This is a genomic window from Bradyrhizobium sp. NBAIM03 (assembly GCF_020194055.1).
Lineage (GTDB): Bacteria > Pseudomonadota > Alphaproteobacteria > Rhizobiales > Xanthobacteraceae > Bradyrhizobium > Bradyrhizobium yuanmingense.
The window spans coordinates 1-56162 of record NZ_JADYVS010000018.1; the positions used below are offsets into that span (position 1 = coordinate 1).

Consider the following 56162-nt stretch of genomic DNA (forward strand, 5'->3'; position numbering starts at 1 on the left):
CCGCAAGCCCGCCCGCCCTGTTGCGGCGAGGCCAAACCGGCTAAAAGGCGGACCGACCGCACAGCCGGCGCAGCTGCTTCGCGCGACAAAGCGGCCCGGTGGCCGACCATCGAACGGCCTCAATGTGAACCAATCAGAGTGGCCATGAAGCTGATCCGCCCCCTCGCCGCGCTCGCCCTCCTCGCCGTAACAGCGCTTCCGGCCTTCGCCGCCGACGTCGTTTTCCCACCCGGCTTGCGTCTCGGCATGGTGCCGCTGATCGGCCTCAGCACGGCCAAGACCTTTCCAGGCTTCGAGAGCGAGGACGGCAACGTCAAGGTGCTGGTCACCGAGCTGCCGCCGGCCGCCTATGGCGAGGTCGTGAGCGCCTTCAATTCCAATCCCGGCGGGACCGGCGGCGTCAAGCAGGACAAGGTCGAGACCCCCGCAGGTCTTGCCTATTTCACCACCGAAAGCGGCAAGGCCGGCGATACCCCGGTGAAGCGGTATTCGATGATCGTGCCCGGCGCCGGCTTCTCCGGCTATGTCGCGGTACAGATCCCGGAGAATGCGACCAAGATCTACACGGACGAGGCGGTGCGACAGATGTTCGCGAGCGCCACCACCCGCAGGCAGGTCTCGGCCGAGGAGCAGATCGCGCTGCTGCCGTTCAAGATCACCGATCTCGCCGACTTCAAGGACATCAAGACCCTGGCACCGGGCTCGAGCATCATCCTGGCCGACGGCGATGAGAGCGTGGGCTACGAGGCGAGGCCGTTCATGATCCTCGGCCTGATCGGCGCCACCCCGCAAGCCGCCGACGACCGCGCCCGCTTCGCCCGGGAGGCGGCGCTCCAGATTCCCGGCGTGCGCGAGTCGCGCATCACCATGTCCGAGCCGATCCGCATCAACGGCCAGCAAGGCTTCGAGACCCGGATCGACGGCGTCAGCGGCAAGGACAAGGTCCCGGTGACGGTGGTGCAGTGGATCCGCTTCTCGAGCGGCGGCGCATCATTGCGCATCATCGCCAGCGCCCCGCGCGACCAATGGCAAGCCGCCTTCACCCGCTTCCGCACCGTACGCGACGGGATTCAGCCGAAGGGGTAGGGCGAAGCCGGCGCTAATCGTGGTTGGTCGCAGTTTCACGAAGAACCTTCGCCCAACTTCTCCCTGTGGTTATGGATCCCGGGTTCGCGCTTTGCGCGCCCCGGGATGACGGCGCTATGGGCTTTGTCAGCCCACGCGCTGGACAGAACCCGCTGCATTTTCAGGCTTCTGTTCGTATACGAACGGAACTAGGCTTCCTTCCGTTGGATCATCCTGGAGGGGAGGTAGACATGCTGGTTCGGCGACAGGTCTTGGCAATGCTTGGAACGACGGCGCTGGCGACGCTCGCGCCAAGCGCGCTGTTCGCGGCCGCACCGATCAAGCCGGACGAAGCGTCCGCGCTGCTCGTGATCGACGTGCAGAACTGCTTCCTGCCCGGCGGGAGCCTCGCGGTGAAGGAAGGCGAGCAGGTGGTGCCGGTCATCAACAAGATCTCGAAGGCATTTGCGAATGTGGTGCTGACGCAGGACTGGCACACGCCGGGCCACGTTTCGTTTGCGTCGGTTCATTCGGGCAAGAAGCCGTTCGAAACGGTCGACCTGCCCTACGGCAAGCAGGTGCTGTGGCCGGACCATTGCGTGCAGGGCACCGAGGGCGCGGCGCTGTCGAAGGACCTGTCGATCCCGCACGCCGAGCTCATCATCCGCAAGGGATTTCACAAGAACGTCAACAGCTATTCGGCCTTCCTCGAGGCCGACGGCAAGACCTCGACCGGGCTCGCCGGCTACCTGAGGGGCCGCAAGATCAAGCGCGTCTTCGTCGCTGGTCTTGCGACAGACTTCTGCGTCGCCTGGACCGCGCTCGACGGGCGCAAGGCGGGCTTCGAGGTCTATGTGGTGGAAGACGCCTGCCGCGGCATCGACACGCAGGGCTCGCTCGCCAAGGCCTGGGCCGACATGGCCAAGGCGGGCGTGAAGCGGATTCAGTCTGCGGATATCGCGGTGAGCGCGTAGGCGGCGCGCTATCCTTCCGTCATTCCGGGGCGCGCTTCAGCGCGAGCTATGGTGCGCAATTTGCGCACCTGAGAATCCATTGTGCGGTTGTCTCTGCTGTTCGATGGATTCCGGGTTCTCGACTTCGTCGAGCCCCGGAATGACGCCAACACTCAGTTCGCCGCGCTGCTCGATTCGTTGTTGTTCGCCGCGGGCGCAGTCTTCGCGCCGCCCTTGGCGACGCCGACCAGCGCCGGGCGCAGCACGCGGTCACCGATGGTGTAGCCGGCCTGCATGATCTGCACCACGGTGCCCGACGGCACCGACGCGTCAGGCACTTCGTACATTGCCTGGTGGAAGTTCGGGTCGAACTTCTGGCCCTGAGGATCGAGCTTCTTCACGCCGTGTTTTTCCAGCGCGTTGAGCAGCGCGCGCTCCGTGAGCTCGACGCCCTCGATCAACGACACCAGGCCGGGATCAGCCGCAGCACGCGCCTCCGCCGGAACGGCATCGAGTGCGCGCTGAAGATTGTCGGCGATGTCGAGCACGTCGCGCGCGAAGCCGGTGATGCCGTAGAGGCGGGCGTCGGCGACTTCCTTTGCGGTGCGCTTGCGCAAATTCTCCATCTCGGCCAGCGTCCGCAGCATGCGGTCGCGCGCTTCAGCCGCTTCCTTTTGCAGAGTTTCGACCGAACCCGGCTCGGGATCGTCGGGCATGATGTAGGGTTTCGACACCACGGGCTCGCCGGTCGCTGCAGTCGTGTCTTGGGGTTGCCGGTCTTGCTCGGTCATCGGCTCTGATCTCGAACTCGTTTCAGGGATGTTGGCCCGGATATCGTGCTTAAACCCGCGAAAATCAAGCGCCCGTGATCGGCAGAAAGGCCGGTCAGCCCCCCAACAGGCGGCTGACGATGCGGGCGGCGTAGTCCACGGTCGGGATCACGCGGGCGTAATTCAGCCTCGTCGGGCCGATCACGCCGAGAACGCCGACGATGTGGCCGGCGGCATCCCGATAGGGCGAGATGATGGTGGACGACCCCGACAGCGAAAACAGCTTGTTCTCACTGCCGATGAAGATGCGCACGCCTTCGGCGGTCTCGGCCCGGCCGAGCAGATCGATCACGCCGCGCTTGGTCTCGAGGTCGTCGAACAACAGGCGAACCCGCTCCAGATCCTCCAGCGCGTGCAGATCTTCGAGCAGATTGGCGTGGCCGCGGACGATGAGCTGACGGTCCTCGCTCTCGCCGCCGGACCAGCTGGCGATGCCGGCCGAGATCACTTTCTGTGTCAGCTGATCGAGCTCGGCACGGGCCTCGCCGAGTGCGGTCTCGAGCTCGAGCCGCGCTTCGGCCAAGGTGCGGCCGCGGATCCGCGCATTGAGGAAATTGCCGGCCTCTGTCAGCGCCGAAGAGGGAACTCCGGGCGGCAGCGTCAACACGCGGTTTTCAACCTGGCCGTCTTCGCCGACCAGGATCACCAGCGCTTTTTCCGGTTCCAGGCGGACGAATTCGATGTGCTTCAGCCGCGCATTGGATTTCGGCGTCAGCACGACGGCGGCGGCCCGGGTCAGGCCGGAGAGCCGCATCAAGGCCTGGTCCAGCGCCGCCTCGACCGATTGCGCCTCGCCGACGGACGAGAGCTGGCTCTGGATCGCCTGCCGCTCGGCCTCGTTGAGGTCGCCGACCTGCATCAGGGCATCGACGAAGAAGCGCAGGCCCAGTTCCGTCGGCAGCCGGCCGGCGGAGGTGTGCGGGGCATAGATCAGGCCGAGCTGTTCCAGATCGGCCATGACGTTGCGCACAGATGCCGGCGACAGCGGCATCGCAATCAGGCGGGAAATGTTGCGCGAGCCGACCGGCTCACCGGTCGCGAGATAGCTTTCGACAATTTGACGAAAGATGTCGCGGGAACGCTCGTTGAGCTGGGCAAGGCCTGCGCGCGGCGCGATCAGATGGATCGGATCGTGATGGGCCACAGACGGTAACTCCTCTCAGATCCTTATAATTTGTCCATCCGGGACGCGTCTGACAAGCGTGGCGTTTGCAGGCCGACGGTCAGGGGGTGAATAAGCCCTTGCCGCCCACCCCCGCCCCACCTACAAGCACCGCGAACAGCCTATTCCCGTGAGTTTTGGAGATTTCCCATGCGGCCAAGCCGCCGTGCGCCCGACGAATTGCGCCCCGTGACGCTGGAGCGCGGCGTGGTCAAATATGCGGAAGGCTCGTGCCTCGTTAAATTCGGCGACACCCATGTGCTGGTCACCGCCACGCTTGAGGACCGCCTGCCGCCCTGGCTGAAGGGGCAGGGCCGCGGCTGGGTCACCGCCGAATACGGCATGCTGCCGCGCGCGACCTCCGAACGCACCCGCCGCGAGGCCTCCGCCGGCAAGCAGAGCGGCCGCACGGTCGAGATCCAACGCCTGATCGGCCGCTCGCTTCGCACCATCGTCGATCTCGAAGCTCTCGGCGAGCGCCAGATCACGGTCGATTGCGACGTGCTCCAGGCCGACGGCGGCACGCGCACGGCCTCGATCACCGGCGCCTGGGTCGCGCTTGCCGATTGCCTCAACTGGATGAAGGCGCGCAACATGGTGAAGGCCAACGTGATGCGCGACAACGTCGCCGCGATCTCCTGCGGCATCTACAACGGCACGCCGGTGCTCGATCTCGACTATACCGAGGATTCGGAAGCCGAGACCGACGCCAATTTCGTCATGACCGGCGATGGCCGCATCATCGAGGTGCAGGGCACCGCGGAACGCGAGCCGTTCACGCAGGACGAGTTCCTGAAGCTGATCGCCCTGGCGCAGAAGGGCATTGCGCGCCTGGTGGACTTGCAGAAACTGGCCGTGGCGTAGTCAATAGGCCCATGCACCGCCGAATCACCGACAAGCTCGTCATCGCCACCCACAATCCCGGCAAGCTCGCCGAGATGAGGGAGCTGCTCGCGCCGTACGGGATCGAGGCGGTGTCGGCGGGCGAGCTCGGCCTAGACGAGCCCGAGGAAACCGGCAACGATTTCCGCAGCAACGCCGCGATCAAGGCGGTCGCCGCAGCGCAGGCGACCAAGCTGCCCTCCTTCGCCGACGATTCCGGCATCGTGGTCGATGCGCTCGATGGCGCGCCGGGAATCTACAGCGCGCGCTGGGCCGGCCCGACCAAGGATTTCAACGCGGCGATGGCGCAGATCGAGCGCCTGCTGCAGGAGCGCGGCGCCACCACGCCGGACAAGCGCAAGGCCCACTTCGTCTCCGCGCTTTGCGTGGCCTGGCCCGACGATCATCGCGAGGAGGTCGAGGCGCGCGTCAACGGCACGCTGATCTGGCCACCGCGCGGCACGGCCGGCTTCGGCTACGACCCGATGTTCCTGCCGGACGGGCACAGCCGCACCTTCGGCGAGATGACCAGCATCGAGAAGCACGGCCTGCCGCCACTTGGCCTCGGCCTGTCGCACCGCGCCCGCGCTTTTCGGAAACTGGCGGAGATCTGCCTTGAGCCGCGCTAACAAGGATGCGTTTGGCGTCTATGTGCACTGGCCGTTCTGCCTGTCGAAGTGCCCCTATTGCGACTTCAACAGCCATGTCCGCCATGCCGCGATCGACGAGACGCGCTTCGCCGCCGCCTTCGCGCGTGAGATCGCAACGACCGCCGAGCGCGCGCCCGGCCGCGAGGTCACCTCGATCTTCCTCGGCGGCGGCACGCCGTCACTGATGCGGCCCGCCACCGTCGGAGCGGTGTTAGACGCGATCGGCAAGCACTGGACCGTCGCAGGCGATGTCGAGGTAACGCTGGAAGCGAACCCGACCAGCGTCGAAGCCACGCGCTTTGCCGGTTATCGCATCGCCGGCGTCAACCGCGTCTCGCTCGGCGTGCAGGCGCTCGACGACGCCTCGCTCAAAGCGCTCGGCCGCATGCACAGCGCGCGCGAAGCGCTCGATGCCGTCGCCATCGCGCGCCGCGCGTTCGACCGCTATTCGTTCGACCTGATCTACGCCCGCCCCGACCAGACGCCGGCGATGTGGGCGGGCGAGCTGCGGCACGCCATCGATGAAGCGGCCGAGCATCTGTCGCTCTATCAATTGACGATCGAGGAAGGCACGCCCTTCTTCGGCCTGCACCAGGCCGGCAAGCTGAAGACGCCGGACGAAGCGGTCGCCCGCGCGCTCTACGACGTCACGCAGGAGACCTGCGACAAGCTCGGGCTGCCCGCTTACGAGATCTCCAATCACGCGCGGCGCGGCGCCGAATGCCGGCACAATCTGGTGTACTGGCGCGGCGAGGAATATGCCGGCATCGGCCCCGGCGCACATGGCCGTCTCGACATCGACGGCGTGCGCCACGCCACCGCCACCGAGAAGCGTCCCGAGGCCTGGCTGATGCGGGTCGAGACCAACGGCGACGGTGTCGTCAGCGACGAGCTCCTCAACAGCGAGGAACGCGCCGACGAATTCCTGCTGATGGGATTGCGGCTCGCCGAAGGCATCGATCCCGAGCGCTACAAGGCCCTCGCCGGCCGCCCGCTCGACCCCCGCCGCATCGCGCTCTTGCGCGAGGAAGGCGCGATCACCGTGGATGCAACGGGACGGTTGCGCGTGACCAGCAGCGGTTTTCCGGTGCTGGATGCCGTGGTCGCGGATCTCGCGGCTTAGCGGATCTCGTAGCCCGGATGGAGCGTAGCGCAATCCGGGACGGTCTCACCGCGTGGACAGAACCCGGATTACGCTGCGCTCCATCCGGGTACGAAACCATTACGCCCCAAAGCTCTTCGGCGAGCCCGCCACCGCAACGCCGCCGCCTTGCGTCACCTTCATCACGGCAAGTCCGCGTTCATTGGTGCCATCCGCGCGGAAGCGAAACAGGCCGTCGATGCCGGCAAAGCCGGAGGGGTTGGTGAGCACGTCGGAAGAGAAGCGCTGGCCGCCTTGCGTGCGCGCCAGCGCGGCAACGAGCGCGACCGCGTCATAGGAAAGGGTCGCGGTGCGGATCGGCTCGGCGCCGTATTTCGTGCGGTAGCGGCCGGAGAAGGCGCGGAAGCCGGCCGGATCGGGCGCGGCGTAAAGGCCGCCCTGCAGCGCGGCGCTGGCATAGACGCGCGGATTGTCCCACAGGCCGGTGCCGAGCAGCTGGATGTTGCGCAGGTTCGCGCCCGCGGCCGTCATCGCATCCGCCACTGACACGACGGCATCGCCGTCATCGGCAATGAATAGCGCGTCCGCACTGCCGAGCTGCTGCGCCACGGTGCGCGCGGGCGTGGCGCGATCGGCACCGTATTTCTCGAACGCAACGATGCGCCCGCCGCGCCGCGGCACCGCCGCCTTCACCGCGGCCTCGACGACATTGCCATAGGCGTTGTCGGGCACCAGCACCGCGACGGAGCGCTTTCCGATGCCGGCGGAATATTCGACGATGCGGTTGACGTCGGACTCCGGCAGGAACGAGAGCAGATAGACGCCGCGTCCGGCGATGCTGGAATCGGTCGAGAAGGCGATGACGGAAATGCCGCGCGTGCGCGCGACCTGCGCCACCGCCGGCACCGATTGCGCGAACAGCGGCCCGAGGATGATCTCGGCACCCTCGTCGACCGCCTGCTGCGCGCCGGCCTGCGCGCCTTGCGGGCTGCCATTGTCGTCCTTGATCAGGAGCTGGATGTTCGGGTTCTGGAACTCGGCCAGCGCCATCTCGGCGGCGTTGCGCATCGATTGCGCGGCGAGCCCGGCATTGCCGGCCGCGGAGAGCGGCAGGATCAGGCCGACCTTCACGCCGCCGGTGCCGGCGGTCGTCGCCTGCTGCTGCGGTCCTGCCGGCTGGGCCGGCGGCGCGGAGCTCGAGAACGGGTTGGAGAACTGGCTGAGGCTTTGCTGCACGCCGGCGCAGGCCGACAGCACGGGCGCGCCGAGCAACAGGCCGAGCGCAGTCCGCCGGGTCGCCCCTGGCGATGGGGATCCCGGAAGGTGAGACTTTGGATGACGCGGGCCGACCATGGCAGCTTCTCTTCCGACCCGCCGTCGCCGGCTGATCACGACATTGCTTTCCGCGACGGGGGGCCGCGGATTCAGGCAGTGTGTCGGCAAATAGTTAACCAAAACAAAAGGATAACAACCGCTTAACGCGGCCGCAATCCCGTCCCGGCAGCTCTTCGCCGTCACTCATTCACCCATCAAGGCGGCGTTTCCGTCGCGAATATGGCGCGAGGGCCCCTACTGCCTCCCGGCGCGATCTCGACCGATCACATTCCCGTCCGTTCCTCGCCCCTCACCTGGATACGATCTTTGGGCACGATCTTTTTCGGCGAGCCGGTTCCCAGCCTTAGCGATCGTGCCTAAGTTGGCTCCATTATGCGCGCAAAGCCGGCCCCGATAAATACGCCTGAAGCTCAAGACGCCGCCTCGCGCGGTTTCTCCATCGATGCCCATCGGCTCGCGGCGCCGAAGGCCGCGCCGGGCCTCCATCTGGTCGCGACCCCGATCGGCAATCTCGGCGACATCACCCTGCGGGCGCTGCAGACGCTCGCCGGCGTCGATGTCATCGCGTGCGAGGACACCCGCATCACGCGCCGCCTGACCGAGCGCTATGCGATCACGGCCCAGCTCAAGCCATATCACGAGCACAATGCGGAGGCCGCGCGTCCCAAAATCCTGGAAGCCCTGGGACAGGGCGGCTCGGTCGCGCTGGTGTCGGACGCCGGCACGCCGCTGATCTCCGATCCCGGCTTCAAGCTGGTGCGCGAGGTCTGCGCCGCCGGCCATGCCGTGTATGCGCTGCCCGGCCCGTCCTCGGTGCTGGCCGCGCTGTCGGTCGCCGCGCTGCCGACCGACCGCTTTTTCTTCGAAGGCTTCTTGCCGGCGAAATCAGCCGCGCGGCGCAGCCGTCTTACCGAGCTCGCCCGCATCGACGCGACGCTGGTGATGTTCGAGTCAGGCAACCGCGTGCAGGATACGCTGGCCGATCTCGCCGAGATCATGGGACCGCGGGAGGCCGCGATCTGCCGCGAGCTGACCAAGCTGCATGAGGAGATTTCGCGCGCAACGCTGAGCGAGCTGGCGCGCGAGGCTGCAACGCTGGAGACACGCGGCGAATTCGTGCTGGTGATCGCTCCGCCCGCGGCCGACGCCGAGGTTCTGACATCGGACGCGCTCGATAGTCTGTTGCGCGAGCAGCTTGCCGCGCACAGCGTCAAGGATGCCGTGGCGCACGCGGTCGCGTTGTCGGGCCGGCCGCGCCGCGAGGTCTATGCCCGCGCGCTCGAGCTCGCAAAGGATTCGCGGGGCAGCGATGGCGAAGACTGAGATTCCTGCGGAACCGAAGGTCGCGTCGCCCGAGCGCGTCGCAGCGTTCCAGACCGGTATTTCCGCGGAGAGCCGTGCCGCCGCCTACCTCATGGCCAAGGGCTACCGCATTCTCGCCAAACGTTACCGCACCCCGCATGGCGAGATCGACATCGTGGCGCGGCGCCGCAACCTGATCGCCTTCGTCGAGGTCAAGGCCCGCGCCACGCTGGACGACGCCGCATTCGCCGTGACGCCGCGCCAGCAGCAGCGCATCATCGACGCCGCGCAAGGCTGGCTCGCAGCGCATCCCGAGCATGCCGAATTCGAATTACGATTCGACGCCATGCTGATTGCGCCGCGCTCGCTTCCGCGCCATGTGTTGGCGGCATTCGACGCCTCGACCTGAAAGGCAGCCCATGAAACTGAACGTCGCCGTCCAGATGGACCCCATCGCCCGCATCAACATCAAGGGCGATTCCACCTTCGCGCTGCTCTTGGAGGCGCAGAAGCGCGGCCATGGCCTGTCCTATTACACGCCCGACAAGCTCTCGATGGTCGGCGAGGAGCTGGTCGCGCCGGTTCAGCTCCTGACGGTGCGCGACGAGCCCGGCGACCATTTCACCCTCGGCGAGCCCAGGCGCGAGGCGCTGAACGGGTTCGACGTGGTGCTGCTGCGCCAGGATCCGCCGTTCGACCTCGCCTACATCACCTCGACGCATTTCCTGGAGCGCATCCATCCGAAGACGCTGGTCGTCAACGATCCCGCCTCGGTGCGCAACGCGCCGGAAAAGCTGTTCGTGATGAATTTTCCGCAACTGATGCCGCCGACGCTGATCTCGCGCGACCTGGATGAGATCAACGCGTTCCGCGACAAGTACGGCGCGGTGGTCATGAAGCCGCTGCACGGCCATGGCGGCGCGGCGGTATTCCGCGTGATGCCGCAGGACATGAATTTCGGCTCGCTGTTCGACATGTTCTCGGTGACGTTCAGGGAGCCCTGGGTGATCCAGCAATTCATCCCCGAGGTGAAGCACGGCGACAAGCGCATCATCTTGGTCGACGGCGAGTTCGCCGGCGCGGTGAACCGCGTGCCGGCCGCCGACGACCTCCGCTCCAACATGGTGCGCGGCGGCGCGGCGCAGGAGACGGAGCTCACCCCGCGCGAGCGCGAGATCTGCGCCACGGTCGGCCCGGCGCTGCGCGAGCGCGGCCTGCTGTTCGTCGGCATCGACGTCATCAACGGCAATCTCACCGAGATCAACGTGACCTCACCGACCGGCATCCGCGCCATCGCACGGCTCGGCGGCCCGGATGTCGCGGCGAAGATCTGGGACGTGATCGAAGCGAAGCGGAAGAAGTAGAGCTCTGCACGCAGCCCGGATGGAGCGTTAGCGAAGTCCGGGATGCTAACGACGTATTCACCATGACGCCGCGCGCGCCGTGCGAACGTACGTGCCCGCGTAGGTGAAACTACGGGGCTGTTGGCCGACCCAATAACGCCGCGTTCACCATCTGCCGAAAACCAGCATCGCGGCCGGCGATCACGTTCGGCCTCGCAACACCCCTTATACTTTTGCTGCCTACTCATCGATGCGGGGGAACACGCCAGGTGCGGTTCGAGTGCCCCGCGTAAGAGTAGAAGCGTATGAATACCGCACGCATTGTCGTTCTCGTCATCGCTCTCGGCGCCGGCGGCGTCGCTGCATATCTGGCGAGCGGCTATCAGAATCCGCCCGCGGCCGTCCTGCCCGTCGCCGAGAAGCTGCCGACGGTCGAGGTCCTTATCGCCAAGAACGACATCCAGCTCGGCCAGGCCGTCAAGCCCGAGGACCTGCAATGGCAGGCCTGGCCCGCGGCAACCGCCAGCAGCGCCTTCATCCGCCGCGACAGCAGGCCCGAGGCACCGACCCAGATCGCGGGCTCGATCGCGCGCGTGCCGTTGATGCAGGGCGAGCCGATCCGCGAGCAGAAGCTGGTCAAGGCCGAAGGCTCCGGCTTCATGGCCGCGATTCTGCCGTCCGGGATGCGTGCCGTCTCCACCGAGATTTCAGCCGAAACCGGCGCCGGCGGCTTCATCCTGCCGAATGACCGCGTCGACATCGTCCTGACCCGCCGGCTGAAGAATCCGGACGGCGGCAACACCAACGGCCCGACCGGCGGCAACGACCTCATCCTGTCCGAGGTCATTCTCACCAACATCCGTGTGCTCGCGATCGACCAGGCCCCGAAGGAAAAGGAGGGCCAGAACGCGGTGGTCGGCAAGACCGTCACGCTCGAGCTGCGGCCCGACCAGATCGCCACGCTTTCGGCCGCACGGCAGGGCGGCACTCTGACACTCGCGCTGCGCAGCATCGTCGATGCCAACGCAGTCGACGGCACGCCCGAGGACCAGGCGATCAAGCGCCCGGGCGGCGTGAACGTAATCCGTTACGGCGTCCAGGCACGGCAACTGACGTCACAGAAGTGATGGGGACAGCATGAACTACGGGGGAGATCGGACGGGTATGCGCATTCGGGGGAAGCGCGCGCGCTCGGTCCTGGCGGGGACGATGTTGGTGCTGGGGCTGCTCGCGGCTTCCGGCATCCTCAGTGCTGCGGAGGCGCCGGTCGGCGACCAGGCGCCGATGCAGGCGTCGGATCTCGGCTTATCGTCGGTTGGGACGATCGCACCGGCGCGGTCGCGCTTTCTGTCGCTCGGCATCGGCAAGTCCGTCGTCATCGACCTGCCGCGCGAGGTCAAGGACGTGCTGGTGGCCGATCCCAAGATCGCCAATGCGGTGATCCGCTCGGCCCAGCGCGCCTATATCATCGGCGGCCAGGTCGGCCAGACCAATGTCGTGTTCTTCGCGGCCGATGGCCAGCAGGTCGCCTCCTATGACATCGCGGTGAAGCGCGACCTCAACGGCATGCGTTCGGCGCTGCGCCAGTCGCTGCCGGGCGTCCAGATCGAGGGCGTCGGCGACAGCGTGATGCTGACCGGCTCGGTGTCGAGCCCGGTCGAGGCCCAGCAGGCCGGCGACGTCGCCGCAAAGCTGGTCGGCGGCGCGGACAAGGTCGTCAACAACATCGTCGTGCGCGGCCGCGACCAGGTCATGCTCAAGGTCGTGGTCGGCGAAGTCCGCCGCGACATCGTCAAGCAGCTCGGCGTCGATCTCAGCGCCAGCCTGAATGCCGGCACGGCGGTGGTGAATTTCAACAATTCCAACCCATTCTCGGTCTCTGGCGGACCGATCGTCAGCAGTAATGGGCTCGGCGTCACCGGCCTCGCCAAGGGCGTCGCCACCGTCAACGCCACGATGCGGGCAATGGAAAGCGCCGGCGTCATGCGGACCCTGGCCGAACCGAGTCTGACCGCGATCTCGGGCGAATCCGCCACTTTCATCGCCGGCGGCGAATTCCCGATTCCCGGGGGCTACGCCTGCGATCCGGTCACTCACGTCTGTACCACCCAGGTCACCTACAAGAAGTTCGGCATCTCGCTGAACTTCACCCCGGTCGTGCTCAGCGAAGGCCGCATCAGCCTGCGCGTGATGACCGAGGTCTCGGAGCTGTCGAACACCAACTCGATCACGTTGACGCAGGCCGTGACCGGGTCCTCGACCAACTCGATCACCATTCCATCGATCCAGACCCGCCGCGCCGAAACGACCCTGGAGATTCCCTCGGGCGGCTCGATGGCGATGGCCGGCCTGATCCAGCAGCAGACCAAGCAGGCGATCAACGGACTGCCTGGTGTCGACCAGGTGCCGATCATCGGCGCGCTGTTCCGCAGCCAGGACTTCGTCAACAACGAGACCGAGCTGATGGTGATCGTGACGCCTTACGTGGTGCGCGCGGTTGCCCAGAAGGAATTGTCGCGGCCCGACGACGGCTTCGCGCCGGCCTCGGACGCACAGAGGGCGCTGCTCGGCCGGGTCAACCGCCTCTATGGCATCGCGAGCCGTGTCGATCCGGTCGCCGGCACGCCGGGCGATTTCGGCTTCATCATCGACTGAGACGAACGGTTTGGGGACCGGGCAAGGCAGGGGCAGGAGGGATCAGGGGATGACGACAACATCAGCCGATCGAGGGCGCAATTTGCGGCTCACGCTGGCACTGACGGGCCTCTCCGTCATGCTCGGCGCCTGCAACACCACCGAGATCGTCACCCAGACGGTGCCGACCGATTATCGCCAGCGCCATCCGATTGCGGTGCAGGAAGGCAAGAAGTCGATCGTGATCTTCGTCGGCAAGAGCAGAGGCGGCCTCTCGGCTGCGCAGCATTCGGACGTCGCGGGCATCGCGCGGGACTGGATGCGCGAAGGCACCGGCTCGGTCGTCGTCGATGTGCCGGTCGACACCGCCAATTCGCGCGCGGCCGCCGCAACCTATCAGGAGATCCGCTCGGTGCTCTCGTCCGGCGGCGTGCCGTCGCGCGCCATCGTCCAGCGGCCCTATCGCCCCGATGATCCCGGGCTACTGCCCACCATCCGCCTGAGCTATTCCAAGATCACCGCGGTCGCCGGCCCCTGCGGGCTGTGGCCCGAAGACGTCGGCCCCAACATCCTCAACCCCGGCTACACCGAGAACCGGCCCTATTTCAATCTGGGCTGCGCCAGCCAGCGCAATCTCGCCGCGATGATCGACAACCCGGCTGACCTAGAGCAACCGCGCGCCGAGACGCCCGCCTATACCGCACGGCGCGAGATCGCGTTCGATCGCTATCGCAAGGGCACGACGACGACGACCACCTATCCCGAATCCGACAAGGCCAAACTCAGCGATACCGCCAAATGACAGGCATCCACGACGAAGACGCGGACGATCCGCAGCATCCCGAGGAACACATCGCCCCGGTTCCTCGCATTTCGGTGCAAGCCTTCTGCGAGACCGAGCAGACGCTCAAGGCGGTGACCGCGGCTGGCCAGGACCGCCGGCTCGCCAAGGCCCATCTCAGCGCCAAGGATGGCGGCCTCGCCGCGGCGATCGAAGCCTATGAATCGATGCCGACGCCGAACGTGATCGTCATCGAGTCCGACGGCACGCGCGACATCCTCGAAGGACTGGACGACCTCGCCGGCGTCTGCGATCCCGGCACACGCGTGGTCGTGATCGGCAGCCCCAGCGACACCGCGCCCTATCGCGAGCTGGTGCGCCGCGGCGTCAACGATTACGTGGTCGGCCCGGTCGAGACCATCGACGTGGTCCGCTCGATCTGCAGCCTGTTCTCGGCCTCGGAAGCCATCATCACCGGCCGCGTCATCGCCGTGGTCGGCGCCAAGGGCGGCGTCGGCGCGTCCACCGTCGCGCATAATCTGGCCTGGACCATTGCCCGCGATCTCTCGCTCGATTCCGTCGTGATCGATCTCGACCTCGCCTTCGGCACCGCGGGCCTCGACTACAACCAGGATCCGGTGCAGGGCATCGCCAACGCGGTGCTGTCGCAGGACCGGCCGGACACGGCGCTGATGGAGCGCCTGCTCGCCAAATGCACCGATCGCCTCAGCCTCCTGGCAGCGCCCGCCACGCTCGACCGCGTCTACGATTTCGGTGCTGAAGCCTTCGATGCCGTGTTCGACACGCTGCGCATGACGACGCCCTGCATCGTGCTCGACGTGCCCCATCAATGGTCCGGCTGGACCCGGCGCGCGCTGGTGAACGCCGACGACATCGTGATCGTGGCCGAGCCCGATCTCGCCAACTTGCGCAACACCAAGAACATGCTGAGCGTGCTGAAGGCGGCGCGACCGAACGACCGGCCGCCGCTGTACTGCCTCAACCAGGTCGGCATGCACAAGCGTGCGGAGATCGAGGTCAAGGCCTTTGCCAAGACCATGGAGAGCCAACCGATCGCGGTGATCCCGTTCGATTCGAAACTGTTCTCGACCGCGGCCAATAACGGCCAGATGATCGCGGAGGTCTCCAGGACCCACCGCACCACCGTTCTGTTCCAGAATATGGCGAACCGCCTCGCCGGCCGCGGCGAGGTGAAGAAGCCGAAGCGCTCGCTGCTCGAGCCGCTTTTGAAGAAGCTGAAGGGCAAGTCGGGGCGCAGCTCGGCCCCGCATCGCAAGGCGTCGTAGGCGTGGCTTATTTGAGCATGATCTCCGCGCAAACGCCTTCCGCGTTTGTCGCGAGGGAAAACCGCTTCACACTTTGCGCTGACGCGGCCCTTCGGGTCCGGATCATGCTCTAGGGCGGACTACCTGTCCGCCCGCTGCTGCTTTTTCGCCAGCAGCTGCTTCAGCGCCGCGACTTTGGCCGCGGCCTGGTCCGGCGGCAAGTCTGCCTTGACGAGGATTTCGGCCTCGGCCTCGCGACCCTGCAATCCCAGCACGAGCGCCAGATTGGCGCGGACCCGCGCATCGTTCTGATTGCGCTGATGGGCGCGGCCGAGCACCTGTTCGGCCTTCGAGAGATTATTTTGCAGCATGTAGGACAGGCCGAGATTGGACAGCACGGTCGGCTCGTTCGGCACGATCTTCAACGCCGCGGCGTAATATTGCTGGGCTTCCTCGTTGCGGCCGAGCTGATCGAGCACAGCCCCTTGCGCCGACAGGATGCGCCAATCGGGATCCTCGGGCGAATGCGCCCGGCCGAGGACGTCGAAGGCCTGCTGGAAATTGCCGTTGTCGGCGAGGGCGCGGCCGTAGCCGGCGAGCAGCGCCTTGTTGCCGGGACGGGCGAGCACGGCCTGCTCCAGCACTGCGACCGCCTGCGCGCGCTGGCCGCTGCCACGCAGCGCCTTGCCGTATTCGAGAGCAATGGCGGGATCGCTCGGCTTGGCGCGATAACGCTCGCGAAGTGCGTCCATCTCCGGCGTGGGGTCGGCCTTGCTGTCGGACTTGCCGTCAAGCTTGGCGGCGGGCTCCCGCTTGCCGCCGAGCGCACCGGTGACGTCGTCGATGCCGGCCGTCTGACAGCCGCAGAGCGCGAGGATCAGGACGGCGGAACACAGATATCCCGCCGGGGATAAGGCGAGGAACGAACGCTTGGGCATACTCTGATCACTCGGCAACTGATCAGAGATGCTTACCGATTAACGCTAAAGTCCCGTTAAGGGGCGCGCCTGTTGATGTTCAGTCGACGAATTCGGCGCCGAATTCGCAGCCGATGCGCCAGCGCAGGCGGCATTGGCGGGAATAATCAGGCGCGAAGATGATGGTGAATTGCGGCGGCACTTCCAGAAATTCCGCCACCACTTTCACGCCGCCATCCGAAATGTCCGTGATCGTGCAATCCCGCGGCAGCGAGCCCGCGCCAAAATGGATCTTGGCGAGGCGGCTGCACACCCGACGTTCGCTTCTCCGGCGATTTGCAAGCATTTGAACTGTTCACCCGTTAGACCACGGCCCATCCCGCAGCCCTAGGAGTAGCGGACATTCGTTGGAATGTGCTGAGGAGAGAAGGCGGCATTCGAGACGTAGTGTCTGGGCTGCGTTTACGATTGGTTAGGATTTGACCGGCCGCCAAGCGATTGTTCCCGTATTGTTCTTGCGGAAACGGCCGCGCTCTGCTACCCCTAATTGCAGCAATGGGCAGGCTGGTTCGGCATGGTTCAGCGGGTTTCTACCGTCGCCTTTGAGGGGATCGAGGCCCGTGCGGTCGACGTGCAGGTGCAGGTCGCGCCCGGCCTGCCCGCCTTTGCCATCGTCGGCCTGCCGGACAAGGCGGTGTCGGAGGCGCGCGAGCGGGTGCGCTCGGCGCTGATCGCCTCGGGGCTGGCGCTGCCGGCGCGGCGGATCATCGTCAATCTGGCCCCGGCCGACCTCCCGAAGGAGGGCAGCCATTACGACCTGCCGATCGCGCTCGGGCTGATGGCCGCGATCGGCGCCATCCCGCCGGATGCGCTGACCGGCTTCACCGTGCTCGGCGAGCTCGGCCTCGACGGCTCGATCGCGCCGGTGGCCGGCGTCCTTCCCGCCGCGATCGGCGCCAATATGCGCGAGGAAGGTCTGATCTGCCCGGCGTCCTGCGGCTCTGAAGCGGCGTGGGCGAGCCCGGACATCCAGATCATTGCCGCACACTCGCTGATCCAGATCGCCAACCATTTCAAGGGCACCCAGGTGCTGTCGCGGCCGACGCCGAAGGTGCATGAGGCCGCCGCCTCGACGCTCGACCTGCGCGACATCAAGGGCCAGGAAAGCGCCAAGCGCGCACTCGAGATCGCGGCCGCCGGCGGGCACCACCTGCTCATGATCGGCGCGCCGGGCGCGGGCAAATCGATGCTGGCCGCCCGCCTGCCCTCGATCCTGCCGCCGCTGTCGCCGAGCGAGCTGCTCGAGGTCTCGATGATCGCCTCGGTCGCCGGCGAGATCGAAGGCGGCGCGCTGACGGCGCGCCGCCCGTTCCGCTCGCCGCACCATTCCGCCAGCATGGCCGCGCTCACCGGCGGCGGCGCGCGCGCCAAGCCCGGCGAGATCTCGCTGGCGCATCAGGGCGTGCTGTTCCTCGACGAATTGCCGGAATTCGATCCGCGCGTGCTGGATTCGCTGCGCCAACCGCTGGAGAACGGCGAGGTCGCGGTGTCGCGCGCCAATCATCGCGTCACCTACCCTGCCCGCTTCATGCTGGTCGCGGCGATGAATCCCTGCCGCTGCGGCAATGCGTTCGAGCCCGGCTATGCCTGCAAGCGCGGCCGCATCGACCGCTGCACCGGCGATTACCAGGCGCGCATCTCCGGTCCGCTGATGGACCGCATCGATCTGCGCATCGAGGTACCGGCGGTGACGGCCGCCGACCTGATCCTGCCGCCGCCGTCGGAAGGATCGGCCGAGGTCGCTGCCCGCGTGGCGGCGGCGCGCGACATCCAGCTGGCGCGCTATGCGGATGCAGGCCTGCCCCATGTCCGCACCAATGCTGAAGCCCCCGCCTCCGTGCTGGAGGAGATCGCAAAGCCGGACGCGCGGGGCCAAAAACTGCTGCGCGACGCCGCGGAGACCATGCGCCTGTCGGCGCGCGGCTATCACCGCGTGCTGCGGGTGGCGCGCACGCTGGCCGACCTCGACCATGCCGACAAGATCGGCCGGCTGCACCTCGCCGAAGCGCTGTCGTACCGCGCACTCGCGGAGGATGTGCGCCAGCTGGCTTGATCATTCCGCGCATCAACCCGGCGGTAACGACTTTCCTTTACGCTCTGCAAACCATAAGGCCCGACGCGTTTCGGTTGTGAGTTCCCGGGGCCTAGCGAGTAGAGCGTCATGTTGCGTTTCAAGTTCCTGGCCTCGGCTGTTCCCCTGTTGGCGGCTGCGGTGTTCGCCCGCGCCGAGATCGGATCGGTGTCGCATCCCTGCATCGCGTTGGGCGACACATCGGTCGAGCTCACCTCGCTGTTCTGGACCGCCGGCGTGCATGTCGCCTTCACCGACGATCCCGCGCAGGCGACGGTGCGGGTCCAGATCACCGAGGATGCCGACGCCGCGGATTTTGCCGTGGTCGACGACGGCCTCGGCTCCGAGCCTGACACCTGCCAGGCCAGCCCTTCGACGCGTCTCGTCTCGATCGCCGCGCAGCCGGTCGACGGCGGCCAGGTGGTCTATCTCTCCAGCGAAGGACCGGCGGATTACCGCATCTATGTGCGCTCAAAGACGTTCTCGCCGCGCGAGGCGGCGGCGCTGATCGTCGGCGCCCGCGGCGGCCATGGCCGCTTCCAGGCGGCATCGCTTTAGAGCTTTGTGTTTGAGCATGATCTCCGCGCAAACACGTTCCGCGTTTGTCGCGAAGGAAAACCGCTGCACACTTTTCGCTAACGCGGCCCTTCGGGTCCGGATCATGCTCTGACCCGTTAACGTCTCGTCAACCCTGTTCGGAGGCGGCGCCACCGCCGCAATTTGTTCGCAAGGTCGGCGGGCCATCGTCGCACGCGGCGGCGGGGTTTCAGGCAAGGGTCGGTTGCGATGGGTCGGACGTTCCGGATCAAGGTGCGCATGCGTCGTTTCAGGCGACGGCATCCGAGGCTCGCTTTCGCGATCCGCTCCTTCATGATCTTCTCGGCGACGTTCGGCGGCGCCTATGGTTTCGTCTCCGGCAGCCGGTCCGACAATTCCGGCTACGATCCCCACACCTTTGCGATCGGCGCCAGCTTCCTGTTCGCGCTCGCCTGCCTCGGCCTTGCGACGCTGAGCATGCGTCTGCGCTTCGTCAATAAGCGGCTGCGGACGCTCGCCGCCCACAACGAAGCCTTGATCGACCGCAATTGGGAGCTGAAGGAAGCGGAAGAGCGCGCCCGCAGCCTGTTCGAGCAGCAGGGCGACCTCATCGTGCTGCGCGCTTCCGACGGCCGCATCACCTTTGCCAACGAGGCCTATTGCGCGCTCGCAGGACAGGCGCGCAGCGCGCTGGTCGGCACGCGATTCGATTTCGACGTGCTGGAGCAGGGCGACAGTGCCCGCGAGAGCAGCGGCACGCGCATCCACGACCAGAAGATCGCAACCCCGCTCGGCGCGCGCTGGATCGCCTGGCGCGAGGGCTATGTCCGCCTCGATGCCGGCCAGCCCGCCGAGTTGCAGAGCGTCGGACGCGACGTCACCGACCGCACCGAGACCGAGCGCGCATTGTCCGACGCGCGCGACCAGGCCGACGCCGCCAACCGCGCCAAGTCGCGCTTCCTGGCGATGGCCTCGCACGAGATCCGCACCCCCCTGAACGGCATCATCGGTATGGGCGGCCTGTTGCTCGACACCGATCTGACGCCGGAGCAGGCGACCTATGCCAGGGCGGTGAAAACCTCGGGCGAAGCCTTGATGGCGCTAATCGAGGAGCTGCTCGACTATTCCAAGATCGAGGCCGGCAAGCTCGACCTCGATCAACGTCCCTTCGCGCTCTCGACCCTGGTCGAAGAGATCACCGAGCTGCTCGCGCCGCGCGCGCAGGCGAAGTCGCTCGAGATCGCCGCCTATGTCGACGAGCGCCTGCCGCTCGAAGTGGTCGGCGACGCCGCGCGGCTGCGCCAGGTGCTGCTCAATCTCGCCGGCAACGCCATCAAGTTCACGAGCAGCGGCGGCGTGGCACTGATCGTCGAGCCCGGCATCTGGCCGAACGAGATCAGCTTCCTGGTTCGCGACACCGGCATCGGCATCGCAGCCGAAGCCCAGCAGCGCATCTTCCGCGAATTCGAGCAGGCCGACGAGCGCGTCGTCCGCACCTATGGCGGCACCGGACTTGGCCTCGCCATCAGCGAGCGCATCGTCAAGCGCATGGGCGGCCGGATCACTCTCACGAGCGAGCCGGGCAAGGGCTCGACTTTCGAGGTCGCGGTGCCGCTTCCGCCGTCGCAAGGCGGCGCCGGGCAGACCGCCTTTCCGAGTCCCGACCTCACCGGCAAGTCGATGCTCCTCGTCGCCAACGGCATCGAAGCCTCGCTCATCGCGCGGCGGCTCGAACGCTGGGGCAGCCAGACGTGCCTGGTTGCAGATGCGGCGGTCGCCGAAGCATTGCTGCCGGAACGCTCCTGGCACGCGGTGCTGATCGATCGGGCGATCGGCCCCGCCGCGGCCGATCAGCTCGGTGAGGCCGCCCGCGCGCATGCCTTGCAGCGCCTCGTGCTGCTGACGTCGAGCTCGCGGCACGAGAAGCTGTCGGCGGCTTTCACCGGCTTTCTGGTGAAGCCGCTGCGCGCGGCCTCGCTCGCCGCACGCCTTGCCCTGACGCCGGAGGTCGCCTCGCCCGATCTCGCGCCGGAGCCGCCGCCGGCCTCCGCCGGCCCCGCACCGGCGAAAGGCCTGTCGATCCTCGTCGCCGAGGACAACGAAATCAACGCCTTGCTGATGCGCTCGCTGCTGACCAAGCTCGGCCATCGCGTCGTCATTGCCGTCCATGGCGAGGCCGCGCTGGAATCCTGGCTCGCCGCCTCATCGGCCGGCACGCCCTACGATCTCGTGCTGATGGACATCCAGATGCCGCAGCTCGACGGCATCGAGGCGACAAAGCGCATCCGCGCGCACGAGGCCGCGCTGGGCGATTCCCGGACGCCGATCCTGGCGCTCACCGCCAACACGCTGTTGGAGGATCGTTATGCCTGCTTCGAGGCAGGCATGAACGGATTTCTGATCAAGCCGGTCGACCGTGAGAAGCTCGAGGAGGCGCTGGCGGGCCTTGCTGCGTCCCGGCACCAGACGGTTCCGGATCTCACGGGAACCTGATCTCGTCTGACGATCCCAATTGAAATCGAGCGCTTTGCGCGTCACGATCCCTCCGGGGGCATTTTGCAACCAAAGGATTTTGCGCATGAACGTGCTTTGCCGCCTCGCCCTGATTGTTCTCCTGGCTGGAATCTCCCGCCACGCAGCCGCCGACACACCGGACCTCATCTCGTCGCTCAAGCAGGGCGGCTACGTCCTGATCTTCCGACACACCGCGACTGACGACAGCCAGAAGGATGTCTATCCCTTCAAGTTCGACGACATGAGTGCCCAGCGTCAGCTCAGCGAGAAGGGCAGGGACGCGGCGCGCCAGATCGGGACGGCGATCAAGGACCTCGCGATCCCCATCGGCGACGTCTACACCAGCCGGCTGAACCGCGCGGTCGAGGCCGGCAAGCTGATCTCCGGCCGTGAGGTCAAGCCGGTCGATGCCCTGACCGACAGCAGCAACGCCAGCGCATCGGGAATGGCAAACCCGACCGGCGCCAATGCCAAGGCCGGGCAGGCCGTGCGTCAGCTCGTCGATGCGCCGCCGCAGGCCGGCACCAACACGGTCCTGGTCACCCACAAGACCAACATCGCCGACGCCTTCGGCAAGGACGCCGGCAACGTCGGGGAAGGCGAGGCCTTCGTCTACAAGGCCGGCAGCTCGGGCCCCGCCACCTTCGCAGGGCGCATCACGCTGGCGGATTGGATCGCAAAAGCGGGCAGGTGAGGACCTGCCGCTCCGCCACGGTGTTGTGCTACGGACATCATCTGGCGAACGAGCGAAGAGCTGGCGAACACGTGAGAACATCGGAGAATCGTTCATTCCTCATCCTGCTCGGCGCGATCTCCGTCGCGTTCGTCTGGGTGCTTTGGCCGTTCTCCGGTGCCGTGTTGTGGGCCACGCTGCTGGCCATCATCTTCGCCCCGTTCTATCGGCGGGTGCTGAGATCCGTGCCCGAAAAGCACAACCTTGCCGCCCTCGTCACCGTCATCGTGGTGGTCGTCATGGTCCTGATCCCCGTGGCGGTCATCATCGCGTCGCTGATCGACCAGGGCGGGGAGCTGTATCAGCGCGTTCAGAGCGGGGAGATCAGCCTCTCTCATCCCCTGCAGCAGCTGAAATCCGCGCTGCCCGCCTGGGCTGTGTCGCTCGGAGACCGCCTGGCCGGCATCGATTTTTCGGCCCTGAGGGAACGCCTGTCGGGTCTGGTCGTCCCTGCCGGACAACAGCTGGCCGGGCACGCGATCAACATCGGTCAGGTGACGCTGGAGTTCGTCGCAAGCCTGCTCGTGATGCTGTACCTGCTGTTCTTCCTGCTGCGCGACGGTGACGAGCTCAATGCCCGCATTCGCGAGGCGCTCCCGCTGAGCCCGAACCATACCGCGGAAATTCTCGATGTCTTCACCCTGGCGGTTCGTGGAACGATCAAGGGGATCGTTCTCGTCGCGTTGATACAGGGAGCACTCGGCGGGCTCATCTTCTGGCTGCTCGGCCTCACCGCGCCGCTGCTGGCGGGCGCGCTGATGGCGCTGCTCTCGCTGCTGCCGGTGCTCGGCTCCGCGCTGGTCTGGGTTCCGGTTGCGCTTTACCTGCTTGTGGCAGGTTCGGTCACGAAGGGACTCATCCTGCTCGCTTTCGGCACCTTCGTGATCGGCCTTGCGGACAATTTTCTCCGCCCGATCCTGGTCGGCCAGTCGATCCAGATGCCGAGCTATATCGTGCTGCTCGCCACGCTGGGCGGCCTTGCGACGTTCGGAGCGAACGGGTTCGTGATCGGCCCGCTCGTCGCTGCAATGTTTCTGACGACGTGGCACATCTTCGTCGTCTCGAAGTCGAAACAGGGGGCCCCGAAATGATCGTCATGCCGGGCCTGGAGCGGGCGATCCGGCCGACGCGGTCTCTCATGCAGCAGAGACAATGAAGCGCGGTGCAGACAGCTTGTCGGGCGTCGTCTGGCCTCCCCGGAAGACGGTATTTGCCTGCGCGGCGCGCTTGCAATGCGGGCACACAAAGAGATGCGCGATGACCGGGGTCGGCTCGTCCGTGAGCAATTCCGAGCGGAACCACTTCATTTCGACGTGGCAGTCCGGGCAGACCGGAGCTTCCAGCTGCTCCGCAGCGCTCCTGAGACGATCAACCATGGTGTGCCCCCGCCGTTTTCCAAGGAATAGCGGAATACCCATTATTGGTCTGCAACAAAAGATACTCTGCCCGAACGGTCAAGAACCTACGCTCACCGCCGCGCTTACAGTCGCCTGAGCGCCACGCTCTCCACGGTGTGGTCGGCGCCCTTCTTGAGGATCAGCGTCGCACGGGGCCGGGTCGGCAGGATGTTGTCCTCGAGATTGGCGAGGTTGGTACGCTCCCAGATAGCGATCGCGGTCGCGGTGGCTTCCTCGTCCGACAACAGCGCATAGCGGTTGAAGTATGATTTTGGATTGGTGAACGCGGTGTCGCGCAGCGCCAGGAAGCGCTTGATGTACCATTGCCGCAGCGCCGCCTCGTCGGCGTCGATATAGACCGAGAAATCGAAGAAGTCGGAAACCACCGGCACCGCCTTGCCATCGCGCGGCAGCTTGCCGGTCTGCAGCACGTTGACGCCTTCAACGATCAGGATGTCGGGCTGGTCGATCTCGGCCCATTGGTTCGGCACGATATCGTAGGTCAGATGCGAATAGACCGGCGCGCGGACGTGGCGACGGCCAGCCTTGATGTCGGAGAGGAAGTTGAGCAGCATCGGCAGATCGTAGCTCTCCGGAAAACCCTTCTTCTGCATGATGCCGTGCCGCTCGAGCACCGCATTGGGATAGAGAAATCCGTCGGTGGTGATCAGTTCGACTTTCGGCCGCGGCGACCAGCGCGCCAAGAGGGCCTGGAGCACGCGTGCCGTGGTGGATTTCCCGACCGCCACCGAGCCGGCGACGCCGATGATGTAGGGCACCTTGCGGTCCCTGATGTTGAGGAACTGGCGCTCGGCGTAGTACAGCCGCTGCATGGCATCGACGTAGATCGACAACAGGCGCGACAGCGGCAGATAGATGTCTTCGACCTCCTGCAGGTCGAGGCGATCGTGCAGCGAACGCAGCCGGTCGAACTCGCCCGGCTCGAGCGTCATCGGCGTATCGTCGCGCAGTCGCGCCCATTCCTCACGCGTATAAACGCGGTAGGGATTGTACTGCTGCTCGGGTGCGCGGATATCCATGACGCCGCCTTTCCGTTGCGATCTATTCGCCCTTGCCTAGCCGCCCTTGCGCGACGCCTTCTCTTCCAGCCCCGACATCGAGGTCCGCTTGTCCAGCGCGGCCTCGACCTCTTCCAGCTTTATGCCGCGCGCCTTCAGCAGCACAAGGAAATGATAGAGCAGGTCGGCACTTTCAGCGATCAGATGCGCGCGATCGTTTTCGACTGCAGCGATTACGGTTTCGACTGCTTCCTCGCCGAACTTCTTGGCGCAATGCTCGGGGCCTTTGTCGAGCAGCTTGCGGGTATACGATGCTTCGCCGCCGGACGCTGCGCGGGCGTCGATGGTTTCGGCCAGATCATGGATCGTGAAACGCGGCATCGGACTCACTCGGAAACACGCTTGAAAGCAAGCTTGGCAACAGATTTGGCCACGGCGGCCATCCCCGTCCGCCAATGTTAGCATCGTTACGAACCGGAGTCGTCAGGCATCCAGGCGCATCGGCAGCCCACGCCGCGCCATGTGCTCCTTGGCCTCACGAATGGTGAATTCCCCGAAATGGAAGATCGAAGCCGCCAGCACCGCGGTGGCGTGCCCGTCGCGGATACCGTCGACGAGATGGTCGAGATTGCCGACGCCGCCCGAGGCGATCACGGGAACGGGAACGCTGTCGGCGATCGCGCGGGTCAGCGGAATATCGAATCCCTGCCTTGTGCCGTCGCGGTCCATCGAGGTGAGCAGGATTTCACCGGCGCCGAGCGAAACCACCTCCTGCGCGTATTCGATCGCGTCGATGCCGGTCGAGTTGCGCCCGCCATGGGTGAAGATCTCCCAGCGGTCGCCGCCCGGACGCTTGACGCGCTTGGCATCGATCGCGACCACCACGCACTGCTCGCCGAATTTTTCAGCGGCTTCCTTGACGAATTCGCGCCGCGACACCGCGGCGCTGTTGATCGACACCTTGTCGGCGCCGGCGCGCAGCAGCGTCTTGATGTCGTTGACCTCGCGCACGCCGCCGCCGACGGTGACAGGCATGAAGCAGGCTTCCGCCGTGCGCCGGACCACGTCCAGCATGATGCCGCGGTTCTCGTGGGTCGCGGTGATGTCGAGGAAGGTGAGCTCGTCGGCGCCGGCGGCGTCATAGGCGATGGCGGCCTCGACGGGATCGCCGGCATCCCTGAGATCGACGAAGTTGACGCCCTTGACGACGCGGCCGTCCTTGACGTCGAGGCAGGGGATCACGCGCACCTTGAACATGGGTCAGCTCCTGCGCGCGTCGCGGATCAACGTGAGGGCGGCGGCGGGATCGAGCCGGCCGTCATAGAGCGCGCGGCCGGCGATCGCGCCGGCGAGCTTCTTCGCGCGCGGCGTCAGCATGGCTTTCACGTCCTCGATCGAGGCGAGGCCGCCGGAGGCGATCACGGGAATCGAGATGGCATCGGCCAGCGCGATGGTCGCCTCTAAGTTCAAGCCCTTGAGCAGGCCGTCTCGCGCGATGTCGGTGAAGATGATGGCGGCAACGCCGGCATCCTCGAAGCGCTTGGCGATCTCGAGCACAGTCACTTGCGAGGTCTCGGCCCAGCCTTCGACCGCGACCTTGCCGTCGCGCGCATCGAGCCCGACCGCGACGCGGCCGGGGAATTTTTTGGCGGCGCTTTTCACCAATTCAGGATCGCGCACCGCGGCGGTGCCGATGATGACGCGGGTGATGCCCTTGTCGAGCCAGGCTTCGACGGTCGCGAGATCGCGAATGCCGCCGCCGAGCTGCACCGGAATCTTGATCGTCTTCAGCATCGCCTCGACGGCCCCGGCATTCACAGGCTTGCCGGCGAAGGCGCCGTCGAGGTCGACGACGTGGAGATATTCAAAGCCCTGCGCGGCAAAGCTCTGCGCCTGTGCGGCCGGATTGAGATTGAACACGGTCGCGCGCGCCATGTCGCCTTGCTCGAGGCGCACGCACTGGCCGTTCTTGAGGTCGATCGCGGGAAAGAGAATCACGGTTTCCATCGCAAGAAGTTCGAGATCAGGGCCAGCCCGAAGCGCTGGCTCTTCTCGGGGTGGAATTGCGTGCCGATGGCGGTGTCCTTGCCGACGATCGCCGTGACGGGCCCCCCGTAATCGGCGCGCGCAAGCACGTCCGCCTCGCTGGCGGCGTTGAGATGGTAGGAGTGCACGAAATAAGCGTGCTGGCCCTTCGGACCGAGCGGCAGCTTGTTCAGCACCGGATGCTCCTGCAGCAGGTCCAGCGTATTCCAGCCCATGTGCGGGATCTTCAGGCTTTCATCGCGCGGCGTGATCTTCTCGACGTCGCCGCCGATCCAGTTCAGCCCTTCGGTGACGACATGCTCCTTGCCGCGGCTCGCCATCAGCTGCATGCCGACGCAGATGCCGAAGAACGGCCGCGCCTTGACGCGCACCGCTTCGGTGATGGCCTCGACCATGCCGTTGACGGCGTCCAGCCCGCGCCGGCAATCGGCGAAGGCACCGACACCCGGCAGCACCAGGCGATCGGCCTCGTAAGCCTGGTCCGGATCGCTGGTAACAAAGACCTTTTGCGGGCTCTCCAGGCTGCGCGCGGCGCGCTCGAAGGCTTTCGCGGCTGAATGCAGATTGCCGGAACCGTAATCGATGATGGCGACGCTCATCTTGACCCTCCCGGTTCTGGAAACAACCCAATGATGCCGCCGGCCGGAATCGGCGGCGGGTTCGAGAATGGCTGGCCCGGCACATTCCGGGTCGGCGGCGGGCCGCCGCGGTCGACGGCCCATTGATCGCCAGCGCTACCGTTCTGCTTCTGGCTCCAGCGCTCGAAGAAGCGGCGCTCCGCAGTATCGCTGTCGTCGGCGACGACGATGTCGAGCTGCCGCCACTTGCCGCGCGACAAGGTCCAGCGGCGCAGGCTCGAGGCTTCGAGGCCCATCAGCAGCGCGACGATGCAATCGGCGAAAAAGATAGAGGAGCGCCCGACGCCGAGGCTCGACAGCCCCGCGTTGAACGCAACCAGGAAGATCAGATAGCCGATCAGCGCCAGCCACAGCCGATTCCACAGCAGCCAGAACGGACCGAAGATCATCGCCCAGAAATGGAAGCCGTCGCGCACGAACACGAACTTGTCGGACGCGCGCGGATCGGCTCCTGCGGGTGAGGGAGCGTGAACTGTGTAGACAGGCATGGGTGATGCCCCGTTCTCGAAATTCAGTGATGCCGCCAGCAGCGTTCGCCGCAAGACGGAAGATGTCAGCCGCCGAGCGAGCCCTTGGTGGAGGGGATTTCGCCCGCCGCCTTCGGATCGATCGCCACGGCCGCGCGGAGCGCCCGAGCCAGACCCTTGAAGCAGGACTCGGCGATATGATGGCTGTTATCGCCATATAGGGTCTCGACGTGGAGAGTCACGCCGGCGTTGATGGCAAAAGCCTGGAACCACTCGCGCACCAGCTCGGTGTCGAACTCGCCGATCTTGTGCCGGGGGAAGTCGGCCTTGAACACCAGGAACGGGCGGCCCGAGATGTCGATCACCACGCGCGTCAGCGTCTCGTCCATGGGCATGTGCACGCCGGCATAGCGGGTGATACCCGCCATGTTGCCGAGTGCCTGCTTGACCGCCTGGCCAAGCGCGATGCCGGTGTCCTCGGTGGTATGGTGATAATCAATGTGCAGATCGCCCACCGCCTTGACCGTGAGGTCGATGCGGGAATGGCGGGCGAGGAGATCGAGCATATGGTCGAAAAAGCCGATGCCGGTCGCGATATTGGCCACGCCGGTGCCATCGAGGTTCACGGAGACCTCGATGTCGGTTTCCTTGGTCTTGCGCTTGATCGTCGCGGTGCGCATTGAAAGCTGGCTTTCATCCTAGCTAGGGAGCCGAAAACGCCAGTCTCTTAACAGCCAAATGACACCTTCGCTACTGCGGGAACGGCCGGCCGGACCTCTACTTCTGCCTATGGTGAGCGAAATTCGGCCCGGAACGGCCCGTTGTGCCCTTCGTCCCGACCGCCTAAATCAGGCCGGACAGTGAGGTATTCATGCAGGACTCCCAGAACAGCTCGCCGGGCTGGCACGGCACCACGATTCTAACGGTCCGCAAGGGCGGCAAGGTGGTGGTCGGCGGCGACGGCCAGGTCTCGATCGGCCAGACCGTGATCAAGTCCAATGCCAAGAAGGTCCGCAAGCTCGGCAAGGGCGACGTGATCGGCGGCTTTGCCGGCGCCACGGCTGACGCCTTCACGCTGTTCGAGCGGCTCGAATCCAAGCTCGAGCAATATCCGGGGCAGCTGACCCGGGCGGCGGTGGAGCTCGCCAAGGACTGGCGCACCGACCGCTATCTTCGGCGGCTGGAGGCCATGATGATCGTGGCTGACAGGGACGTCTCCCTCGTGCTGACAGGCACCGGCGACGTGCTCGAACCCGAGGCCGGCGTGATGGCGATCGGCTCCGGCGGCAATTACGCGCTGGCGGCGGCCCGGGCCCTGCTCGACACCGACAAGGACGCCGAGACCATCGTCCGCCGCTCCCTCGACATCGCCGCCGATATCTGCGTCTACACCAACCGGAATCTGACGATCGAGAGCCTGGCGACGGGGTAGGTCATGGCGCCTGCCTACGCCTTCCGCCCGCTGACCTTGGCCGACATGCCGCTGATCCGGCGCTGGCTCGCCACACCGCATGTCGCCGAGTGGTGGCATGATCCGGAGACGCTGGAATTCGTCGGCGGCGACCTCGATCATCCTGACCTGGCGCAGTTCATCGTCAGCCTTGACGGCCGGCCTTTCGCCTACCTGCAGTGCTACCGGCTCGGCGATTGGCATATCAGCTTCGGCCCGCAGCCCGTGGGCACTCGCGGCCTCGATCAGTTCATCGGCGAGGCTGACATGCTCGGATGCGGCCACGGCTCCGCTTTCATCCGCGCCTTCATCGACCAGCTCTTCGCGCGCGGTGTGCCGCGCATCGTGATAGACCCGAGTCCTTCCAATGCGCGCGCGATTCGTGCCTATGAGAAAGCTGGCTTCGTGCCGCGGCACGAGATCGTCACGCCCGATGGTCCCGCACTCCTGATGATCCGAGACCCATGACGCTCGCCGCAACTCCCGCCGCCAAGACCACATTCCCGCCGCTCGCCTGGGCCGGCATCGCGCTGTTGCTGCTGGCGCTGCAGGCCGCGATCCTGCTGGCGATGGGGCGGGTGCCGATCTGCGCCTGCGGCACCATCAAGCTGTGGCACGGCGTGGTGAACAGCTCGGAGAATTCTCAGCAGATTGCAGACTGGTACACGTTCTCACACGTCCTGCACGGCTTCCTGTTCTACGGCCTGACTTGGCTTTTGTTTGCGCGGTTACCCTTGCTGCCTCTCTCCTGGCCCGCACGGCTGATCATCGCCATCCTGATCGAAGGCGCCTGGGAGATCGTCGAGAACTCGCCCTTCATCATCGAGCGCTACCGCGCCGGCACGATCTCGCTGGATTATTACGGCGACAGCATCCTCAATTCGGTCTCGGACAATCTGGCCATGATCTTGGGGTTCCTGGCCGCACGCGCGCTGCCTGTCACCACGACCGTGCTGCTGGGGCTGGCCTTCGAGATCGTGCTGGCGCTCCACATTCGCGACAATCTGACGCTCAATATCCTGATGCTGATCCATCCGATCGAGGCCGTGAAGCAATGGCAATCCGGCCCGCCGATCATCTGACCCAAAATGCGGCTTGTCCTTGGCCGTCTCCCGCCCTAGCTAATCAGACATGACAGACTTCTCCCCCCGCGAAATCGTTTCCGAACTCGACCGTTTCATCGTCGGCCAGGGCGACGCCAAGCGCGCCGTATCGATCGCGCTGCGCAACCGCTGGCGCCGGCAGCAGCTCACCGGCTCCTTGCGCGAGGAGGTGCTGCCGAAGAACATCCTGATGATCGGCCCCACCGGCGTCGGCAAGACGGAAATCGCGCGGCGGCTCGCCAAGCTCGCGAATGCGCCGTTCCTGAAGGTCGAAGCGACCAAGTTCACCGAGGTCGGCTATGTCGGCCGCGACGTCGAGCAGATTATCCGCGATCTCGTCGAGGTCGCAATCGCGCAAGTGCGCGAGCGAAAGCGCAAGGACGTGCAGGCGCGCGCCCAGCTTGCCGCCGAGGAGCGCGTGCTCGATGCGCTGGTCGGCGCCAATGCGAGCTCGGCGACGCGCGAATCCTTCCGCAAGAAGCTGCGCGCCGGCGAACTGAACGACAAGGAAATCGAAATCGAGACGCAGTCGTCGGGCGGCGGCATGCCGATGTTCGAGATTCCGGGCATGCCGGGCGCCCAGATGGGCGCGATCTCGCTCGGCGACATCTTCGGCAAGCTCGGCGGCCGCAGCAAGACGCGCCGGCTGACAGTGGAGAGCTCGCACGAGATCCTCGTCAACGAGGAATCCGACAAGCTCTTGGACACCGAGCAGCTGACGCTGGAGGCGATCAGCGCGGTCGAGAACAACGGCATCGTGTTCCTCGACGAGATCGACAAGATCTGCGCTCGCGACGGCCGCGTCGGCGGCGACGTCTCGCGCGAGGGCGTGCAGCGCGATCTCCTGCCGCTGATCGAAGGCACCACGGTCTCGACCAAGCACGGCGCGGTCAAGACCGACCACATCCTGTTCATTGCGTCGGGCGCCTTCCACGTGGCCAAGCCGTCGGACCTGTTGCCGGAATTGCAGGGCCGCCTGCCGATCAGGGTCGAATTGCAGGCGCTGACCCGCGACGACATGCGCCGCATCCTGACCGAGCCCGAGGCCTCGCTGATCAAGCAATATGTGGCCCTGATGCAGACCGAAGGCGTGACGCTCGACATCACCGACAGCGCCATCGATGCGCTGGCCGACATTGCGGTTGCCGTCAACTCAACGGTCGAGAACATCGGCGCCCGGCGGCTGCAGACGGTGATGGAGCGGGTGCTGGACGAGATCTCCTTCACCGCCCCCGACCGCAACGGCGAGACCGTCCGGCTCGATGCGGATTACGTGCAAAAGCACATCGGCGATCTCGCCAAGAATGCGGATCTGAGCCGCTTCATTTTGTGATTCGGAGCGGTCACGCTATTGATGCGGCGTGACCGTACGCATCCTGCAAAATCCCTGGCGGCTCCTGCTCGCGATCAACGCGGCGGTCATCGTCGGCGTGCTCATTCACAAGATCCAGCTGCCGCCTTACGTCCCCTACATCCATCTCCTGGTCGACTATCATTTCGGCTTCATCAAGCGCGCGCTGATCGGGGCAATCGTCGCGCTGTTCACCGACAAGGTGCCGGTATGGCCAGTGTTCGCGCTCGGCGGGGCGACGTGGCTGGCAACGCTGGGCCTCTATGCCAGGCTGTTCCAGAAGACGTTCGGTTTTTCCGCGAGAACGCTGCCGCTGTTCGTCTTCACCGCGGGCTCGCCGTTCTTCCTCAAGAACTTCATGCACACGCTCGGCCATTTCGACATCTATGGCTGCGCGCTGGCGATCATCCTGCTGCTGATGCCGGCGGGCTCGCTGGTCTTCGTGGCGACGGCTGCGCTGTTCTCGATCGTTCTCGTGCTGATCCATCACATTCATCTCTTGATGTACGTGCCGACGATCATCACCATCGTCGTGATCCGGCATTACCTTGCTTACGGTTGTGACCGCAGCAATGTTGTCTTCGGCGGGGTCGCTCTCGCCATTGTCTCCGCGCTGTTCTTCGCCGCGCAGTTTCTGGGAACGATGCCGGTCCCCGAAGCGGACTTCGTCGCCTATCTCAAAAGCCGGATGGCCGATCCTGCGCGCATCGACCTCTTGCAATTCGCCTACATCTGGTACCAGCCGCTGGCGAAGGAGGTTGCCGACACCTGGGGCCGCCTGCCGCACAACATCCTCGGCGTGCCCGTGTTCGCAGCTCTGATCTGGCTGCACGCGCCGCTGTGGCGCTTCTTTGCCAGCCTGATCGGCGCGCTCGCCAGCGATCTGCACAAGCGGCTCGTCATCGCAGCACTGGTCGCCATCAGTGTCGCCTATCTCGTGATGTTCGCGATGGTGTTCGACTATTCACGCTGGATCTCGAACTGGGCGGTCTGCATGTTCCTGATCCTTCACGCGGTGAAGATGCTGCCGGCCAAGCAGGAAGCAGCGCCGATTCCGGCGGAGGATCGCAAGACCAGCATTTTCGGTTTGATCCTCACGTTGATACCACGCGTCGGAATCATCCGACCGTTTTAGAGGTAGACCCAGCCTCAGAGAAGGTGAGCTCCCTCACCCGCTTGCGGGCAGGGCTATCGCATTTGAGATTTTCCCTGCGGCCATCCTTCGAGACGCCCGCTTGAGGCGGGCTCCTCAGGATGAGGTCGGAGTGCGCGGTGGCAGTTTCAACGGGCACTGACGCCGATTAGCCTCATCCTGAGGAGGCGCGTCAGCGCCGTCTCGAAGGACGAGGCGTGCGCGCAGACCGCCGCCACAAGTCATATGCGATTGCCCTGCGCTTGCGGGGGAGGGTTGGGGAGAGGGTGTCTCCACAGAGGGATTCCCCAAGAGGAGAGAACCCTCACCCGCCGCGCTTCGCGCGTCGGCCTCTCCCGCAAGCAAGCGGGAGAGGCAAGGGAAGCCGCATGCGCCGAGACTGCTACCCTCTCGCCCGCCTGATCCGCACATACAGCGCCCCCTCGCCGCCGTGGCCGATCGCGGCTTCCTCGAAGCCGACTACGAAGGCGCGGAATTCCGGCAGGCTGAGCCATTCCGGCACTTGGCGGCGGAGCACGCCGCTTTCGCCGCCACTGCGTCCCTTGCCGGTGATGACGAGCACGAAGGTGAGGCCGTCCTGATGGGCGCGGTGCAGGAAGCCGGCCAGCGCGCGATGGGCGCGCATCTGGGTCATGCCGTGCAGATCGAGCCGTGCCTCGATCTCGCTGCGGCCGCGCGACAGCTTGGTTCGCTCGCGCTTGCCGAGCGGCGCTAGCGGCGGAATCGACGGCTTTGCAGCGCGCGGCGCCGGTGCAGCGGCAACCGGCCTTGACGGTGGCGAAGTCCTCGTCACCTGGGACCCGGGCGAAGATTCGGCGCGCGGGGTAGCATGCGCCTTGGCCGCGCGATGCTTCCGCAGCGGCTTGACATGCTTTGCGACGAGATCCCACAGCTCGCGCTCCTCCTCGCTCAGCGCGCGACGGCGCGGCGAGGGGCGAGGCTCCAGCACGGGCGGACGGGACGGCCGTTTCATTGCGGGCGATGAGGACGATTCTTTGCCGGACGGCGCGGCTCAGGGGCAGGCTCGATCGCGGGACGCGGCACCGGCAGCGGAACCGGGCCGGCGACGGCAATCGTTTCGGTCTTGCCTTGCGCCGCCGCGGCGACGGGCGTGCCGGTCTTCGCCGGATCGGTCTGCGGAAACAGCTTTGCGATCTTCTCGGCGGGCCTTGGGTCCGGGATCGGCAGCTTCGCGGCGCGCGGGGCGGGATCGAGGCTCTTCGGCACCAGCATCACGAATTGCATGGGGTGGCGCAGCCGGCCGGAGACACGGCCGGCATCCGCGCCGGCGCCGAAAAACAGATCGGCCCGTGCGGGCCCGATGATGGCAGAGCCGGTGTCCTGCGCGATCATCAGCCGGCGGAACGGCGTCTTGGCGCGTTCTGACTCGATCGGAAGCTCGCCCTCGATGAAGAACGGCGTGCCGTAGACATGCAGCGATTTGTCGACCGCGATGGAGCGCCCCGCGGTCAAGGGAATGCCTTGCGCGCCGACTGCCTCCTCCTTGTCGGAGAGGTTGACCTCGCGGAAGAAGATGTAGGCGCGGTTCGCGCGGCGCAGCTCCTTGGCGCCGTCGGGGTTCTGCGCCATCCACTCCCTGATCTTCTGCATCGACATCTCCTCTCTCGGGATGATGCCGCGCTCGATCAGGATGCGACCGACCGCCGTGTAGGGATAGCCGTTATAGGCGTCGTAATTGAGTCGAACCGAGCTGCCGTCGTCGAACTTGATGCGGGCCGAGCCCTGGATCTGCGCGAACAACAGATCGGTCGGATCCTTCAGCCAGGCGATCTCGAGCCCCCGGCCGGCGATCTTGCCGTCCTCGATCTCGCCGCGGTCGTAATAGGGCACCAGCTTGCGGCGGCCGATCTTGCGATAGACCGGGCCCTTGTTGGGCAGGCTGAGCGCATCCTGCTTGTAGCCGCGCACAAACAAGTTCGAGGGACGGCGATAGACCGGCACGTTGTAGACATCGGACTGCGTGCGCGACCCCTCCAGCACCGGCTCGTAATAGCCGGTGACGAAGCCTTCGGGCTCGCCGAGCCGCGAGATCCGCAGCGGCGTGAAATTCTCCTCGAAGAAGGTCTTCGCTTTGCCGTCGTCGGCGAGATCGAGCGTTTTAGCGACGCGGCAGGGCTCACCCAGCGATGTGCCCAAAGCTTTGGGCTCGGCCTTGGCTTCGCCGTTCTGCGCATTGATCGGCTTGCAGCTGGCGCGGAAGGTCTTGTACGCGGCGAGATGATTGTCGTCGCCCCACCCCTTCACGTCCGCCCAGGCCAGCGGCAGATATTGCGCGCCGGGAATTTCGAACGGCAGGGTGAGCTGCGGATAGGGCAAGGCCCGCGGCGGAGCGGCAGGCGTTCGCGGCAGATGGTGGTGGCTGCGATGGTGACGCCGCGCCGCCTCGGCACCGAGCGAAAACGACGACAGCGCGACGGCAGCTGCGCAAAGCGCCGTCGCGCCGTTCTTCAGGAAGATCTTAATTCGCGCTTCCGGTGCCAACCAGCTTCCAGTTCGGATCGCGAGAGGAGGTGTCGCGGGCGAAAGTCCAGATATCGGTGATATCGGCGACCGTGTCGGCGCTGCCGTCGACGATGTTGCCGGCCTTGTCGCGGGTGGCCGAGATCATCTGCGAGACGAAGCGCACGGTGAGCTGCGCACTGCGATCGCGCAACTCGGCGCCGACGAGCTCGGCCTTGTCGATCGACACGAACCGCGTCTCGGTCTTCTGCTCGTTCTTCTCGCGTTCCTTGATCGCAGCGTCGAAGCTTTCATAGACGTCCGACGACAACAGATCGCGCAGCGCGCGGCGGTCGCCATTGGCAAAAGCGAGCACGATCATCTCGTAGGCGCCGCGCGCCCCCGAGAGGAAATGGCGCGGGTCGAAGCTGGAATCCTTCTCGACGATGGCATCGAGACCCTGCGCCAGCGGCGTGCCCGGCTCGGTCAGCCCCTTCCAGCGATCGGCCGGCGCGGTCGGCTCGGCCGTCGGCGCCAGCGGGGCCTGGTCGATCACCTTGCCCGGCATGGTCACGACGTTGTTGTCCTGGGCGCCTCCGAGCGCGTTGCGGGCGGCGGTGCGATCGAACGGCGGCCGCTCGTTGCCGGTGCGCTGCCCCAGCACGCTACGCAGCCGCAAGAAGATGAAGACGGCCAGCGCCAGGAATATGATGGTGTAGATGTCCACGTCGTATTCGCTTTCTGGTCTTTGCAGGGCTCGTTGCCGGGAAAATCAATCCGGCCAGTAGACCGTTCCTTACATAAACGGCAAGTCTACATCACCATTTTGGGTCCACGTCAGGTCCGTGGGATGTAGGCACGAAATCTGGCCCGGCCAATGGCGCCTTTTGGCACAGCGCCAAGTGTAGCGCGTTTTATGCTTAAGGGGAAACCCGATCCTGCCCGGAAATGGCGCATCTTCAATCGTTTAAGGCGAAATTTCGCGGAAAAGGCAGGAGGAACGTCAAAGGCGCGATTGCGGCCCGAATTCCCGGTCCGGGACCGTTCGTCCTTGTGGAACGAGCCGGCCCTATGTTAGCCAACCGCCGCGAAATTCAGCCCCAATCGGGTAAGGAGACACTTTCATGACCAACGGTAACGGTACCCCTCCCGAGGCGGCCCAGGCTCCCCAGCTCAACGTGCTGGCGCAATACACCAAGGACCTCTCGTTCGAAAATCCCAACGCGCCGAGCTCGCTGCAGCCGCAGAGCCAGCCGCCGCAGATCAACATCCAGATCAACGTCAACGCCAACAATCTCAGTGAACAGGAATTCGAGGTGACGTTGTCGGTCGAGGGCAAAGCCGAGACCGCCGGTAAAGTGATGTTCTCGTTCGAGCTCGCCTATGCCGGCGTGTTCCGGATCGTCAACGTGCCCAAGGAGAACCTGCACCCGCTGGTCATGATCGAGTGCCCGCGCCTGTTGTTCCCGTTCGCACGCGAGATCATTGCGACGGCGGTGCGCGATGGCGGGTTCCCGCCGCTGATGCTGGATCCGGTCGACTTCGTCGGTCTGTACCGCCAGAACATGGAGCGGCAAATGGCCGCTCAGGGCGGACAGGCCGGTCAGGCCTGAGCCGCCGCCAGCGCGACTGGAGCGGGCAGGTACTCGTTCCAGATCGCCTTGTCGCCGAGCGTTGCGATGAAGGCCCGATGGGCCTCGCGCTCGGCTTCGGAAATCCGCGGCGCGAGCGGCACCGGGCGTTGCCGCCGCGGCGCATCGCCGGCGCTATTGACCCTGATCTCCTCGGCGTCCGAGGCCAGCAGCAGCTGCGACTGCCGCGCTCCAACCAGATCGACATAGACCTCGGCGAGCAGCTCGGCGTCCAGCAGCGCGCCGTGCTTGGTACGGTGTGAATTGTCGATCGAATAGCGCGAGCAGAGATCGTCGAGCCGGTTGGACACGCCGGGATGCTTGCGACGCGCCAGCAGCAGCGTATCGACCAGGCGCTCGCGCGGGATCGCAGCGCGCTTGATGCGGTCGAGCTCGGCGTTGATGAAGCCGATGTCGAACGAGGCGTTGTGGATCACCAGCGGGGCGTCGCCGATGAACGCCAGAAAGTCGTCGGCGACCTCGTGGAACAACGGCTTGGTCGCCAGGAATTCGGACGACAATCCGTGTACCGCAAACGCTTCCGCCGGCATGTCCCGCTCGGGGTTGATGTAGACGTGATACGTCTGTCCGGTCGGCATGCGGTTGAAGATCTCGACGCAGCCGATCTCGACCAACCGATCGCCGCGCAGCGGATCGAGGCCGGTGGTTTCGGTGTCGAGGACGATTTCGCGCATGTCTCTTGGAAGCCGTGTGAGGCGGCGAATCAGGTCCGCCGCTGCGGCATCTTAACGACCTCGGCCAGGATGTGCGCGATTTGGGCCCGTACGGGGTCAAGTCCGTGTGAGGTATCCACCACGAAATCGGCCCGCTTGCGCTTCTCGGCATCCGGCATCTGCTTGGCGATGATGGCATCGAGCTTGGCCTCGTCCATCGTGCCGCGCGCCAGCACCCGCTGGCGCTGCAGCTCGGGCGAGGTCGAGACCACGACCACGGCATCGACCCGCTTCTCGCCGCCGGTCTCGAACAGCAGCGGGATGTCCAGCACCACGACCGGCGCCTTGGCGGCCTCGGCGTCGGCAAAGAATTTCTGCCGGGACGCGCCGAGCATGGGATGAACGATCTGCTCGAGCTGCTTGATCGCGGCGGGATCGTGCACGACACGCGCCGACAGCTTTTGCCGGTCGACCTTGCCATTCGCGGTGGTGCCGGGGAAGGCGGCCTCGATCGCGGGAGCGGCCTCGCCCTCATAGAGCTGATGCACGGCGGCATCGGCGTCGTAGACGGGGACGCCGGCCTCCGCGAACAATGTCGCGGTGGTGGATTTGCCCATCCCGATCGAGCCGGTCAGTCCGAGAATTCGCATCAGCACCCAGCCTTCTCTCGCATCTACACCGCAATTAGCTGCTCGCTGCGCAGATACGCAAGCAGCGGCAGCAGCGGCAGGCCGAGAATGGTGAAATGGTCGCCCTCGATGCGCTCGAACAGATGGATGCCGAGGCCCTCGAGCTGATAGGCGCCGACGCTTCTGGTCACAGCGTCGCCCGCGGCGTCGAGATAGGCCGAAAGATCGGCTTCGCTCATTCCCCGCATGGTCATGCGCGCCACGGAAACGTCCTCGAAGAGAATCCTGCCATCCTGCGCCACGGCGACGGCGGAATTCAGCTCGTGCGTCTGACCGGCGAGATCGCGCAATTGCGCCAGCGCCTGGGTGCGGCCTGCCGGCTTATTGAAGAGACGGCTCCCAAGCGCCAGCGTCTGGTCGGCGCCGATCACATAATGTCCGGGATAACAGGCAGAAACAGCCTTGGCCTTTTCGCGGGCCAGCAGCAGGGCGATCTCGCGCGGGTTGGAGAGCTTTGACGCGGCCTGGATGCCACGCTCGTCGATATCGGCGGTGACGGCTTCGAAGTCGAGCCCGGCATCGCCCAGCAGCATTTTGCGCGCGCTGCTTTGCGAGGCCAGGATCAACGGACTTTTGCCGCGCCACAGACTCATCGGCGACACTTACTCGGACGGCCGGTTGCGCTGGCGATCGCTATACAGCTTCATGATCGCCGCCGCGGTTTCCTCGATGGAGCGGCGCGTGACGTCCAGCAGCGGCCAGTCATGCTTGGCGCTCAGCTTGCGCGCGAACGCGACCTCCTCCGTGACCGACTGCTTGTCGGTGTAGGTATCGCTACCGCTGCTGGACTCGGCGCCCATGGACAGCAGGCGGTTCTGCCGGATCTGAATCAGGCGTTCCGGCGTCGCGTGCAGGCTGACCACCAGCGGCCGCGTCAGCGTCTCCAATTGCGGGGGCACCGGAATGCCCGGCACCAGCGGCACGTTGGCGGTGCGAATGCCGCGATTGGCGAGATAGATCGATGTCGGCGTCTTCGATGTCCGGGACACCCCGACCAGTACCACGTCGGCCTCGTCGAGCCCTTCGACATGCTGACCGTCGTCATGGATCATCGTGTAGTTCAAGGCATCGATGCGCTTGAAATATTCCGCGTTGAGCACGTGCTGGGCGCCGACACGGCCGGTGGTCGCTGCTCCCAGATAGGCCTCGAACAGCTGCATCACCGGTCCGATGATCGACAGGCTCGGAACATTGATCTGCTTGCACTTATCCTCGAGTCTGGCGACCAGATCCTTCTCGAGCAGCGTGAACAGCACGATCCCTGGCGCTTCCTCGATCTCATCAAGCACGCGGTCGAGCTGCTTCTGGCTGCGCACCAGCGGATAGACGTGCTCGACCGGCGTCACGTTGGCGTATTGGGCCGCGACCGCGCGCGCCACGGTGATGAGCGTCTCACCCGTGGAGTCCGAGACCAGGTGGAGATGGAAATAATTGTTCGAGGTCGGCACAAAAACCCTTTGAATTTCGTTGGGGTGGTTTGTGGATTTCTGTGGAGCTTAACCTCTCGGAAAGGGATGTGCGACACCAGGGGCGGGACAAGGCGTGATTTTCTTCACACCGCTGCCGGTCAGGACAAATCCGACGCCTCGCCGAGAGGGAAGCGGGATTGCGCGGACAAGTCCCTTGATAAGCTGCCGATACAATCGCGCAAGCCTTTGAAGCCGGCTGACTTATCGGAAGTCGACAAAGGCTGTCCGGAATATGTGGATGGATGTGAACAAGCGCGCGTGAACGCGCGGACGGAATTGCGTGAGTCCAATCCACGGTCACATAGACTCAAACCTTAAGAATCTAAGATTCTAGATTTGAGGAAGGCGCTACGGAGGGATATGTGTGCGGGGTAAGACCTTAACGGGTTCTTACTATCCCCAGCGTTCCCCGCGCTGGGCAGCAAGCCGGACCCCCGAAAATGTTCGAAGACGTCTATCTCTGGATCAAGGCGCTGCACGTGATCGCCGTCATCTCCTGGATGGCCGGCATGCTCTACCTGCCGCGGCTGTTCGTCTATCACTGCGAGGCCGAAATCGGCTCGAAGCAGTCGGAGACGTTCAAGGTGATGGAACGCCGGCTGCTCAAGGCGATCATCAACCCCGCGATGATGGTCACCTGGCTCGCCGGGCTCTATCTCGCCTGGTCCGGCCATTGGTTCTCGTTCGGCTGGCTGCACGTCAAACTGGCACTGGTCCTAGTGCTCTCGGCGGTCCACGGCTATTTTTCACGCTGGGTCAAGGATTTCGCCGCCGATCGCCGCCCGCGAAGCCAGAAATTCTATCGGATTATCAACGAGGTGCCGACCGTCCTGATGATTTTCATCGTTATCATGGTGATCGTGAAGCCGTTCTAGGCAAACTGCGCGACGATTCGCTCAGCGCTTCGGCTTGCGGAGCGCTAGGCGATTTTCTATATTATCGATATCCCACCCAACGCAGGCGGATGTGGTTGTGTCCGAGCCTTCCAGAGGCCGGACCCCGCATCAGGATTGAAGCCTCACCGGCGTTCACCTTGCCAGACCTGCGGACCTTACCTGCACCTGCTCGCGTCCGCATTTCAGAGCCTCCTCGCACCCCCTCTTTTCAGGTTACCCCACAGGACCACCCCAATGCGGGAAATCAAACTCGAAGACCTCAAGTCCAAAACGCCGGCCGAGCTCGTCTCGTTCGCGGAGGAGAATGGGGTCGAGAATGCCAGCACCATGCGCAAGCAGGAGCTGCTGTTCGCCATCCTCAAGCAGCTGGCGCTCGCCGAGACCGATATTGTCGGCCAGGGCGTCGTCGAAGTTCTCTCCGACGGCTTCGGCTTTCTCCGCTCGCCCGACGCGAATTATCTGCCGGGTCCTGACGACATCTACGTGTCGCCCTCGCAGATCCGCCGTTTCGGCCTGCGCACCGGCGACACCATCGAAGGTCACATCCGCAGCCCGAAAGAGGGCGAGCGCTACTTCGCGCTGCTGAAGGTCAACACGCTCAATTTCGAGGATCCGGAAAAGGCCAAGCACAAGGTCAATTTCGACAACCTCACGCCGCTGTTTCCGAATCAGCGTTTCCGCATGGAGATCGACGATCCCACGCGGAAAGACCTGTCTGCACGCGTGATCGACATCGTCGCGCCCATCGGCAAGGGCCAGCGCGCCTTGATCGTGGCACCGCCGCGTACCGGTAAAACCGTGCTGATGCAGAACATCGCGCATTCGATCACGCACAATCACCCCGAATGCTATTTGATCGTTCTCTTGATCGACGAGCGTCCGGAAGAAGTCACGGACATGCAGCGCTCGGTGAAGGGCGAGGTCGTGTCCTCGACCTTCGACGAGCCGGCGGTGCGCCACGTTCAGGTCGCCGAGATGGTGATCGAGAAGGCAAAACGCCTGGTCGAGCACGGTCGCGACGTCGTGATCCTGCTCGATTCGATCACGCGCCTCGGCCGCGCCTACAACACCGTGGTGCCGTCATCCGGCAAGGTGCTGACCGGCGGTGTCGACGCCAACGCGCTGCAGCGTCCGAAGCGCTTCTTCGGCGCGGCCCGCAACATCGAAGAGGGCGGCTCGCTGACCATCATCGCGACCGCGCTGGTCGATACCGGCAGCCGCATGGACGAAGTCATCTTCGAAGAGTTCAAGGGCACCGGTAACTCCGAACTGATCCTGGACCGCAAGGTCTCGGACAAGCGCACCTTCCCGGCGATCGATATCTCGCGCTCCGGCACCCGCAAAGAGGAGCTCATCACCGATCCGCAGGTGCTCAAGAAGATGTACGTGCTCCGCCGCATCCTCAATCCGATGGGGACGATGGACGCGATCGACTTCCTGCTCGACAAGCTGCGCTCGACCAAGAGCAATTCGGAGTTCTTCGACTCCATGAACACCTGAGTGCACTGCAATAAAGACTTCCGGGCGCCTTCGGGCGCCCCTTTTTGTTGCGGCTTTGCTGCAGCGAAGGTGCAGCATGAGTGGCAGCCGATGCCCGACCTAGGTTTCTCATTAAACTGTTGATATTGAAAGGTAATTCTTGAAATCCTAGTCGGCCTCCTCCTGCGATCAGGCCAACTGCAGCAGAATGCTGCGGTTATATTGCGGTGCAAAATCGATTTGCTGCAGAACCTGGTGCAGCAAATCCGGTTGCTCTCGATCGCGAGAAACGGACGTTTGCGTTTTCGGCCGCAGCCGGACAAATAGGCTATGCATCCACGAGACCAGACCATTTTCGCGCTGTCATCCGGGCGGGCGCCCAGCGCGATCGCCGTGGTCCGCGTCTCCGGCTCGCAAGCCGGCGCGGCGTTGACGGCGCTCGCGGGCCGGCTGCCGGCGCCGCGACAGGCGAGCCGTCGGCTACTCCGGGACGGGGCGGGCCAGCCGATCGACGATGCGGTCGTGCTCTGGTTTCCAGGACCGGCCAGCGCGACCGGCGAGGATGTTGCCGAGTTTCACGTTCATGGCGGCCGGGCGGTGCTGGCGGCGCTTTTCGCTGCAATTTCCGATATCCCGAATACGCGTGCGGCCGACCCCGGCGAGTTCACGCGCCGCGCCTTCGAGAATGGCAAGCTCGACCTGACCGAGGCCGAGGGGCTCGACGACCTCATTCACGCCGACACCGATCGCCAGCGCCGCCAAGCGCTGCGCCAATTGCAGGGCCTGCTTGGCGACCGTGCGCGCGACTGGCGCGAGCGCATCATCGAGGCCTCCGCGCTGATCGAGGCCGGCATCGATTTTTCCGATGAAGGCGACGTGCCGGCGGAGCTGCGGGCGCCGGCGGTGAAAGCGATCAGAGCGCTTCACGACGAAATCACGAAAGTGCTTGCGGCACAGGGGCATTCTGAACGGCTGCGCGAGGGCCTTGTCGTTGCCATCGCCGGCGAGCCGAATGTCGGCAAGTCGACGCTGATCAACCAGCTCGCGCGCCGCGAGGTCGCGATCGTCTCGCCGCATGCCGGCACGACGCGCGACGTCATCGAGGTGCAGCTCGACCTCGACGGCTATCCCGTCACGGTCATCGACACCGCTGGCATCCGCGAGACCGAGGATCCGGTCGAGCAGGAAGGCGTGCGCCGCGCCCGCGCGCGCGCCGAGGACGCCGACCTGGTGCTGTGGCTGGTGGAGGGCGGACAAGCCGTCGATCCGGATACAATGCGCTCGCGCTGGACATTGGCGGACGGTGCTGTTCCGTCCGGCGGCTCGGTCTGGATCGTGCGCAACAAGATTGATCTCGGCAGGGTCGGAGCAGCCAGGCCGAGCGAGTTCGGGATCTCGGCAAGCCGGGGCGACGGCATGCCTGAGCTGGTCGAGGCGCTGGTGAAATTCGCTTCGGAGTTCTTCGGAACCACCGAGGGCGCCATGGTGACCCGGGCGCGCCAGCGCGAATTGTTGAGCCGGGCCTCAGACAGCTTGCGCCGGAGTCTGGACCTTGTAGAACACGGCGAGGAGCTCGCGGCCGAAGAGCTGCGGGCCGCCGTCTATGCCCTAGGCCGGCTCTTGGGCCGAGTGGACGTTGAAGATGTCCTCGGCGCCATCTTTCAGAAATTCTGCATTGGAAAGTAGGGCTAGTCCTTCATTGTAGAACGAGCCCTTGTTCCGTTTCTTCTGTTTCACGTGAAACGGGGGGGCCAGTTCGGCGCAGTGGTTTCGAGTTGTTTCACGTGAAACAGCACGAGCACCAGCGGACCAATGCCGTCCCGTTGCGATCTGACATACTTCAGTGTGGTGAAAGTCGAAGTGATAGCCGGGGCCGCCAACCTCGTCATTGCGAAGCGCAGCGAAGCAATCCAGACTGTCTCCGCGGAGGGATTTCCGGATTGCTTCGCTGCGCTCGCAATGACGGGTATGTGGCGATTGCCTTGCGTCCGACTGATGGCTCCCATGGCGGGACAACAGGACGACGACATCACGGGCCGTAAAGCCCCCGATCTTGTTTCACGTGAAACACCATAACGGATCAATGCAGCTCCTACTGTGCATGGGGTTGTTTTCGCTAAAGTGCTTCCGACTTGGGCCGCGCCTGTTTCACGTGGAACATGTGACCCCGAGTTTCTACTTCCGGCTTTCTCGCCCCTAAGCTAGAAGTCCGTCCATGCGAACAGAGCGAGAGAGCTTCGACGTCATCGTCATCGGCGGCGGCCACGCCGGCTGTGAGGCCGCGGCTGCGTCTGCCCGGATGGGTGCGACGACCGCTCTGGTAACGCACCGTTTCTCGACCGTTGGCGCGATGTCCTGCAATCCCGCCATCGGCGGGCTCGGCAAAGGGCATCTGGTCCGCGAGGTCGATGCCCTCGACGGCCTGATGGGCCGTGTGGGCGATGCCGGCGGCATTCAGTTTCGCGTTCTCAATCGTCGGAAAGGTCCGGCCGTCCGCGGGCCGCGGGCCCAGGCCGACCGCAAGCTCTATGCGGCGGCGATGCAGGCCGCGATCCGCCAGACCGAAGGTCTTTCCGTCATCGAGGGCGAAGCCGACGGGCTGGTCGTAGTCGATGGCCGGGTGACCGGGCTTCGCCTGGCCGACGGCCGGGAGCTGCGGGCAGGGGCCGTTGTCGTGACCACCGGCACCTTCCTCCGCGGTCTCATCCATCTCGGCGAGAAGAACTGGCCCGCCGGACGCGTCGGCGAGGCGCCTGCGATGGGCCTTTCCAGCTCCTTCGAGCGCGCCGGCTTCACTCTTGGACGTCTCAAGACCGGGACGCCGCCGCGTCTCGACGGCACCACCATCGACTGGTCCGCAGTCGAGATGCAGCCCGGCGACGAGCCGCCGGAGCCGTTCTCGGTGATGACCGAGCGGATCACGACGCCGCAGATCCAGTGCGGGATCACCCGGACCACGTCCGCGACCCATGAGGTGATCCGGGCCAATGTCCATCGCTCCCCGATGTACTCCGGCCAGATCAAGAGCTCCGGTCCACGCTATTGCCCCTCGATCGAGGACAAGATCGTCCGCTTCGGCGACCGCGACGGTCACCAGATCTTTCTGGAGCCGGAAGGGCTCGACGACACGACCGTCTATCCCAACGGCATCTCGACCTCGCTCCCCGAAGAGGTCCAGCTCGCGATCCTCGCCAGCATCCCCGGCCTGGAGCGGGTGAGGATGGTCCGTCCCGGCTACGCCATCGAATACGACCACATCGATCCCCGCGAGCTCGATCCGACCCTCCAGACCAAGCGTCTGCGCGGTCTCTTCCTGGCCGGGCAGATCAATGGCACCACCGGATATGAGGAAGCCGCCGGGCAGGGCATTGTCGCCGGCCTGAATGCCGCGCTCTCCGCCAGCGGTGCCGCGCTCACAGTGTTCGACCGTGCCGACGGCTATCTCGGTGTGATGATCGACGACCTCGTCACCCGCGGGATCAGCGAGCCCTATCGCATGTTCACCTCCAGGGCCGAGTACCGGTTGACCCTGCGGGCCGACAATGCCGACCAGCGTCTGACCGAGAAAGGGATCGCTCTGGGATGTGTCGGCAGCGCCCGGATCAGGCATCATCGCGCCAAGATGGACGCCCTGAACGCTGCCCGGACGTTGTCGAAGTCCCTGACCATCACCCCGAACGAAGCCATCAAGCATGGGCTGTCGCTGAATCGGGACGGCCAACGCCGCTCGGCGTTCGAGCTGATGGCCTATCCGGAGATCGGCTGGAGCCAGGTCCGCGCGATCTGGCCTGAGCTGTCGGCCATCGATCCCGTCATCGCGACCCATCTCGAGATCGACGCCAAGTACGACGTCTACCTGGAGCGCCAGAGCGCCGACGTCGAAGCCTTCCGGCGCGACGAGGGTATGGTGCTGGCGGATGTCGATTACCAGCTCGTGCCCGGTCTCTCCAATGAAGTGCGCGCCAAGCTGGAGAAGGCACGACCGTTCACCGTCGGCCAGGCCGGCCGGATCGACGGGATGACGCCGGCGGCGCTCGGCATTCTCGCGGCCTATCTCCGCCGCGAGGCACGGAAGACTTCCAAAGCAATCGCATAAAGCCAATCGCATAGGCATTTCACGTGAAACAGCGCGGATCGGGCGGAGATCGACCGCCATCGCGAAGACCCGGAGCGGGTGAGGGCGCCGGGCAGCGAAGTGAACCTGGAGTGGCCAGCCCGAAGATCAGCAAGGCCGCGGCCAACGACAAGGTGCTCGATTCGATTATCGCCGCTGACAAGACCGCCGCTATGAAGCTCGCTCCCGTTTCACGTGAAACCGAGGAGCGGCTTGATCACTACATCGCGCTACTCCGGGAGTGGCAGGCCAAGACCAATCTCGTCGCGCCATCGACTTTGCCAAACCTCTGGACCCGGCACATCGCTGACTCGCTCCAGCTCGTCGATCTCGCACCGGCTGCAAAACGGTGGGCTGATCTCGGGAGCGGCGGCGGATTTCCCGGCGTCGTGCTCGCCTGCGCCATGGCCGGCACGCCTGGCGCGGGCGTCCATCTGGTCGAGCGAATCGCCAAGAAGGCCGCTTTTTTGCGCGAAGCGATCCGCGTCACCACATCTCCGGGAGTCGTACATCTCGCTGAGATCGGGGATAATGTGGATAGAATCACCGGCCCCGTCGATTGCGTCACCGCGCGTGCGCTGGCTCCGCTACATCAACTCATCGGCTTTGCGGAGCCGCTGATGCGCCAGGGCGCAAAAGCGTTGTTTCCCAAGGGTCAAGATGTAGAGGCTGAATTGACCGAAGCCGCTAAATATTGGAATATTCGGCCGCAGCTCCACCAAAGCCGCACGGGCGACGGCTGGATCGTGGAGCTCGATGCCGCCGAACGGCGCAGCTGAGGCGTTGAGGGGTGAGTGGGGAATTGCGATGAGCGTGATTGACGAACCGCAGCAAGAACAGACGGCCCAAAAGACCGACGAGGTCCCCCACGGCCATCCGCGCATCCTCGCGCTGGCGAATCAAAAGGGCGGGGTGGGGAAAACAACCACAGCGATCAACCTGGGTACGGCGCTCGCGGCGATTGGCGAGCGCGTCCTGATCGTCGATCTCGATCCCCAGGGCAACGCCTCGACCGGCCTCGGCATCGATCGCCGCAACCGCTCCTGCTCGACCTACGACGTGCTGATCGGCGAAGCCGCCTTGCGCGAGGCGGTGGTCTCGACCGCGGTGCCGCGGCTGCACATCGCACCATCGACCATGGATCTCTCCGGCCTCGAGCTCGAGCTCGGCACCACGCCCGGCCGCGCCTTCAAGTTGCGCGACGCGATCGGTGCGCTCAACAACAACGTCTCGCCGGACGCCGACTACACCTACGTGCTGATCGACTGCCCGCCCTCGCTCAACCTGCTCACGGTCAACGCGATGGCGGCCTCCGATGCGATCCTGGTGCCGCTGCAATGCGAGTTCTTCGCGCTCGAAGGTCTGTCGCAATTGTTGCAGACGGTGGAGCAGGTGCGCTCGACGCTCAATCCGAACTTGTCGATCCACGGCATCGTGCTGACCATGTTCGACTCGCGCAACAACCTGTCGAACCAGGTCGTCGCCGACGTCCGCCAGTTCATGGGCGAGAAGGTCTACAAGACCATGATCCCGCGCAACGTGCGCATCTCGGAAGCGCCGTCCTACGGCAAGCCGGTGCTGGTCTACGACCTCAAATGCGTCGGCAGCGAAGCTTACTTGCGCCTCGCCACCGAAGTGATCCAGCGCGAGCGCGAGTTGCGCACCACGCATTGACGCTGCCGTAGGGTGGGTTAGCCGAAGGCGTAACCCACCACGGTCTATCTCAGTGGAAACAGAGGAGGTGGGTTACGCTTTCGCTAACCCACCCTACGATTCGAAATTCAGTTCTGGAGTGCTGCACCGTGAATCCAAGGGAGCTGGCGATGGCCGACGAAGCGCGTTCGCGACTGGGCCGGGGTCTTGCAAGTCTGATCGGTGACGTCGGCGGCGAGGCTCAGCATGTCGATCGTCCGCGCGCGCAGCGCAAGGTGCCGATCGAATTCATCAAGGCGAATCCGCGCAACCCGCGCCGCACCTTTTCGGACACCGAGCTGAAGGAGCTCTCGGAGTCCATCAAGCAGCATGGCGTGATCCAGCCGATCGTGGTGCGTCCGGTGAAGGGCGCGCAGGACCGCTTCGAGATCATTGCCGGCGAACGACGCTGGCGCGCCTCGCAGATGGCCGGGCTGCACGAGGTGCCGATCGTCCCGGTCGACATCAGCGACAGCGATGCGCTGGAATTCGCGATCGTCGAGAACGTGCAGCGCGAGGACCTCAACCCGATGGAAGAGGCGCAGGGCTATCATGCGCTCGCCAACGAGTTCAAACGCAGCCAGGAGGACATCGCCAAGGTCGTCGGCAAGAGCCGCAGCCACGTCGCCAACATGATGCGGCTGACCAAGCTGCCGGCGGAAGTGCAGGCCTTCATCGCGACCGGCGAGCTGACGGCCGGCCACGCCCGCGCGCTGATCGGCGTGCCCGATCCACTCGCCGCCGCCAAGCGCATCGTCGAGGAAGGTCTCAACGTCCGCCAGGCCGAGGCGCTTGCGCATGAAGAGGGCGTGCCGGAGCGCAAGCCGCAGAAGGCGCGCGCCAGCGGGGGCAAGGAGAAGGACCCCGATACGATCGATCTGGAGAAGCGCGTCAGCGACGCGCTCGGCCTCAAGGTCACCGTCAATCACCGCGATCCCGGCGGCTCCGTGCAGATCAACTACCGCAACCTCGATCAGCTCGACGAGGTGATGAAGCGGCTGGCCAAGGGCGCGCTGTAGCGCCATTTTGACGCCACTCTCTCCACGCGTCATTGCGAGGAGCTCGCGACAAAATTGCGAAGCAATTTTGCGCTGAAGCGACGAAGCAATCTAGAATCTTTCCGCGGAGGGACTCTGGATTGCTTCGCTGCGCTCGCAATGACGTGGTGAGAGCGGAGGCCTAGCCCCGCCGTTTCGCATTCGCCGCGATTGCCATCAGCGCGCGCTGGGCGATGGCAGCGGCGAGGGTGGACTGTTTGCGCGTGTCGAGGGCGGCGGTCGCCAGCTGCTCGATCACAGCGGCGAGCCGCGCCGGGCTGAAATTGCGCAGCGCGGTTTCGACCGCGGGCTTTCGTGAAAAATGCAGGCGCGGAAAGCCGCCGTCGAGCACGGCGGAGGCAGGCGTGCCGTCGGCAATCGCCAGCGCCGATTTGTGCAGCCACGCGGCCTGGCGCTGCGCGGCCGAGATGATCACGCCGGGATAGGTCCCGGCGATCATTGCCTTTGCAAACTCGGTCTCGACGATGTCGGGCCGCCCGGCGAAGGCACCGTCGACGATCGGATCGAGCTTCAGCTCCGAGGCATCGGCGACCACGGCCATGACGTCATCCAGCGTGACCTCGCCCTTGCCATGGGCGTAGAGCGTCAGCTTGCGCAGCTCATTGCGCGAGGCCTGACGGTCGCCGCCGAGGAACGACATCAGCGCCGCGCGGGCGTCCGGCGCGATGCGCAAATTCGCGATCCGCAGCTCGTCGTCCATCAGCTTGGCAAGATCGCGCTCGGTGTCGGGATAACAGCCGATCGCCACGGCGGTCTTGGCTTTCTCGCAGGCCTTGCGCAGCGGCGATTCCGGGCGGAGCTCGCCGGCCTCGATCACGATGCGGCAATCCTTCACGTTCATCTCGGCCAGAGTCTCGATGCCGGAGGCAAAGCTGCGCGAGCCGGCGCGAACGCGGATGGCGCGTCGGCCGCCGAACAGCGGCACCGTCATGGCCTCGTCGACCAGGCGCGACGGCTCGGCGGAGAGCTCGTCACCGTCGAGCTTGACCAGCGAGAACGGATCGTTGGGATCGTCGACGCCGGACGCGATCAACGCGTCGGCGCGCTCGCGCACGAGGCCGGCATCGGGACCGTAGAGCAGGATGATCGGACGGCCCGCATCGGGGCGGGCGAGGAAGGCGTCGATCTCTTTTCCGCGCAGTGCGACCATATCGTCCGATACTCGTCATTCCGGAATGCCTCGTCAGAAGGCGAACCCGGAATGACGGAAGCGTATTACGTTCCCGCGGTGAAGAACGAGGCGAGCCGGGTGGTGATGTTCTCGGCGATCTCGTTGGCGGCCCGGTCTTCGGCATCGCGCACGGCGCGGGTGCGCGAGAAGCGCTGATAGGACCCCGGCATGTCATAGGACACGCGCGAGAAGGTCGAGCCGGTCATCACAGACTTGCCGGTTACGACTTCGACCAGATTGTACTGGGCGTCGATGCCGAGATTTTCGCTGGTCGGCAATCCCGTTGCGGAGCTGACGATCAGGGAGGAGCGGCTGGTGGTGAAGCGGATGTCGAGCCGGTGGGTCGGCGGCATGCCCGTCGCCGTGCCGTAAAGCTTGAAGGCCAGCGCGTTGCGGATTTCGACGCCGACGCGGGCCTCGCGGGAAGCATTGGGCTTGTTGATCGGGGGCAGCTCGACCCCCATCAGCTTCTCGCGCAGGCCCGGGGTGCCGTCGCTGCGCTCGGCATACATCGGCTGGAAGCAGCCGGCCGTCAGCGCCGCCAGCGCGGCAACTGCCAGCAAGCGGGCTGCGATACGGGTCCTAGCCGACAACATTCACGATCCTCTTGGGAACGATGATCACCTTGCGGACGGGCTTGCCGTCCAGGGCCAGCTTTACCGCATCGAGGGCCAAAACGGCAGCCTCGATTTCCGGATTTTGGGCCGCTGTTGCAACTGTGACCTCACCTCGCTTCTTGCCGTTGACCTGCACCACCAGGGTCACGCTGTCTTCAACCAGCAAATCGCGTTCGATTTGCGGCCAATCGGCCTCCGAAACCAGCCCCTTTCGGTCCAGAACCTGCCAGCACTCCTCGGCCAGATGCGGCATCATCGGCGAGAACAGCTGGACCAGGATCTGGCTGGCCTCCTGGATCGCCCAAGCCAAATCTGGAGCGAGGTCCGGGGCAGGTTGGCCGGGGCGCTGGAGCACCTCCGAGAAGGCATTGGTGAATTCGCGGATATGGGCGAGGCAAACGTTGAAGTGCAGCCGCTCGATGCCGGCGGTGACCTTGTCCAGCGCGCCGTGGGCGGCCTTGCGCAAGGCGGTGGCGTCCGGGCCGAAGCTGGCCGGCCGGGCTGCCGGCGCAGCCTTGCCGAGGGTGGCGGCATCGTTCACCAGCCGCCACAGCCGCTGCACGAAGCGCGAGGCACCCTGGACGCGCTCGTCGCTCCAGATCACGTCGCGGTCGGGCGGGGAGTCCGACAGCATGAACCAGCGGGCGACGTCGGCGCCATAGGTCTCGATGATGTCGTCGGGGTCGACCGTGTTCTTCTTCGACTTGGACATCTTCTCGATCGGGCCGATCGCGATGTCTTCGCCCGTCGTCAGCAGCGTGGCGCGGCGTCCGTTGCCGCCGACCTCGACCTTCACCTCGGCCGGCTGCACATAGCTGCCGTCGGCCTTCTGGTAGGTCTCGTGCACCACCATGCCTTGCGTGAACATGCCGGCGAACGGCTCGTCCAGCGCGATATGCCCGGTCGCTTTCATCGCGCGGGTGAAGAAGCGGCTGTAGAGCAGATGCAGGATCGCGTGCTCGACGCCGCCGATATATTGGTCGACCGGCAGCATCCGGTTGGCGACCGCAGGCGTGGTCGGCGAAGCCTCGTTCCAGGGATCGGTGAAGCGCGCAAAGTACCAGGACGAGTCCACGAACGTGTCCATGGTGTCGGTTTCGCGCTGCGCCTTGCCGCCGCATTGCGGGCAGGTGACGTGCTTCCAGCTCGGATGATGATCGAGTGCGTTGCCCGGCTTGTCGAAGGTCGCATCGTCCGGCAGCTTCACGGGCAGGTCGGCATCCGGCACCGGCACCACGTCGCATTTCGGACAGTGAATGACGGGAATCGGGCAGCCCCAATAGCGCTGGCGCGAAATGCCCCAGTCGCGCAGGCGGAAATTCACCTGGCGCTCGGCAACGGGAGCATTGCCGAGCAGTGTCGAGGCGAGCACCTTAGCGACAAGCTCAAATGCTTGCGCTGGAGTAAGCCCATTCAGATGAATGAACTTATTCTCTGAATTGATCATGCGGCCGTCACCGTCATAGGCGGTGTCGGTGATGACGAAGCTCTTCGGATCCTGGCCTTCCGGGCACACGACGGGCGTGTTGCCGAGAGCGTACTTGTTGACGAAGTCGAGGTCGCGCTGATCGTGCGCCGGGCAGCCGAAGATGGCGCCGGTGCCGTATTCCATCAGCACGAAATTGGCGACATAGACCGGCAGCTTCCAGGTGGGATCGAACGGATGCACCGCGCGGATGCCGGTGTCGAAACCCTGCTTCTCCGCGGTGTCGATGATCTCCTGCGCGGTGCCGATCTTCTTGATCTCTGCGATGAACTCCGCAAGCTCAGGGTTCTTTGCGGCGGCGGCCTGTGCCAGCGGATGATCCGCCGAGATCGCCATGAACTTGGCGCCGAACAGCGTGTCCGGCCGCGTCGTGAAAATCTTCAGCTCGCTCTCGCCGGCCGGCGTCGTCGCCGCATCCAGCGCGAAGCGGATCAACAGGCCTTCCGAACGACCGATCCAGTTGCGCTGCATCAGCCGCACCTTGTCGGGCCAGCGGTCCAGCCCGTCGAGCGCCGACAGCAGCTCCTGCGAGTACTTCGTGATCTTGAAGACCCACTGGTTCATCTCGCGCTGCTCGACCACGGCGCCCGAGCGCCAGCCGCGGCCGTCGATCACCTGCTCGTTGGCGAGCACGGTCATGTCGACGGGGTCCCAGTTCACCTTGCGCTTCTCGCGTTCGGCAAGCCCTGCGCGCAGGAAATCCAGGAACATCTTCTGCTGGTGCTTGTAATAGGAGGGGTCGCAGGTCGCGATCTCCCTGGACCAGTCCAGCGACAGCCCGATCGAGCGGAGCTGCTTCTTCATCGCGGCGATGTTGTCGTAGGTCCAGGCCTTCGGCGCGACCTTGCGCTCGATCGCGGCGTTCTCGGCCGGCAGGCCGAAGGCGTCCCAGCCCATCGGATGCAGCACGTTGAACCCCTTGGCGCGCATGAAGCGGGCCAGAACGTCGCCGAGCGTGTAATTCCGGACATGGCCGATATGGATGCGCCCGGACGGGTAGGGGAACATCTCGAGCACGTAATATTTCGGCCGCGGATCGTCGTTCTTGGAGACGAAGATCGCCTGCTCGTCCCAGAGGCGTTGCCAGCGCGGTTCGGCGTCGCGGGCGTTATAGCGTTCGGAGGTCATGGAATCGTTGGGTTTTCGTGGTTCGGCCGTCTCAAGACGGCGGACTAGGCCATAGAAGACCTTAAGGGGTCAATGGGTTGCCGCGTTCTGGAACTTTGACGAGCCATCCGCATAACTACGAGGTCCGCGTTGGGGTGTGATTAAGGCGTCGATGCCAAGTTGCAGCCCGACAAGGTCGCGTTACCGCACATGGATTCCAGCTTCGACGATCCCGATTACGACTATGCCACGTCCGTCGCCGGGCGGGCGATGCGGAGCATGGCCGAACAGCGGATTGCACCGACCCCGGCCAACTTTGCCGTCTGGTTCCAGTATTTGGCGGGCAGCCATGACGATCTGCGCAACGCGATCGATCTCCTGATCGACCACAATCGTCCCTTCGACGCCCAAACCAATCAGGATCTGTTCGAGACCTACGTCGCGCCGCAGGTGAGTGCCGTCGTGGTCGACACCTCCGAGCGGCTGCAGGCGCTGATGGGGACGGCGAAGGAGTTTCTGACGACGGCGATCGCCGACAATCATTCGCAAATGCAGGTCATCAGCCAGGTGGCTGACCAGGGCAAGGCCGGCGTCGATCCAAAGCTGCTGGTTGCCCAGCTCATGAACGAGCTGGCGCGGGCGGCCACGCGGGCGACGCGGCTGGAGGCAGGCTTTGCCGAAAAGACCCGCGAACTCGACGTGATCCGCGATTCGCTGTCGCGGTCCGAGCAGCGCGCCCGGACCGACACGCTGACCGGGCTGGCGAACCGGCGGGCCCTCGACGAATTCCTGCGCAAGGCGCAGACGACGGCGGAATGGGGCGAGCCGCTCAGCGTGCTGATGCTCGACATCGACCACTTCAAGTCGTTCAACGACAATTTCGGCCACGGTGTCGGCGACCAGGTGCTGCGCCTGATGGCCAAGGTCCTGCGCGAGAAGGTTCGCGCGCAAGATCTGCCGGCCCGCTATGGCGGCGAGGAGCTGATCGCGGTGCTGCCGGACGCCGATCTCGCCGCTTGCGCCGAGATCGCCGAACGCATCAGGCGCGCGATCGCAGATTGCACGCTCACGCGTCGCTCGACCGGCGAGACCCTGCCCGGCATCAGCGTGTCGATCGGCGTGGCGCAATACCGGGTCGGCGAGGCGATCACGGATCTGATCGAACGCTGCGACCGTGCGCTCTATCTCGCCAAGGGCGGCGGCCGCAATCGTGTGGTGACGGAGATCGAGCTCGATCGCGCCGGGGCTGCGGGCTAGCGGTCAGCGACGGTATGCTCCCTCGCCCCGCTTGCGGCAGGGCAATCGCATTTGAATTTTCGAGAGGCGTCAAGCTCGGCCATGACGACGTGGAGATAGTCGGTGCCCATGGCCCACATCTCATACGCGATAGCCTGCCGCAAGCGGGGCGAGGTGAAGAACCAGCGCTTTAGGCGCTCGCCACCATCATTATCTCGGCCGTGCTGGTCGCGATCGCCTGCACGCCGTGCTCGACGACATTGTTGCGGCCACGATGCTTGGCGGCGTAGAGCGCGGCGTCGGCGGCTTCGATCAGGTCGCCGGGACGCAAGGATTCGCTCGGCTTGGTCGCGGCGACGCCGATCGAGACCGTGACGATCATGTGGTTCGAGGTGATGTGAGGCAGGCAGAGCCTCAGCACGGCCGAACGCACCTGCTCGCCGATCGCGACGGCGCGCGTCACGTCGGTGTTCGGCAGCAGCAGGCAGAACTCCTCGCCGCCGTAGCGGGCCGCGAAGCCCATCGTGTCGGCGGCGATGCCGGACAGCGATTCGCCGAGCCGCGTCAGGCAGGAATCGCCTTCGAGATGGCCGTAGGTGTCGTTGAACAGCTTGAAATGGTCGACGTCGATCATCAGAAGCGCCAGCTCGCTGCCATATTGCTGCGCGCGCATCCATTCGAAATCCAGCCGGCTCTGGAAGCCGCGGCGGTTGGCGAGACCGGACAGCATGTCGATCGACGCCATCACCGTCAGGCGGTCGTTGCTTGCGATCAGCTCGCGCTCGCGCTGGCTCAGCTGCGCGGCCATCGCGTTGAACGCGCGGGCCAGCGGCACGAACTCGGCGGGCAGGCGATTGCGCGCGGCGCGCGCCGACAGGTCTCCCTCGCCGAGCCGCTTGGCCATGTCGGCGAGCATCTCGATCGGCTTGATCACGAGCTTTTCGGCGGCGATCAGCGCGCCGAGCAGGACGAACATGAGCACAAAGGCGAGCTGCAGATAGGCGGTGCGGATGTCGCGGCTGACCGCTGCGGACACCTTGTCTTCGTCGATGCTGGCGATCAGGCGGGCATTGGTGCCGGCGATGCGGATATAGCTGACCGCGCGGCGGGAGCCGTCGGCGGCGAGAAAGGACAGCGAACCCTCATCCTGATCGGAGCGCAGCGCCTTGTCGGCGATCGCGGACATCAGCGGCATGTTGTCGAGCGGACGGCCGACCGCGCTGTGCTGATCGGCCGGGGCCGCCAGCACGGTGCCCGCGCTGTCGACCAGCACCGCAGTGATGCCGGCGCGACCGCCCAGATTGTTCATGACCTTCGACATCCAGTCGAGATTGACGGTGGCGAGCACGACGGCATCGGCCACGCCGCTGAAGGCGGAGACCGGATAGACCGCCATCACCGTTGGCGACGGTACCGGTCGCGACATGATGAAGTCGCTCAGCACGAAGCGGCCGGTTTCCTGGGCCTGCTGGAAGTACGGTCGGTCGCTGAGATCGAGGCCGACATACATGTTGTTGGTGGCGCATTGGATGCGGCCGTCCTGGCCGGCGATCAGAAGCGTGCGGATCCAGGGCAGGCTCGAGGGCAGGCTCGCGCGCAGCA

The 56162-nt window shown here is 65.2% G+C and carries 55 protein-coding genes (1 of these 55 running past the window's edge); 31 read left to right on the top strand and 24 right to left on the bottom strand.

Annotated features, from left to right (window positions below; genetic code table 11):
• Nucleotides 1–144: 144 nt before the first annotated feature.
• Nucleotides 145–1086, top strand: a complete 942-nt coding sequence (locus I6F21_RS24610) for a hypothetical protein (RefSeq protein WP_036003242.1) — start codon at nt 145–147, stop codon at nt 1084–1086.
• A gap of 230 nt (nt 1087–1316) precedes the next feature.
• Complete coding sequence (gene pncA, locus I6F21_RS24615; RefSeq protein ID WP_225183531.1) at nt 1317–2039, top strand: bifunctional nicotinamidase/pyrazinamidase; 723 nt, start codon at nt 1317–1319, stop codon at nt 2037–2039.
• Between the two features lie 152 nt (nt 2040–2191).
• On the opposite strand, the gene grpE is transcribed toward pncA, so the two are convergent.
• Entirely contained in the window at nt 2192–2809 is a 618-nt protein-coding gene (grpE, locus tag I6F21_RS24620; protein WP_036003237.1) for a nucleotide exchange factor GrpE, read from the bottom strand.
• A gap of 94 nt (nt 2810–2903) precedes the next feature.
• Nucleotides 2904–3992 (bottom strand): heat-inducible transcriptional repressor HrcA, encoded by a 1089-nt coding sequence (gene hrcA / locus I6F21_RS24625; RefSeq protein WP_036003234.1) that lies wholly within the window; start codon nt 3990–3992, stop codon nt 2904–2906.
• 168 nt (nt 3993–4160) lie between these two features.
• Between hrcA and rph the strand changes: the two genes are divergently transcribed.
• The 3 genes from rph to hemW are packed head-to-tail and all read left to right on the top strand — an operon-like array spanning nt 4161 to nt 6665.
• Nucleotides 4161–4874: a ribonuclease PH gene (rph, locus tag I6F21_RS24630; RefSeq protein ID WP_225183532.1), complete on the top strand. Its 714-nt coding sequence runs from the start codon at nt 4161–4163 to the stop codon at nt 4872–4874.
• An 11-nt stretch (nt 4875–4885) separates the two neighbouring features.
• Nucleotides 4886–5521, top strand: coding sequence for an RdgB/HAM1 family non-canonical purine NTP pyrophosphatase (gene rdgB, locus I6F21_RS24635; protein WP_225183533.1), 636 nt, complete (start codon nt 4886–4888; stop codon nt 5519–5521).
• Nucleotides 5508–6665 carry a radical SAM family heme chaperone HemW gene (gene hemW / locus I6F21_RS24640; RefSeq protein ID WP_225183534.1) on the top strand — a complete coding sequence of 386 codons (1158 nt, stop codon included), beginning with the start codon at nt 5508–5510 and terminating at the stop codon, nt 6663–6665. Before rdgB ends, hemW begins: the two co-directional genes overlap by 14 nt.
• 99 nt (nt 6666–6764) lie before the next feature.
• Here the strand turns inward: hemW and I6F21_RS24645 are convergent, their stop codons facing one another.
• A complete protein-coding gene (locus tag I6F21_RS24645) occupies nt 6765–7997 on the bottom strand; it encodes a penicillin-binding protein activator (RefSeq protein WP_051056860.1) in 1233 nt (410 codons plus the stop codon).
• Nucleotides 7998–8351: 354 nt separating this feature from the next.
• Here I6F21_RS24645 and rsmI point away from each other — a divergent pair, with 354 nt between their 5' ends.
• The 7 genes from rsmI to I6F21_RS24680 all read left to right on the top strand — a co-directional run bounded on the left by rsmI (nt 8352) and on the right by I6F21_RS24680 (nt 15346).
• Nucleotides 8352–9302, top strand: coding sequence for a 16S rRNA (cytidine(1402)-2'-O)-methyltransferase (gene rsmI / locus I6F21_RS24650; protein WP_057030544.1), 951 nt, complete (start codon nt 8352–8354; stop codon nt 9300–9302).
• Entirely contained in the window at nt 9289–9690 is a 402-nt protein-coding gene (locus I6F21_RS24655; RefSeq protein WP_197954151.1) for a YraN family protein, read from the top strand. Before rsmI ends, I6F21_RS24655 begins: the two co-directional genes overlap by 14 nt.
• A gap of 10 nt (nt 9691–9700) precedes the next feature.
• Complete coding sequence (gene gshB, locus I6F21_RS24660; protein WP_036024326.1) at nt 9701–10645, top strand: glutathione synthase; 945 nt, start codon at nt 9701–9703, stop codon at nt 10643–10645.
• A 284-nt stretch (nt 10646–10929) separates the two neighbouring features.
• On the top strand, nt 10930–11751 hold the full coding sequence (gene cpaB, locus I6F21_RS24665; RefSeq protein ID WP_036024324.1) for a Flp pilus assembly protein CpaB: 822 nt from the start codon (nt 10930–10932) through the stop codon (nt 11749–11751).
• Between the two features lie 10 nt (nt 11752–11761).
• A complete protein-coding gene (locus I6F21_RS24670; protein ID WP_225183535.1) occupies nt 11762–13279 on the top strand; it encodes a type II and III secretion system protein family protein in 1518 nt (505 codons plus the stop codon).
• A gap of 49 nt (nt 13280–13328) precedes the next feature.
• Complete coding sequence (locus I6F21_RS24675) at nt 13329–14060, top strand: CpaD family pilus assembly protein (protein ID WP_225183536.1); 732 nt, start codon at nt 13329–13331, stop codon at nt 14058–14060.
• On the top strand, nt 14057–15346 hold the full coding sequence (locus I6F21_RS24680) for an AAA family ATPase (RefSeq protein WP_036003204.1): 1290 nt from the start codon (nt 14057–14059) through the stop codon (nt 15344–15346). The genes I6F21_RS24675 and I6F21_RS24680 overlap by 4 nt, the downstream gene beginning before the upstream one ends.
• A gap of 119 nt (nt 15347–15465) precedes the next feature.
• On the opposite strand, the gene I6F21_RS24685 is transcribed toward I6F21_RS24680, so the two are convergent.
• Together I6F21_RS24685 and I6F21_RS24690 are read right to left on the bottom strand one after the other, a co-directional pair.
• Nucleotides 15466–16263, bottom strand: a complete 798-nt coding sequence (locus tag I6F21_RS24685) for a tetratricopeptide repeat protein (RefSeq protein ID WP_225183537.1) — start codon at nt 16261–16263, stop codon at nt 15466–15468.
• Nucleotides 16264–16342: 79 nt separating this feature from the next.
• Entirely contained in the window at nt 16343–16588 is a 246-nt protein-coding gene (locus I6F21_RS24690; protein ID WP_018644993.1) for a PilZ domain-containing protein, read from the bottom strand.
• Nucleotides 16589–16816: 228 nt separating this feature from the next.
• On the opposite strand from I6F21_RS24690, the gene I6F21_RS24695 reads away from it, so the two are divergent.
• The 5 genes from I6F21_RS24695 to I6F21_RS24715 all read left to right on the top strand — a co-directional run bounded on the left by I6F21_RS24695 (nt 16817) and on the right by I6F21_RS24715 (nt 23248).
• Nucleotides 16817–18355, top strand: a complete 1539-nt coding sequence (locus tag I6F21_RS24695; RefSeq protein WP_225183538.1) for a YifB family Mg chelatase-like AAA ATPase — start codon at nt 16817–16819, stop codon at nt 18353–18355.
• 108 nt (nt 18356–18463) lie between these two features.
• On the top strand, nt 18464–18931 hold the full coding sequence (locus I6F21_RS24700) for a hypothetical protein (RefSeq protein WP_036024312.1): 468 nt from the start codon (nt 18464–18466) through the stop codon (nt 18929–18931).
• 228 nt (nt 18932–19159) lie between these two features.
• Nucleotides 19160–21403: a PAS domain-containing hybrid sensor histidine kinase/response regulator gene (locus I6F21_RS24705; protein ID WP_225183539.1), complete on the top strand. Its 2244-nt coding sequence runs from the start codon at nt 19160–19162 to the stop codon at nt 21401–21403.
• Nucleotides 21404–21488: 85 nt separating this feature from the next.
• Nucleotides 21489–22118 carry a histidine phosphatase family protein gene (locus tag I6F21_RS24710; RefSeq protein ID WP_225113144.1) on the top strand — a complete coding sequence of 210 codons (630 nt, stop codon included), beginning with the start codon at nt 21489–21491 and terminating at the stop codon, nt 22116–22118.
• Nucleotides 22119–22189: 71 nt separating this feature from the next.
• On the top strand, nt 22190–23248 hold the full coding sequence (locus tag I6F21_RS24715; protein WP_036003187.1) for an AI-2E family transporter: 1059 nt from the start codon (nt 22190–22192) through the stop codon (nt 23246–23248).
• 45 nt (nt 23249–23293) lie between these two features.
• On the opposite strand, the gene I6F21_RS24720 is transcribed toward I6F21_RS24715, so the two are convergent.
• The 8 genes from I6F21_RS24720 to hisB all read right to left on the bottom strand — a co-directional run bounded on the left by I6F21_RS24720 (nt 23294) and on the right by hisB (nt 28404).
• Nucleotides 23294–23533, bottom strand: coding sequence for a hypothetical protein (locus I6F21_RS24720; RefSeq protein WP_036003274.1), 240 nt, complete (start codon nt 23531–23533; stop codon nt 23294–23296).
• Between the two features lie 104 nt (nt 23534–23637).
• Complete coding sequence (coaA, locus tag I6F21_RS24725; RefSeq protein ID WP_036003185.1) at nt 23638–24594, bottom strand: type I pantothenate kinase; 957 nt, start codon at nt 24592–24594, stop codon at nt 23638–23640.
• Nucleotides 24595–24630: 36 nt separating this feature from the next.
• Complete coding sequence (locus tag I6F21_RS24730; RefSeq protein ID WP_036044993.1) at nt 24631–24954, bottom strand: phosphoribosyl-ATP diphosphatase; 324 nt, start codon at nt 24952–24954, stop codon at nt 24631–24633.
• A 102-nt stretch (nt 24955–25056) separates the two neighbouring features.
• The gene (hisF, locus tag I6F21_RS24735) at nt 25057–25830 is read right to left on the bottom strand and encodes an imidazole glycerol phosphate synthase subunit HisF (RefSeq protein WP_018646048.1); all 774 of its coding nucleotides are present in this window, start codon (nt 25828–25830) and stop codon (nt 25057–25059) included.
• 3 nt (nt 25831–25833) lie between these two features.
• Nucleotides 25834–26571 (bottom strand): 1-(5-phosphoribosyl)-5-[(5-phosphoribosylamino)methylideneamino]imidazole-4-carboxamide isomerase, encoded by a 738-nt coding sequence (gene hisA / locus I6F21_RS24740; protein WP_057025979.1) that lies wholly within the window; start codon nt 26569–26571, stop codon nt 25834–25836.
• Nucleotides 26568–27218, bottom strand: a complete 651-nt coding sequence (gene hisH / locus I6F21_RS24745) for an imidazole glycerol phosphate synthase subunit HisH (RefSeq protein WP_036003163.1) — start codon at nt 27216–27218, stop codon at nt 26568–26570. The genes hisA and hisH overlap by 4 nt, the downstream gene beginning before the upstream one ends.
• Entirely contained in the window at nt 27215–27745 is a 531-nt protein-coding gene (locus I6F21_RS24750; RefSeq protein WP_036024306.1) for a DUF2628 domain-containing protein, read from the bottom strand. Before I6F21_RS24750 ends, hisH begins: the two co-directional genes overlap by 4 nt.
• Nucleotides 27746–27810: 65 nt before the next feature.
• On the bottom strand, nt 27811–28404 hold the full coding sequence (gene hisB / locus I6F21_RS24755; protein WP_036003156.1) for an imidazoleglycerol-phosphate dehydratase HisB: 594 nt from the start codon (nt 28402–28404) through the stop codon (nt 27811–27813).
• Between the two features lie 191 nt (nt 28405–28595).
• Here hisB and hslV point away from each other — a divergent pair, with 191 nt between their 5' ends.
• The 5 genes from hslV to I6F21_RS24780 are packed head-to-tail and all read left to right on the top strand — an operon-like array spanning nt 28596 to nt 32763.
• A complete protein-coding gene (gene hslV, locus I6F21_RS24760) occupies nt 28596–29156 on the top strand; it encodes an ATP-dependent protease subunit HslV (RefSeq protein WP_036003154.1) in 561 nt (186 codons plus the stop codon).
• Nucleotides 29157–29159: 3 nt separating this feature from the next.
• Nucleotides 29160–29642, top strand: coding sequence for a GNAT family N-acetyltransferase (locus tag I6F21_RS24765; RefSeq protein WP_225183540.1), 483 nt, complete (start codon nt 29160–29162; stop codon nt 29640–29642).
• On the top strand, nt 29639–30256 hold the full coding sequence (locus tag I6F21_RS24770) for a DUF2585 domain-containing protein (RefSeq protein ID WP_225183541.1): 618 nt from the start codon (nt 29639–29641) through the stop codon (nt 30254–30256). Before I6F21_RS24765 ends, I6F21_RS24770 begins: the two co-directional genes overlap by 4 nt.
• A gap of 49 nt (nt 30257–30305) precedes the next feature.
• Nucleotides 30306–31610 carry an ATP-dependent protease ATPase subunit HslU gene (gene hslU / locus I6F21_RS24775; RefSeq protein WP_036003145.1) on the top strand — a complete coding sequence of 435 codons (1305 nt, stop codon included), beginning with the start codon at nt 30306–30308 and terminating at the stop codon, nt 31608–31610.
• A gap of 28 nt (nt 31611–31638) precedes the next feature.
• Nucleotides 31639–32763, top strand: a complete 1125-nt coding sequence (locus I6F21_RS24780; RefSeq protein ID WP_225183542.1) for a hypothetical protein — start codon at nt 31639–31641, stop codon at nt 32761–32763.
• A gap of 400 nt (nt 32764–33163) precedes the next feature.
• Here the strand turns inward: I6F21_RS24780 and I6F21_RS24785 are convergent, their stop codons facing one another.
• Genes I6F21_RS24785 through I6F21_RS24795 form a run of 3 tightly spaced genes read right to left on the bottom strand, consistent with a single transcriptional unit; the run spans nt 33164 to nt 35968 of the window.
• Nucleotides 33164–33754: a Smr/MutS family protein gene (locus I6F21_RS24785; RefSeq protein WP_036003140.1), complete on the bottom strand. Its 591-nt coding sequence runs from the start codon at nt 33752–33754 to the stop codon at nt 33164–33166.
• Nucleotides 33751–35283, bottom strand: a complete 1533-nt coding sequence (locus I6F21_RS24790) for an MltA domain-containing protein (RefSeq protein ID WP_225183543.1) — start codon at nt 35281–35283, stop codon at nt 33751–33753. The genes I6F21_RS24785 and I6F21_RS24790 overlap by 4 nt, the downstream gene beginning before the upstream one ends.
• Complete coding sequence (locus I6F21_RS24795; RefSeq protein WP_225142264.1) at nt 35261–35968, bottom strand: Tim44/TimA family putative adaptor protein; 708 nt, start codon at nt 35966–35968, stop codon at nt 35261–35263. The genes I6F21_RS24790 and I6F21_RS24795 overlap by 23 nt, the downstream gene beginning before the upstream one ends.
• Nucleotides 35969–36365: 397 nt before the next feature.
• Between I6F21_RS24795 and secB the strand changes: the two genes are divergently transcribed.
• On the top strand, nt 36366–36854 hold the full coding sequence (gene secB, locus I6F21_RS24800; protein WP_036003132.1) for a protein-export chaperone SecB: 489 nt from the start codon (nt 36366–36368) through the stop codon (nt 36852–36854).
• Here secB and dnaQ read toward each other — a convergent pair.
• The 4 genes from dnaQ to I6F21_RS24820 are packed head-to-tail and all read right to left on the bottom strand — an operon-like array spanning nt 36845 to nt 39683.
• On the bottom strand, nt 36845–37567 hold the full coding sequence (gene dnaQ, locus I6F21_RS24805) for a DNA polymerase III subunit epsilon (RefSeq protein WP_036024295.1): 723 nt from the start codon (nt 37565–37567) through the stop codon (nt 36845–36847). The genes secB and dnaQ overlap by 10 nt on opposite strands.
• 29 nt (nt 37568–37596) lie before the next feature.
• Nucleotides 37597–38196, bottom strand: coding sequence for a dephospho-CoA kinase (coaE, locus tag I6F21_RS24810; protein ID WP_036024292.1), 600 nt, complete (start codon nt 38194–38196; stop codon nt 37597–37599).
• 23 nt (nt 38197–38219) lie between these two features.
• Nucleotides 38220–38828: a Maf family nucleotide pyrophosphatase gene (locus tag I6F21_RS24815; RefSeq protein ID WP_057025980.1), complete on the bottom strand. Its 609-nt coding sequence runs from the start codon at nt 38826–38828 to the stop codon at nt 38220–38222.
• A gap of 9 nt (nt 38829–38837) precedes the next feature.
• Nucleotides 38838–39683: a pyruvate, water dikinase regulatory protein gene (locus tag I6F21_RS24820; RefSeq protein WP_036003121.1), complete on the bottom strand. Its 846-nt coding sequence runs from the start codon at nt 39681–39683 to the stop codon at nt 38838–38840.
• Between the two features lie 461 nt (nt 39684–40144).
• On the opposite strand from I6F21_RS24820, the gene hemJ reads away from it, so the two are divergent.
• The 7 genes from hemJ to I6F21_RS24855 all read left to right on the top strand — a co-directional run bounded on the left by hemJ (nt 40145) and on the right by I6F21_RS24855 (nt 48904).
• The gene (gene hemJ, locus I6F21_RS24825) at nt 40145–40579 is read left to right on the top strand and encodes a protoporphyrinogen oxidase HemJ (protein WP_036003118.1); all 435 of its coding nucleotides are present in this window, start codon (nt 40145–40147) and stop codon (nt 40577–40579) included.
• A 255-nt stretch (nt 40580–40834) separates the two neighbouring features.
• A complete protein-coding gene (gene rho, locus I6F21_RS24830; protein ID WP_008133567.1) occupies nt 40835–42100 on the top strand; it encodes a transcription termination factor Rho in 1266 nt (421 codons plus the stop codon).
• 309 nt (nt 42101–42409) lie between these two features.
• Nucleotides 42410–43765 (top strand): tRNA uridine-5-carboxymethylaminomethyl(34) synthesis GTPase MnmE, encoded by a 1356-nt coding sequence (mnmE, locus tag I6F21_RS24835; protein ID WP_225183544.1) that lies wholly within the window; start codon nt 42410–42412, stop codon nt 43763–43765.
• A gap of 529 nt (nt 43766–44294) precedes the next feature.
• Nucleotides 44295–46175 carry a tRNA uridine-5-carboxymethylaminomethyl(34) synthesis enzyme MnmG gene (gene mnmG / locus I6F21_RS24840; RefSeq protein WP_225183545.1) on the top strand — a complete coding sequence of 627 codons (1881 nt, stop codon included), beginning with the start codon at nt 44295–44297 and terminating at the stop codon, nt 46173–46175.
• A gap of 191 nt (nt 46176–46366) precedes the next feature.
• Nucleotides 46367–46972 carry a 16S rRNA (guanine(527)-N(7))-methyltransferase RsmG gene (rsmG, locus tag I6F21_RS24845; protein WP_225183582.1) on the top strand — a complete coding sequence of 202 codons (606 nt, stop codon included), beginning with the start codon at nt 46367–46369 and terminating at the stop codon, nt 46970–46972.
• A 28-nt stretch (nt 46973–47000) separates the two neighbouring features.
• Complete coding sequence (locus I6F21_RS24850) at nt 47001–47867, top strand: ParA family protein (protein ID WP_025033064.1); 867 nt, start codon at nt 47001–47003, stop codon at nt 47865–47867.
• Nucleotides 47868–48016: 149 nt separating this feature from the next.
• Nucleotides 48017–48904: a ParB/RepB/Spo0J family partition protein gene (locus tag I6F21_RS24855; protein ID WP_036024286.1), complete on the top strand. Its 888-nt coding sequence runs from the start codon at nt 48017–48019 to the stop codon at nt 48902–48904.
• A gap of 160 nt (nt 48905–49064) precedes the next feature.
• Here the strand turns inward: I6F21_RS24855 and holA are convergent, their stop codons facing one another.
• The 3 genes from holA to leuS form a co-directional block, all read right to left on the bottom strand.
• Entirely contained in the window at nt 49065–50093 is a 1029-nt protein-coding gene (gene holA / locus I6F21_RS24860; RefSeq protein WP_036003093.1) for a DNA polymerase III subunit delta, read from the bottom strand.
• Between the two features lie 65 nt (nt 50094–50158).
• Nucleotides 50159–50710: an LPS assembly lipoprotein LptE gene (gene lptE, locus I6F21_RS24865; RefSeq protein WP_036003091.1), complete on the bottom strand. Its 552-nt coding sequence runs from the start codon at nt 50708–50710 to the stop codon at nt 50159–50161.
• Nucleotides 50697–53345, bottom strand: a complete 2649-nt coding sequence (leuS, locus tag I6F21_RS24870; protein WP_225183546.1) for a leucine--tRNA ligase — start codon at nt 53343–53345, stop codon at nt 50697–50699. The genes lptE and leuS overlap by 14 nt, the downstream gene beginning before the upstream one ends.
• Nucleotides 53346–53603: 258 nt before the next feature.
• On the opposite strand from leuS, the gene I6F21_RS24875 reads away from it, so the two are divergent.
• Complete coding sequence (locus I6F21_RS24875) at nt 53604–54581, top strand: GGDEF domain-containing protein (protein ID WP_225183583.1); 978 nt, start codon at nt 53604–53606, stop codon at nt 54579–54581.
• Between the two features lie 169 nt (nt 54582–54750).
• On the opposite strand, the gene I6F21_RS24880 is transcribed toward I6F21_RS24875, so the two are convergent.
• Nucleotides 54751–56162, bottom strand: the 3' portion of a protein-coding gene (locus I6F21_RS24880) for a diguanylate cyclase (protein WP_225127963.1). It continues 292 nt past the right edge of the window; 1412 of the gene's 1704 nt are visible here — the last part of the coding sequence; its start codon lies off the right edge, out of view; its stop codon occupies nt 54751–54753.

Bases quoted from the DNA above. Each gene is read 5' to 3' on its own strand.
- hemJ (WP_036003118.1), top strand. From the start codon at position 40,145: ATGTTCGAAGACGTCTATCTCTGGATCAAGGCGCTGCACGTGATCGCC.
- rsmG (WP_225183582.1), top strand. From the start codon at position 46,367: ATGAAGCTCGCTCCCGTTTCACGTGAAACCGAGGAGCGGCTTGATCAC.
- lptE (WP_036003091.1), bottom strand. From the start codon at position 50,710: ATGTTGTCGGCTAGGACCCGTATCGCAGCCCGCTTGCTGGCAGTTGCC.
- I6F21_RS24690 (WP_018644993.1), bottom strand. From the start codon at position 16,588: ATGCTTGCAAATCGCCGGAGAAGCGAACGTCGGGTGTGCAGCCGCCTC.
- I6F21_RS24815 (WP_057025980.1), bottom strand. From the start codon at position 38,828: ATGAGTCTGTGGCGCGGCAAAAGTCCGTTGATCCTGGCCTCGCAAAGC.
- hisH (WP_036003163.1), bottom strand. From the start codon at position 27,218: ATGAGCGTCGCCATCATCGATTACGGTTCCGGCAATCTGCATTCAGCC.
- I6F21_RS24655 (WP_197954151.1), top strand. From the start codon at position 9,289: ATGGCGAAGACTGAGATTCCTGCGGAACCGAAGGTCGCGTCGCCCGAG.
- gshB (WP_036024326.1), top strand. From the start codon at position 9,701: ATGAAACTGAACGTCGCCGTCCAGATGGACCCCATCGCCCGCATCAAC.
- hisF (WP_018646048.1), bottom strand. From the start codon at position 25,830: ATGTTCAAGGTGCGCGTGATCCCCTGCCTCGACGTCAAGGACGGCCGC.
- hisB (WP_036003156.1), bottom strand. From the start codon at position 28,404: ATGCGCACCGCGACGATCAAGCGCAAGACCAAGGAAACCGACATCGAG.
- I6F21_RS24770 (WP_225183541.1), top strand. From the start codon at position 29,639: ATGACGCTCGCCGCAACTCCCGCCGCCAAGACCACATTCCCGCCGCTC.
- I6F21_RS24855 (WP_036024286.1), top strand. From the start codon at position 48,017: ATGGCCGACGAAGCGCGTTCGCGACTGGGCCGGGGTCTTGCAAGTCTG.
- I6F21_RS24685 (WP_225183537.1), bottom strand. From the start codon at position 16,263: ATGCCCAAGCGTTCGTTCCTCGCCTTATCCCCGGCGGGATATCTGTGT.
- hslU (WP_036003145.1), top strand. From the start codon at position 30,306: ATGACAGACTTCTCCCCCCGCGAAATCGTTTCCGAACTCGACCGTTTC.
- pncA (WP_225183531.1), top strand. From the start codon at position 1,317: ATGCTGGTTCGGCGACAGGTCTTGGCAATGCTTGGAACGACGGCGCTG.
- rsmI (WP_057030544.1), top strand. From the start codon at position 8,352: ATGCGCGCAAAGCCGGCCCCGATAAATACGCCTGAAGCTCAAGACGCC.
- I6F21_RS24765 (WP_225183540.1), top strand. From the start codon at position 29,160: ATGGCGCCTGCCTACGCCTTCCGCCCGCTGACCTTGGCCGACATGCCG.
- I6F21_RS24750 (WP_036024306.1), bottom strand. From the start codon at position 27,745: ATGCCTGTCTACACAGTTCACGCTCCCTCACCCGCAGGAGCCGATCCG.
- I6F21_RS24875 (WP_225183583.1), top strand. From the start codon at position 53,604: ATGGCCGAACAGCGGATTGCACCGACCCCGGCCAACTTTGCCGTCTGG.
- I6F21_RS24710 (WP_225113144.1), top strand. From the start codon at position 21,489: ATGAACGTGCTTTGCCGCCTCGCCCTGATTGTTCTCCTGGCTGGAATC.
- I6F21_RS24730 (WP_036044993.1), bottom strand. From the start codon at position 24,954: ATGCCGCGTTTCACGATCCATGATCTGGCCGAAACCATCGACGCCCGC.
- rho (WP_008133567.1), top strand. From the start codon at position 40,835: ATGCGGGAAATCAAACTCGAAGACCTCAAGTCCAAAACGCCGGCCGAG.
- cpaB (WP_036024324.1), top strand. From the start codon at position 10,930: ATGAATACCGCACGCATTGTCGTTCTCGTCATCGCTCTCGGCGCCGGC.
- mnmG (WP_225183545.1), top strand. From the start codon at position 44,295: ATGCGAACAGAGCGAGAGAGCTTCGACGTCATCGTCATCGGCGGCGGC.
- leuS (WP_225183546.1), bottom strand. From the start codon at position 53,345: ATGACCTCCGAACGCTATAACGCCCGCGACGCCGAACCGCGCTGGCAA.
- I6F21_RS24720 (WP_036003274.1), bottom strand. From the start codon at position 23,533: ATGGTTGATCGTCTCAGGAGCGCTGCGGAGCAGCTGGAAGCTCCGGTC.
- grpE (WP_036003237.1), bottom strand. From the start codon at position 2,809: ATGACCGAGCAAGACCGGCAACCCCAAGACACGACTGCAGCGACCGGC.
- I6F21_RS24645 (WP_051056860.1), bottom strand. From the start codon at position 7,997: ATGGTCGGCCCGCGTCATCCAAAGTCTCACCTTCCGGGATCCCCATCG.
- dnaQ (WP_036024295.1), bottom strand. From the start codon at position 37,567: ATGCGCGAAATCGTCCTCGACACCGAAACCACCGGCCTCGATCCGCTG.
- coaA (WP_036003185.1), bottom strand. From the start codon at position 24,594: ATGGATATCCGCGCACCCGAGCAGCAGTACAATCCCTACCGCGTTTAT.
- I6F21_RS24680 (WP_036003204.1), top strand. From the start codon at position 14,057: ATGACAGGCATCCACGACGAAGACGCGGACGATCCGCAGCATCCCGAG.
- holA (WP_036003093.1), bottom strand. From the start codon at position 50,093: ATGGTCGCACTGCGCGGAAAAGAGATCGACGCCTTCCTCGCCCGCCCC.
- mnmE (WP_225183544.1), top strand. From the start codon at position 42,410: ATGCATCCACGAGACCAGACCATTTTCGCGCTGTCATCCGGGCGGGCG.
- I6F21_RS24670 (WP_225183535.1), top strand. From the start codon at position 11,762: ATGAACTACGGGGGAGATCGGACGGGTATGCGCATTCGGGGGAAGCGC.
- rph (WP_225183532.1), top strand. From the start codon at position 4,161: ATGCGGCCAAGCCGCCGTGCGCCCGACGAATTGCGCCCCGTGACGCTG.
- coaE (WP_036024292.1), bottom strand. From the start codon at position 38,196: ATGCGAATTCTCGGACTGACCGGCTCGATCGGGATGGGCAAATCCACC.
- rdgB (WP_225183533.1), top strand. From the start codon at position 4,886: ATGCACCGCCGAATCACCGACAAGCTCGTCATCGCCACCCACAATCCC.
- I6F21_RS24610 (WP_036003242.1), top strand. From the start codon at position 145: ATGAAGCTGATCCGCCCCCTCGCCGCGCTCGCCCTCCTCGCCGTAACA.
- I6F21_RS24700 (WP_036024312.1), top strand. From the start codon at position 18,464: ATGTTGCGTTTCAAGTTCCTGGCCTCGGCTGTTCCCCTGTTGGCGGCT.
- I6F21_RS24785 (WP_036003140.1), bottom strand. From the start codon at position 33,754: ATGAAACGGCCGTCCCGTCCGCCCGTGCTGGAGCCTCGCCCCTCGCCG.
- hslV (WP_036003154.1), top strand. From the start codon at position 28,596: ATGCAGGACTCCCAGAACAGCTCGCCGGGCTGGCACGGCACCACGATT.
- I6F21_RS24675 (WP_225183536.1), top strand. From the start codon at position 13,329: ATGACGACAACATCAGCCGATCGAGGGCGCAATTTGCGGCTCACGCTG.
- secB (WP_036003132.1), top strand. From the start codon at position 36,366: ATGACCAACGGTAACGGTACCCCTCCCGAGGCGGCCCAGGCTCCCCAG.
- I6F21_RS24705 (WP_225183539.1), top strand. From the start codon at position 19,160: ATGGGTCGGACGTTCCGGATCAAGGTGCGCATGCGTCGTTTCAGGCGA.
- I6F21_RS24695 (WP_225183538.1), top strand. From the start codon at position 16,817: ATGGTTCAGCGGGTTTCTACCGTCGCCTTTGAGGGGATCGAGGCCCGT.
- I6F21_RS24850 (WP_025033064.1), top strand. From the start codon at position 47,001: ATGAGCGTGATTGACGAACCGCAGCAAGAACAGACGGCCCAAAAGACC.